Here is a 56397-nt window from a genome sequence, read left to right on the forward strand (position 1 = left end):
CGAGGACGACGGCGTCGGCGAAGTAGGTGTCGATCCGCCCGGTGACCAGATCGCGGGCGACGATGCCGCGGGCGCGGCCGTCGACGACGATCAGGTCGAGCATCTCGGTGCGGGCGTGCAGTTCGATGTTCCCGGCGGCGATCTGCCGGGACATCGCCTGGTAGGCGCCGATGAGGAGCTGCTGTCCTGTCTGGCCGCGGGCGTAGAAGGTGCGGGAGACCTGGACGCCGCCGAAGGAGCGGGTGTCGAGGAGGCCGCCGTACTCGCGGGCGAAGGGCACGCCCTGGGCGACGCACTGGTCGATGATCTCGACGGAGACCTGGGCGAGCCGGTGCACGTTCGACTCGCGGGCGCGGAAGTCGCCGCCCTTGACGGTGTCGTAGAAGAGGCGGTGGATCGAGTCACCGTCGTTGCGGTAGTTCTTGGCGGCGTTGATGCCGCCCTGCGCGGCGATGGAGTGGGCGCGGCGCGGGGAGTCCTGGTAGCAGAACTGGACGACGTGGTAGCCCTGTTCGGCGAGGGTGGCGCCCGCCGAGCCGCCCGCGAGTCCGGTGCCGACGACGATCACGGTGTGTTTGCGCCGGTTGGCGGGGTTGACCAGTTTCGCCTCGAACCTGCGGGTGTCCCAGCGTTCGGCTATGGGGCCCCCGGGCGCCTTGCCGTCGGTGACGGGTTCGCCGGTCGTGTAGGCGGTGTAGTCGGTGGGCGCGGTGGGGTGGGTGTGGTCGTGCGTGGCCATGGTTCAGCTCACCAATCCGGTCATGACACCGACGGGTACGGCGGCGAAGCCCGCGGTCAGCAGCAGCGCGAGGGCGTTCGCGGTGGTCTTCAGGAAGCGGTCCCGGGCCCTGCTGCCCGCGCCGAGGGTCTGCGCGGCGCTCCAGAACCCGTGCCGGACATGCATCCCGAGGGCGAGCACGGCCGCGAGATAGATGACGTTGCCGTACCAGGTGGAGAAGGTGTCCACGACGTTCTGGTACGGGCGGCCCTGCTCGAATCCGCCGGGGTGGGCGTGGCCGGTGGTCAGGTCGAGGATGTGCCAGACGATGAAGAGGAGCAGGATGACCCCGCCCCAGCGCATGGTCCGGGTGGCGTAGCTGGCGCGCGGCTTCTTGTGGACGTACTTGCTGGGCCGGGCCCTGAGGTCGAGGCGGCTGAGCTGGTAGGCGCAGACCGCGTGCGCGACGACGGCGGCGAGCAGCACGATCCGTACGATCCACAGCGCCCACTCGTAGTGCAGGATCGGCTCGCCGAGGGTCCGCAGCCAGTGCGCGTACTCGTTGAAGGAACTCGTACCGAAGAAGATCTTCAGATTGCCGACCATATGGGCCACCAGATAGCCCAGCATGATCAGACCGCTCACGGCCATCACGGTCTTCTTGCCGACGGTCGAGTCCCAGATCGTGCGCGTCATGGACGGCCGTCGGCCCGTCCGTGTTGCCAGAGCCATGTCACGGAACGTTAAACCCGGGACCCCTGATCGGTCCAAGACATGGAACAGCTCATTTCGATAGTCATCACCTATCGTCGCTCTACACTGGGCCCATGCAGTTGCAGCAGCTCCACTACTTCGTCACCGTCGCCGAGACCCGGCACTTCACCCGGGCCGCCGAGCTGGCGCATGTCGCCCAGCCCTCGCTGTCCCAGCAGATCCGCGCCCTGGAGCGGGAGCTGGGCGCCGATCTGTTCCAGCGGGCCCGGGGCAACATCACCCTCACCGACGCCGGTGAGGCGCTGCTCCCGCTGGCCCGCCGCATCCTCGCCGACGCCGACACCGCACGTCAGGAGGTGCAGGAGCTGGCGCAGCTGCGGCGGGGCCGGGTCCGGCTGGGCGCCACCCCGAGCCTGTGCACCGGACTGCTGCCCGATGTGCTGCGCGCCTTCCACGACCACTATCCGGGCATCCGGCTCCATATCGAGGAGAGCGGGTCCCATGACCTGGTGCGCGAGCTGGCGCGCGGCGCGCTCGACCTCGCCCTCGTGGTGCTCCCGCTGCCGTCGCCGTCCCCGGCGCTGACCACGGTCGAGGTGCTGCGGGAGGATCTGGTCGTGGTCTCGTCGCCGGACGGCCCGGCCCCCGGGCGGGGCGGCACGGTCAGTGTCGCCGAGCTGGCGGGCGAGCCCCTGGTGATGTTCCGGCACGGCTACGACCTGCGGGAACTCACGGTCGCCGCATGCCGTGCGGAGGGGTTCGAGCCGGACTTCGCGGTCGAGGGCGGTGAGCTGGACGCCGTGCTCGGTTTCGTCCGCGCGGGGCTCGGTATCGCCGTGGTGCCCCGGATGGTCGCGACCCGCGCGGGCCTGGACCTGCGGGTCACCCCGCTGGCCCGGCCGGGGCTGCACCGGGTGATCGCGCTCGCCCACCGCAGCGATGTCGCCCCGCCCCGGGCGGCCCGTGAGCTCCAGCGGATGCTGCTGGGCCGCGTCTGACGAATCCCGCCCGTCCGACGGCTCCCGGTGAAGCCCACTGCTCCCGTGAGGCCGAATGCTCCCACCGGTCCGGCGATTCCCGCCGGTCGGCGCGCGGCATCGGACATGGCGCGAAGCGTCGGACACGGCCCGGAGCGCGAGGCGGGCGCGGAGCGTGCGGCGGCCCGGCGGGGTGCCGGGCGCGGCCGTCAGCTCGTGGCGTCCTCGGCCGTCAGCTCGTGGCGTCCGCGAGCGCCAGGTCGTGGAGCCGGTCCGGCGGTCCCGGCCGGGCGTAGTACCAGCCCTGGGCCGTGTCGCAGCCGAGTTCCCGCAGCTGCTCGGCCTGGACGCCCGTCTCGACGCCTTCGACGGTGACCGCCAGATCGAGGCTGTGGGCCAGGGAGACGATGCCCTCGACGATCTTCAGGTCGACGGGGTCCGCCGGGAACTGCTGCATGCCCTGGGTGAAGGAACGGTCGAGCTTGAGGACGCTGACGGGCAGCCGCCGGAGGTTGGCGAGGTTGGAGTAGCCGGTGCCGAAGTCGTCCAGGGCGATGTCGACGCCCATCTCGGCGAGCCGCCGCAGCGGCTTGAGCAGATCGTCGTCGGCGCCGATCAGCGCGGACTCCGTGACCTCCAGGCAGAGGGCGGCCGGCGCGAGCCCGGCGCGCTCCAGGATCTCCACGGTGTCGGACACCAGACCGGGGTGGGTCAGCTGGCACGGGGAGAGATTGACGTTGATCCGCAGCGGGACCGTCGTGTCACCGGCGTTGCGCTCCTGCCACCGGCACGCCTGGCGCACGGACTCCTCCAGCACCCAGCGGCCGAGCGGCACGATGAGCCCGGTGCGTTCGGCGAGCTGGATGAAGCGGTCGGGTCCCAGTACGCCGTGCTGCGGGTGGGACCAGCGGACCAGCGCCTCCGCGCCGCTGACGCTGCCGTCGCCGAGGTGCACCAGCGGCTGGTACTCGATGAAGAACTCGCCGCGCTCCAGGGCGGCGGGCAGTGCGGTGGTCAGCCCGTGGCGGGTGATGGCACGGGCGTCGGCCTCCTCGTCGGCCATCTCGTAACGGTTGCCGCCCGCCGACTTGGCCCGGTACATGGTGATGTCGGCGCTGCGCAGCACCTCGGCGGGGCCGCGTTCCCCGGCGGGCCCCTCCACGATGCCGATGCTGCCGCGTACGGACAGCTCCCGGCCGTCGACGAGGATCGGCGTGGACAGGGCGCCGAGGATACGGCCCGCGAGTTCGTCGACCTCGGCCTGGGTGTCGGGGCCGGTGGTGAGGGCCACGAACTCGTCGCCGCCGAGCCGGGCCACCATCTCGCCGGGCGCGGTGGCGCAGGCCTGGAGCCGGTCGGCGACCTCCACCAGCAGCCGGTCACCGGCCGCGTGCCCGAGGCTGTCGTTGATGATCTTGAAGCCGTCGAGGTCGAGATAGCAGAGCCCGAAGCGCTGGCCCTCGCCCGCCGACAGGGCCTTCTCCAGCCGTTCGAAGAAGAGGGTGCGGTTGGGCAGTCCGGTGAGGGCGTCGTGCGTGGCCTCGTAGCGCAACCGGAGGTTGAGCAGCCGGCGCTCGGTGGTGTCCTCCATCAGCGCGAGCTGGTACTGCGGCTGGCCGTCGGCGTCCCGCAGCAGGGAGACGGTGAGATTGGTCCACAGGGCCGTGCCGTCGGGGCGGTGGAACGCCTTCTCCACCCGGTAGTGCTCACGGTCGCCGCGGATCAGCTCGGTGTAGAGCTGCCAGACCTGCGGCGGGTCGTCGGGGTGCGTCCACTCCGTCAGGGGGCGTCCGCGCAGCTGCCGTTCACCGCTGCCGAACATCCGCACCAGCGCGTCGTTGACCTCCAGGACCATGCCGTCCAGGTCCGCGATGCAGATACCTATCGCGGCACCTTCGAACACCGCCCGGAACCGGGCCTCGCTGTCGTGCAGGGCCTCGGCGACCGCGGCGCGGGCGGCGAGCGCGGCCCGCGAGATGGCTTCCTGCTCACTCAGGGTGCGCTCGCGCAGCGCCAGGGCGAAACCGGCCGCCGCCGCGTGCTGGAGCCGCGCGGACCGCGCCTGGAGCTCCTCCTGCGGGCCGTCGCCGCCGCAGTACAGCACCAGGTACGCCTCGACCACGTCCAGGGTGCGGCTGAGCACCTCGGGGTCGGTGCAGTGGGCGTCGACCAGGGCCGCGCCGACCGCCTTGCCCTCGCCCGCGTCGAAGGTGCGGGCCAGCAGCCCGTCCCGCAAACGCCGGGCGAGGGGCAGCAGTTCCCCCTCGAACTCGACGCGGGTGCGCGAGGTAGCCGTCACCGGGTAGATGGTGCGGCTCCAGATAGTGGCGAACCTGCGCGCTCTGTCCTCCGGCCCGTCCGGCTCCGCGCTCACGCCTTGCGTCCCACCCCGACGAACCCGCCGAACAATGATGGGTCCGCCTCCTTCGGATCGGTTTCGGGCCGCCACGACGGCAATGGCACGAGCCCCGGTTCCACCATGTCGTATCCCTCGAAGAACCGCGCGATCTCGTCGCGAGAGCGCATGATCAGTGGGTTGCGTGTGTTCTTGTAGACACCGACGGTGCCTTCCGCGCGTTCCGCGGGGATCTGCATCCCTTCGTACGATCCATGAGTGAGGGTCAGCAGGCTGCCGGGAGCGAGTGCGTCCCGCAGCTCCGCGACGGCGGCGTGCGGGGCGTCGGCGTCCTGCACGAAGTGGAGCACGGAGACGAGGAGCAGCGCCACCGGCCGGTCGAGATCGAGCAATCTCCCCACGGCTTCGGAGGCGAGGATCTCACGGGGGCGGCGAAGATCCGCACCGACGACATCCGCCTGCGCGTTATCGGCCAGTACCGCCTGACTGTGCGCGACGGCCACCGGGTCGTGATCCACGTAGACGACCCGGGCCGCGGGATCGGCCCTCTGGGCGATCTCGTGGACATTGCCGAAGGTGGGGATGCCGGAGCCGATGTCGAGGAACTGGGTGACGCCCTCGGCGACGGCCAGTTCGATCGCCCGGCGCATGAAGGCACGATTCGCCTGGGCCACTTTGGGGATGGCGGGAATGAACTGCATGGCCTGCCGGGCCGCTTCCCGGTCGACCTCGAAGTTGTGTGATCCTCCGAGGTAGTAGTCGTAGATGCGGGACACGCTCGGCACCGAGATGTCGATTCCCTGGGGTGCCCAGGAGGGTCGTTCCATCGCAGTCTCCTACGCGTAGTCGGCGGGCCGGTGTTCGAGCTGAGGCTACTGATCAGCCGCCAAAGGAGCGAGTCAAAACGGAAATTGGCGGTCCGTTCTCGGTCACTGCCAGAGGCACGTGCCGATTGATCGTTGTACGAATACAACCGGACACCACCCGAAGGCAAGCGCACGGAAGTGAAGGGATGCGAAACGAACCGGTCCGCTTCCCCCGCGGCGGTGCGGGAGGAAGCGGACCGGCTCGGTCCGTGCGCCCTGTGTCGATGTGGTTCGCCCCTCCCGTACCGGCCGGTACGCCCCGGCCGGCCGGACCTGCCGGCGGCGCCCGGAACGGGCTCCGCCCGTCCTCCGCTTCTGCGCCGCCGGGCCCCGGGCCGTTACAGCTTGACGGGCTTTCCGTCGGGCTTGACCGCGAACCAGGTGCCGCCGACGCCCTGGCCCTTGGTGTCACCGGGGACCTGGTCGGCCGCGAAGGTGTAGAGCGGCCAGCAGTCGATGGTCTGCTGGTCGATGCCGTCGGGGCGGCCGAAGGTGACGTACCCCTTGAGCTTGATCCCCTTGGTCTGCGCCTTGTCCACCGGGGCGACGACCGGCCACTTCTCCAGGCATTCACCGATACAGGCCGTCCGCATCGGCCAGGCCGAGTCCTTGGTGAAGCGGTAGACCGTCATCGCGTCCTTGTCGACGACGATCTCCCCGAGCTTCGGGTCGACCCGGGTCGACAGACCGGGGCGCCCGGCGGCATCCGAACCGCCCCCGGCGGGGGCCGCCTTCTTCCCGTCGGGCGCCGCGGCGAACCATACGCCGCCGACCCCCTGGCCCTTGGCGTCCCCGGCCCGCCCGTCCTTCACGTAGCGGTACATGGGCCAGCCGTCCAGCGTCAGCTGCCTGACGCCGTCGGCGCGGACGACCTCGCCGAGCAGGCCCGCGTCGACACCGGTCGGGGCCGTCGCACCGTCGGCGGGGACGGGCGGCCAGGCGACGGCGCACTCACCGGCGCAGTCGGACCTGGGCGGCTTCGCGGTGTCCTTGTCGAAGCGGTACAGGGTGAGCCCGGCGCTGTCCGTGACGACCCTGCCGAGTTCCTTGCTGTCCCAGACCGCGAGCCTGCCCGCGGCCCTGGCCCGGCCGCTCGCGGCGGCCGCGTCACCGGAGCCGTACCCGTCACCGCCCGCCGCCGTTCCCGCGCCGGGGCTCGCTCCCGCCCCGCCGCCCGCGGGGGCCACCGCGCCGACGTTCTGACCGGTCGCCGCCTGCTCCGGGCTGTCCTGACCGCACGCCGTCGTCAGCGCCAGCAGGACCGCAGCGCACGCTACGAATGAGGCGCTCCGCCAGGTCTTCATTGTCAACTCCCGTGATGTGCTTGGCAGTTGATCGGCACCAGGCGATGCCGCTCATGGCTCTAGTTACGGGCGCGGACCGGCGGTGCGTTCAACGGCACGGGAAATCTCCGCGCGACGGACCGGCGGCCGGGCCGGCGCCACCCGCACCGAGCGCACGCCCGCGCCCCTCCACCGCGCACCCCCACCTCGCACTTCCTGTTCCGAACATCCGTCCACATCGGTACTGTTCGAATTTTCGTAAACCTGTCGGCCCCGAAAACCCCCCGTTCGGAGCATTCAGGCCCCGAGTGCGCTTGACGGCGTCACCGCCCGCCCATGATCAGGGGCGTGTACGGATACCGGCGGACCTGGTCCGCCCTGCTGATACGGGTGCTGGCCCCGGTCACCCTGGCGGGCCTGACCGCCGCGCCCGCCGTGGCCCTCGCCCCGTCGGGCGCGCCGACGAGCAGTTGCGCGTACGCGTCGACCGGTGACGGCGGTGGCGCGGTGGCCGTCGCGGGCGGCGACTCCTTCTGCACCCCGAAGCCCACGCCGAAACCGCCCAAGCCGACCCCCACACCCAAGCCGACGCCCACTCCGACGCCCACCCCGAAACCGACCCCGACGCCGACCCCCAAGCCCACGCCGACCCCCACCCCCAGTCCCACACCCACGCCGACACCGAGCCCCACTCCTAGCCCCACGCCCACACCCACGCCCACACCCAGTGCCACGCCGACCCCGACCCCGACCGTGACCCCGGCTCCCCCGCCGCCACCGGCCCCGGAGCCGACACCTCCGGCCCCACGGCCCCCCGTGGCCGCGGCACCGGTGATTCCTCCGCCGCCTCCCCCGGCGCCCGAGCCACCACCGGCACCGGCCCCGGCCCCGGTTTCCCAGGCGCCGAAGCCGAAGCCCCCGCCGAAGCCGAGCCCGTCGGTGCGGCCGTCGCCGAAGAAGGTCACGTACCCCCGGTACCGGCCCACGGTCCGGCGCGCCCAGCCCCGGCAGGGTCCGTCGCTGGTCTCCCTGACCCTGCTCATCACGGCGCCCGCGGTGCTCGCCGCCGCCGCGCTGCGCCCGCGCTGATCACCCGGAGGAACACCCGATGCCGGAATGGCTTGTTCTCACCCTCGCGATGGGTGCCGCGTGCGCCGTCGTACTCGCCGTAACGCTTCTTCAGCACCGCAGGATCGGTGTCGACGACGATCCGAGCGAGACCCCGGACGTGATCGAGTACATCACCATGATGATCGGCGTGGTCTACGCGATCGTCCTGGGACTGGCCATCGCGGGTGTCTGGGAGGCCCGCAACGCGGCCCAGGACCACGTACAGGCCGAAGCGCAGGCGCTGCACGAGATCAGTGAGCGGGTACGCGTCTACCCGCCCGAGGTACGCGACCGCATCCGGGCGGACGTCAACGCGTATGTCGGCCACGTGGTCGACGTCGAGTGGAAGCGGATGGCGGAGTCGGGCGAGCTGACCGACCGGGGCACCGAGCTGCTGGCGCGCCTGCGGCACGACGTGGCCGACCACCGTCCGAAGTCGGACTTCGAGGCGCAGGCGTACCAGCCGCTCCAGGACCATGTGACCGCGGCGGACCTGGCCCGCACCGAGCGCGGGAGCTCCGCGGAGCCGACGATGCCCGGCGTGGTGTGGTTCGGGCTGATCATCGGGGCGCTGGTCACGATCGGCATGGTGTTCGCGCTCCAGATCAGAAGGACCCCCCGCGAACTGCTGCTCGCGGGACTGTTCTCGGCGCTGATCGCCTTCCTGCTGTTCCTGGTGTGGGACTTCTACATGCCGTACAGCCGGGGTATCGCCGCGGGCGCCGATCCGTTCCTCAAGCTGTTCCCGGGCGCCGGGGACTGACCGCGTCCGTGCGGCGGCGCGCCGGTCGGGTCCCCCGGACGCGGTACCCGGGTTCCGCCGGCCGCCGCGGCGGGGTCCCCCGTGCGGCCCACACGTGTGCCCCATTCGCCCGGCACCGATCGCGGGCCGCCTCGGGCGTACCTAGCGTGGCGCTCATCGAGGCGCATGACCGATGTGTGCGGAAGAGGTCCGCGGCTGCTCCTCGGGACCGGAGGAACTGCCCATGCGCGCGATACGCCTCGCTTCGGCGACCGTGCTGACGCTGACCGCCCTCGCCGCGACGGCCCTCGTGGCGTCCGCCGAGGACCGCGGCTCCGAGGAGGAGCGGGGGTCGGGGCACGGCAGGTTCGAGGTCGACGCCACCCCGTCGACGATCGCGGCGGGCGGACGGCTCACGCTCCACGCGGACGGCTGCGACGGCGACACCAGGGTCTCCTCGGGCGTCTTCGACACCGTGCACATCCGCAAGGGCGACCGGTCGCGGTCGGCCACCGTCGACTGGGACGCCCGGCACGGCGCGGTGTACACGGTGACGTTCACCTGTGAGCGGGAGTCCAGCCGGACCGTGGAGCTGACCATCGCGGGCGGCGGCTCCGGGGGCGGCCACGAGCGTGAGCCGGGGCACGACCGCGAGCCCGGCGACGAGCAGGCGCGGCGCGGGGTGCGGGCGGGGCTCGGCGGAACACTGGCCGGCTTCGACATGGAGAAGGTCGGGCTGGGCGCCGCGCTGGTCGCGGGCGCGATCGGTACGGCGTACTACCGGACCCGGCGGCGGACGGGGGACGACGGGGCCTGAGGACCGGTGATCGGCGATGCCGGACCCGCGCACAGCCCTCCGCCCCGGACCGATGGGTCCGGGGTCGGAGGGCTGTTCCGTGCGGTCCGGGGGACGGGACGCGGAGGAAGGGGCGGTTCAGGCGCGGTTCTCGGCGCGGCGGCGCATCCAGAAGAGTCCGCCGCCGATGGCCGCGGCCGCGACGAGTCCACCGCCGATCGCCATGTCGGTGGTGGTCGCGCCGGTCTCGCTGCTGCCGCCGAGTCCGCCGCGCACCCCGCCGATGATGGTGAAGGCGTGCGGACGGGTGATCCGTCGGCCGTCGCACTCGGCGGTGATCTCGTGCGATCCGGCGGAGGCGAAGCGGTGGACGGTGACGGTCGCCGTCGCGGACCCCCGCCCGCCGCCCCGGTCGTCGCGGCCGAGGCCGCTGAGCCGGGTGCGTTCGAAGGCGGGTGACTCCACGAAGCCGTTCTCGCAGGAGCGGCCGTCGACGGTGATGGTGAGCCTGCCGCCCGAGGCGATCACGCTCGGCATCGCGACGATGTTGCCCGGCTGGTCGCCGTTGCCACCGCCGAAGTTGTTGTTGCCGTTGTTGTTTCCGTTGTTGTTGCCACCGCTGTTGTTGCCGTTGTTGTTGTGGTTGTTGTCGTTCCCGGCCGTCGCGGTGGGGGCGACGACCCCTACCGCGGCCACCACGACGGCCGAGACCGCCAGGGCACGAATTCTGCGCATGGGAATCCTCCGCTGGCAGGCGCCCCGGGGTACGGTCCCCGGTCGGTCGGCGAGAGCGCCTGTCGCAACCGACCCTCAGTTGGCGGGCCCGGGGGCGCATGTCGGGGCTCGTCCGTCCTGGTGAGCGACACGCCGGGGGAACGCCGGGCGCGCCGCAATCGCCGCAGGTCACGGACCGTCAGAAATTTCCTGCCCGGGGCGACTCGGATGGCGCACGGCGGTGCGGCCCCGCCACCCGTTCGCACCCGCTCTGTCGCAGGCCGGGCGCGCTCGGCTTAGTTTGCTCGTAGGCACCGAGGACGTGATCCGCCGGGTCGTGTCGAGAGGGGATGGGCTGATGTCTTCGTCCCAGCCGTTCGAGGCGGAACGGCCCAGGAAGCGCGCGCCGTGGGGTGTGATAGCGCTGGTCCTGCTGACCGGTCTCGCGCTGATACGGAATGGATCGGGTGAGTTCGACACGGGTCCGCCGCAGCCCGCTTCGGCCGCGGCGGCGGACGGCCGGACGCCCCGGACCGCCCCGGTGCCGGACAAGGAACTGGCGGCGCTGCCGTTCGCGCGCGCCGAGCGGGTCGCCATCCCGGCGATCCGGGTGGACGCGCCGATGATGCCGGTGCAGCTGGACGCGGAGGGGTGGGTGGACGCGCCACCGGCGGAGGACCCGAACCTGGCGGGCTGGTTCTCCGGCGCGGTCTCGCCCGGTGAGAAGGGCACCGCGGTCGTGGTCGGTCATGTGGACAACCAGCAGGGGCCGGCGGTCTTCTACGGTCTGGGGGCGCTGGAGAAGGGGAACAAGGTCGAGATCCAGCGGGCCGACGGGAAGACCGCGGTGTTCGAGATCTACGGGATCGAGGTCTACCGGAAGCAGGACTTCCCCGGGGAGCAGGTGTACGGCGGTACGGGGTATCCGGAGGTCCGGGTGATCACCTGCGGTGGGGGCTTCTCCAAGCAGAGCGGGTACGACGGGAACGTGGTGGTGTTCGCGCGGATGACCGACATCCGCTGAGGCCTCACGGGGTGCGGGTCGCCTTCGCTTGCGCCCCTGGGTGTCCTGTGCCGGGCGTACTTGTCCCCGCACAGGTCACCCCGCGCCCCTGGGTCGGCCCGGGTGAACGTCACTCCGTCCCGGCACGCACTCGGTGGGTGCGCGGTTCCTCGCGCCCCTGGATGCTGCCCCTTCGAGTTGTCCGTCCGGTGCGGGCCGGTCCTCGTCTTTTGCGCAGTTCCCCGCGCCCCTGAGATCGCGCCCCCTGCGCCACCCGTTCGACTGCGGACGGTCCTCGGTTGCTCGCGCAGTTCCTCGCGCCCCTGGATGCTGCCCCTTCAGGCCGTCCGCCCGGTGCGGGCCGGCCCTCGTCCTTTGCGCAGTTCCCCGCGCCCCTGAGATCGCGCCCCCTGCGGTTCCCCGTCCGGCTGCGGATGGTCCTCGGTTGCTCGCGCAGTTCCCCGCGCCCCTGGATGCTGCCCCTTCGAGTCGTCCGTCCGGTGCGGGCCGGCCCTCGCCTTTTGCGCAGTTCCCCGCGCCCCTTTGGGGCCCTTGGCCGCTGCGGGTGCTTGACTGCGGGCGGGGGCGCCCCGATAGGGGCGCGGGGAACTGCGCGAGCAACCACGAGCCACCCGCACACACACGAACACAGCAAGGGGCGCGCCCGAAGGGGCGCGGGGAACTGCGCATCCCACGAACGACCCGCACCCGACGAAGTACGGACAGCGGTACGGACCCAGGGGCGCGAGGAACTGCGCACCCACGGGACACCCGCACGGACGCAGGTACGCCCAGCCGGGCGGACCCAAGGGGCGCGGGGAACTGCGCGTCCCACGAGCGACCCGCACCCGACGGAGTACCGCCAGGGCACGGGCACCGGAACGCGAGAACCGCTGGGTCACACCCTTTCGCGTTCCGGGAGTGTCATCGTGTAGCCCTCCGCGAGGAGACCCGGGAGCCACGTCCGCAGCGCCCGGACCGTCTGCGAACGATCGCCCCCCGCGTCATGGGAGAGCACCACCACCCCGGGCCCCGCCCCCTCCCGCACGGCCCGGGTGATCGCGGTCGTACCGGGCGTCTCCCAGTCGACGGTGTCCACCGTCCACGCGAGCGGCTCCATCCCCAACTCCGCGCCGATCTCGAAGACCGCCCGGTTCCACGCCCCGTACGGCGCGCGGAACCACAGCGGCGGCTCGCCGACGGTGCGTTCGATCATGTCGCTCGTGCGCTTCATCTCGGAGCGGATCGCGGCCCGCGACAGCGAGGGCAGCAGGGGATGGCTCCAGGTGTGGTTGCCGATCACATGTCCCTCGTCGGCCATCCTGCGCAGCAGGTGCTTGTTCCAGGGGATCTGCTCCCCGCAGACGAAGAACACCGCGGGCGTGTCGTGCGCGCGCAGCACCCGCAGGATGTCGGGCGTGTACGCGGGGTCGGGTCCGTCGTCGAAGGTGAGGACCATGGTGCGGCGTCCGCCGCTGTCCACCCGCAGGATGGGGGCGCGGCGCACGGCGGGCCGGACGAGGGCACGGGTACGGGGGCGGGCCGGGGTGCCGTGCCCGGTGAGCGGCTGGAGCCGGTACGTGGAGGGCTTCATGGGCGCGATGGCCTGTGGTCCCGGCGCGGGACCACCGGTCGCTCCGGCCGCCGTACCCGTCGCGGCCGTACCGCTCGCGGCCCCGGCGGGCGGCCGGGCCCGGTCGGTTCCGAAGCAGCCCGCGGTGGCGGCGATTCCGAGGACCGCGGCGCCGCGCAACAGCGCCCTGCGGGCGGGGGTCGTCCGATCGTCTTTCATGACTAATCCGTCGCACGGCGGAACCGTTCACCGGTTCACCAACACCGGAGCGGCGCGCGAATGCACCCGATGGGAGCAAGGGGCCCGCGTGGAGGGTGTGCCGACAGGGCGCGTGGCCGTCGCCCGCGCGCCGCCGCGACCGTCCGTGCGGGGGTGCGCAGTCTTTCACGCGTCCGCCGGGCGCCGGAGGGGACGCGCCGGTGCCCACGCGTCGCCCGCCGGTGCGCCGGTGCGCGCCGACGCACCGATCGCGCGCCCTCCGACCACCCCGGACCGTGGGCTTCCGGCCGCGCCCGACCGTGAACTGCCCGCCCCCGGGAATGGGGAGCTCCCGCCGACACGGGCCGAGGAGTCCCCGCTACCCCCGCCGGGGATCTCCGGTCGCCCGAAAACCGGGGTCAGCGGCCCAGGGTCAGGCCGTCGGCGGCGGCGCCGCGGCTGAGGACGATCTCCTTGATGCGGTCGCGGACATCGGCGGGCCCCGTACCGTCGGCGACCGCGTCGGCGTTCAGGTTCACGACCCGGCCGCTCCCGGTGTCGATCCACTGCGGCAGGAACTCGGCCTTGCTCACCCGCCAGCGCTCACCGGGGCGGGCCGGGGGCGCGAAGGTGAAGCGTCCGATGCTGCTCTCGTTGCCGCGGGCGTCCCAGTCGCCCTCGTGGTTGACCATCCGACCGGCGATCTGGTCGCCCATGCCGTAGACGATCCAGGTGCCGTTGACCTTCTCGTAGGCCTGCGGGACATGGGCGTGCGTACCGATGATCAGATCGATGGCGGGCAGTTCGCCGCTGCGGGCCGCGGTCAGCTGCTCGCCGACGGCCAGTTGGTCCTCGTCCGGCTCGTCCTGCCATTCGGTGCCCCAGTGCAGGGAAGTGACGACCACGTCGGCGCCCGCCTCCCGGGCGGCGCGGGCGTCCTCCAGAATCAGTTCCGGTTCCATCGGGCTGACGGCCCACGGTCTGTCCTCGGGCAGCGGCTTGTTGGTGCCGTAGGTGTAGGAGAGGTGGGCGACCTTGGCACCACCGGCGCGCAGCCAGGCCGGGGTACGGGCCTCGGTCGCGGTGCGGGCGGTGCCGGAGTGCCGTACGCCCGCCTTGTCCAGGGCGTCGAGGGTGCGGTCGATGCCCTCGGGCCCGTCGTCCAGGGAGTGGTTGGTGGCGGTCGAGCAGGAGTCGTAGCCCGTGGCGGCGAGCGCGGCGGCGATCTCGGGCGGTGACCGGAAGTCCGGGTAGCCGGTGTAGTCGCCGTCGGCGCCGTACACCGTCTCCGCGTGGCAGATCGCCAGGTCCGCGCCGGAGATCACCGGACGGACCCCGGCGAGCATGGGGCGGAAGTCGTAGCCGTCGCCGCCGGAGTCGGACTGCGCGCGGCGGATGATCGAGTCGTGCGGGAGGACGTCCCCGGTGGCGGCGAGGGTGAAGCCGCGGGCGCCGCCGCCCGGCGTGCCCGAGGCGCCCGCGCCGGCCGAGGCGCCCGCGCCGGCCGAAGTACCCGCGCTGCCGGGGGCGCCCGACTTCCCGGCGGCACCGGACTTCCCGGGGCGGGCGGAGCCGTCGGCCGTGGCGGGAGCGGTGGTGTCCGGTCGCCGGTCCCGGTCCGGGCCCTGGCCGGGCGCGGTGTCCCCGCCCGCGCAGGCCGTGGCGGTGGCGCCGAGCAGCAGCACGGCGAGGACAGTGAGCGTCCGTCCGGAGGGGACGGGACGTGGACGCCCGGGACACGGGCATGGAGGTTGGTGCGAGGTCATGGAACCGGCTCCCCGTCGCTGCGCATGTCGCCGAGAGGTCGGGGGAGGCGCGGTACGCGGGTGCGGTGCGCGCCTCCGCACACTCGGCGTTCGTCATATGGTCGGACGGGACGACTCCATAGCGGAACGGTGAGGGCCACAAGCGGCCACGCCGTGACGGTCACCCGTTAGGCGCGTCCCAGCACCCCCATCCGTCACCGAGCGTTACGGGTGCCACCTCTCCCCCACCCCCGCCCAGGGCCACTCCAGCCACCCCGCAACCGGCGCGCGCGGCCCCTCTCCAGGTGCTCTCCCGGCCTTCCCGGGTCGATTCCGAGCCACTTGTGACACATCTCACGTTTCACGCATCACTCTTTCGGTGCGTGACGATCACCGCACCCACGACCCCCGCATGTGCCCAAGGCGCGACGCAGAGTAGCGGAATTGACCATTCCGTTGCGCCTGATGCGACAGGAGAGCCCAACTGCGGCCCCCGGGACGGCCCTGGGAGCAAGAAAGCGCGTGCACTCCCCCGCATCCGCGGTACCCCACCCCCGCGCACACCCGGTGCGCGGCGGAGCTCTTCCCGATTCACCGTCACATTCCGCCACCGGCGGCCGTAATGTGAGGGCTCGGCCGATCGGACGCCGGGACTCCCCCGCCCCGTGCGTCACCCCTGTGCCCTGCCGTCCCAGGGATGCGCATCCCTGGCAGGTCATATGCGAAAGCACGGAGTCGACTTGAGTGGAGTCGGGCCCGGCAACGTGTCTCACCATGAAGGCCCTTCGCCACGACCGGCGCGGGGTTGCGCGGGGGCGCGTAGGTCCGAGAGAAGGTGGAACGGTGCTGCCCGACAAGACGAACGGCACGAGTGGCGACGAACTCGTGATCCCCATGGCCTGGCTGTACGCGGAGTACATCGCGGACGAGGTGCTCCGCACAGGTGACCTCGTCCCGTCCAGCACGCTCGAATTCCGGGCCGGGCGGCAGACGCTCGCCCTCACCGCCTATCTGTCCGACCTCAACGACGAACTGTCCGGTATCCGGGTCGTCTCGCAGTTCGACGAGTGGCTCTCCCTCACCGCGTACGGCAACCCCTGGCAGGAGTGGGTGCGTGACCGACTCGCGTGCCTCGGCGCCCAGGAGCGCGCCCGGGGCCGCGCCAACCCCGATCTGCGGCTGGCCGAGGCCGCCTGGCGATGGCTGGAGCGGACCGAACTCCTCGCCCCTGACCTGGACACGGGCCTGAACTGGCCCCGCGGCGGATTCCCGGTCGACGAGAACGAACAGGTGTGGACACCCGCGTGGCAGCTCGGGGTGCCGCTCGGACATCTCGCCATCCATCTGTTCTGATCCGCGTCCGGCGGGCCACCGGCGGACGGCCGGGGCGCCGCCGGTCCCCCTTCTTGTCGTTTTTCCCATGGGTTTGAGCAAAAGCGGAAGAAGTTCCGTACTTCAGGGCGGCACACCGACCCCGTACCCGAGGACCGCCCATGAGCCCGCAAGCGCGGCACCAGGACGTCGCCGCCTACGCTCTCGGCGTCCTGGAACCGGCCGACGCCATCCGCTTCGAGGAGCACCTCGACGAGTGCGTGGCGTGCATGGTCCGGCTCGGTGACCTGTCCCGGGTGGTCACGCTCCTGGCGCCGTTCGAAGGGCCCCGGGCCGAGGAACGGCCGCCCCTGGAACGGCCTTCCGGGGAACTCCTCGACCGGCTGCTGACCGAGGTGGGCGCCCGGCAGACCCGACGCCGGACCCTGCGGATGCGGCTGATCGGAGCCGCCGCCGCGCTGGTCCTCGGCGCGCCCCTCGCCGCGTACACGCTCGGCGGCCACGGGCCGGACGCACCACACCCGCCGGTGGCCGGCGCCCCGGCCGTCCAGAGTCTGCGCGGGACCGATCCGCTCAGCGGGGCCAGGGCCTCCGTACGGCTGACGGACCGCCGCTGGGGCACCGAGGTGGCGCTCAGCCTGGCCCGGGTCCAGGGCCCGCTGGTCTGCGCGCTGATCGCGGTGGGCCGCGACGGCACCCGGCAGACCGTGGCCACCTGGGCGGTACCGCCACCCGGCGGACGTGATGTCCTGGGGGCCGTGGACCGGCGCGAAGCCCCGGTGATCTCGGGCGGCACCGCGCTCCCCCGCGCGGACATCGCCCGGTTCGAGATCCGGACCAGGGACGGACGGCTGCTGATGACGGTGAATCCCTGAGCCCGGCACGGTCCCCCGCTCACCGGCCGCCCGGGCGGCGTCCCGCCGTCCGGGCCTCAGCGGGGCGGTGACACCAGCCCCAGCTCGTACGCCGTGATGACGAGCTGGACCCGGTCGCGGGCCGCGAGCTTGGTGAACAGCCGCCCCACATGGGCCTTGGCGGTGGCCGGGCTGATGACGAGCCGTTCGGCGATCTCCGCGTTGGACAGCCCGCCGCCGACCAGGGTGAGCACCTCCCGCTCCCGGTGGGTGATGCCTCCGATCACCGGCCGGGGCGGCGCGGGCTCGGGCCGCGCCGCGAACTCCGCGATCAGACGGCCCGTCACCCGGGGCGCGAGCAGGGCGTCGCCCCGGGCCACCACCCGGACGGCGGCCAGGATCTCGTCCAGGTCCATGTCCTTGACCAGGAAGCCGCCGGCGCCCGCGCGCAGCGCCCCGTACACATACGCGTCGTCGTCGAACGTGGTGAGGACGAGGACGCGCGCCCGGCCGGGGCCCGTGGTGATCAGCCGGGTGGCCTCGATCCCGTCCATACCGGGCATCCGGATGTCCATCACGACCACGTCCGGGGCGAGTTCCCGGGTCAGCCGGACCGCTTCCGCGCCGTCGCCCGCCTCCCCGACGACCCGCAGCCCGGGGCTGCCGGACATCAGGACCCGCAGCCCGGCGCGGACCAGCGGCTGGTCGTCGACGAGCAGTACCCCGACCGTGGGATCGCGGTCCCCGGGAGCGGTGGGGGCGTTCATCGCGCGGCCACCGGGACCGGCAGCCGGGCCGCCACCTCGAAGCCGCCGCCGGGGCGGGGCCCCGCGGTGCAGCGGCCACGCAGCAGCGCCGCCCGTTCGCGCATCCCGGTGATGCCGTAGCCATGGCCCGGGGTCCCGCGGCCCCGGCCGTCGTCGGTGACGGTGAGGGACAGCGCCCCGTCCCCGTAGTCGACGACCACCCGGCAACGGGGCGTCGCGGCATGGCGTATCACGTTGGTGATCGACTCCTGGACGATACGGAACCCGGCCGCCTCCAGATCGGCGGGGAGCGGGCGCCGTTCACCGCGGAACTCGATGTCGACGTGGACGCCCGCGTCCCGCGCGGTGGCGACCAGTCGGCCGAGGTCCGCGAGGGTGGGCGCGGGGTCCAGCGACGGCACCTGGGGGTCGGTGTGCCGGAGCGCCCCGAGCATGTGCCGCAGTCCGGCGAGGGTGTCCCTGCTGGTGGTCTCGATGGCGGCGAGCGCGGCCTTCGCCTCGTCCGGGTGGCCGGCGATGACCCGGCGGCCCACCCCGGCCTGGATGGCGATGGCGCCGATGCTGTGGGCGACCATGTCGTGCAGCTCGCGGGCGATACGCAGCCGTTCGGCGGTGACGGCGTGGGCCGCCGCCTCGGCCCGTACCGTCTCGGCGTGCTCGCGGCGCTCATGGATCAGATGGGCGGTGGTCCAGGTGGCGGCGAGCCCGAGGACCAGGAACATCACGGAGGAGAGGTGGTTGTCCGCGCCGGTGCGGTAGTGGCCGACGAGGGCGACATGGGTGCCGAGCGCGAGCACGGCGGCCGTCGCGGTGCGCGCCGTGCCCCCGTGTCCGGCGGCGATCCGGCCGACGACCGCGTAGGACAGCAGGGCCTGGAGGGTGGCGAGCTGCCAGCCAGGGCCCTCGAACCCGGGCATGAACGGCTGGCGCGCGGCGGCCGAGGCGGAGGTGACGACGGCGGGGAACGAGCCCGCGAGGATCAGCAGCAGGGCGGGCAGCGGCCGCCGGCGCACCAGGGGCAGCGTCAGGACGGCGAGCGCGGCGAACGGCAGGAGCCGTACCCCGGTCGGCTCGCGTTCGTCCATCGCCGTGACGCACAGCAGCACGGGATAGGCGAGGGCCCCGGTCCAGGCCAGGAACTCCGTCGCGGCCAGGGGCAGTCGCCTCGGACCGCGCTCACGCGGCGCGATGTTCATGGGCCGATGATAGGGACGGCGTCCCACCGGGGCATCGGCCCGTGGGCGTACGCCCGGGGGCCACCCTCCGGTCGCGGAGTGCGGCCGGTCGCCCGATGACCGGGCGGGCCGGTGCGCGGGACCGTGGCGGCATGATCGAAGTCGACGATGTCACCAAGCGGTACGGCCGCACGACCGCCGTGCACGGCCTGTCCTTCACCGTGGCCCCCGGCCAGGTCACCGGATTCCTCGGGCCCAACGGCGCCGGGAAGTCCACCACGTTGCGGATGGTCCTCGGGCTGACCTCGCCCACCAGCGGTACCGTCACCGTCGGCGGGCGGCGCTTTCGCGGGCTGCCACGCGGGCTGTGCGAGGTGGGGGCGCTGCTCGACGCGGGCGACGCGCACGGCGGACGGACGGCCCGCGCCCATCTGGCGGCGCTGGCGCGCGGCAACGGACTGCCCCGGCGCCGGGTGGACGAGGTCCTCGCGCAGACGGGTCTCACGTCGGTGGCCGGGCGCCGGGTCGGCGGGTTCTCGCTGGGGATGCGGCAGCGGCTGGGGATCGCCGGGGCGCTGCTCGGTGATCCGCCGGTGCTGCTGTTCGACGAGCCCCTGAACGGCCTCGACCCGGAGGGCATCCGCTGGGTGCGGGGGCTCTTCCGGCGGCTGGCGGACGAGGGCCGTACCGTCCTGGTGTCCAGTCATCTGATGCGGGAGATGGAGCACACCGCGCAGCGGCTGATCGTCATCGGCCGGGGCGAGCTCATCGCCACCGGGACCCTCGCGGAGTTCGCGGCGGCGGACACCACGACGGATGTGTCGGTACGGACCCCGGACCCGGCGGCGCTCGCCACGGCGCTGGGCGGCCCGGGGGTGGAGGTCCGGGTGGAGGACGACGGCTCGTGCGCGGTGACCGGGCTGACGGCCCGGCGGATCGGTGATCTGGCGCTGCTCCACCGGATACCCCTGCACGGGCTGACACCCCGGCGGGCCTCGTTGGAGGAGACGTTCATGGGACTGACCTCCGACAGTGTCGAGTACGGATCGGGGAACGCGCGATGACGTCCCCGAGCGGAACGGCCTCCCCGGCGTACCGGAGCCGGTCGGCGCCCCGGGTCCGGTTCACGGATCTGACGGCCGCCGAGTGGCTGAAGCTGTGGTCGCTGCGTTCGACGTGCTGGGTGCTCGGGGTGTGCGCGGTCGTGGTGACCGGTATCAACGCGAACTCCGCGCGGTCCAACGCGGACCGGCTGGCCGGTCAGCCCGTGTCGCCGCCGTATCCGCCGCCCGGCGGCGTCGACCGGCCGTTCCTGTTCGATCCGCTGGCGACCGCGTTCACGGAACCGGCCTGGCAGATCCTGATGGCGGTCGCGGGGGCGGTCGGGGCCGCGGTGCTCTCCGGTGAGTACGCGACGGGACTTGTCCGGACGACCTTCGCGGCGGTGCCCGACCGGCGGTCCCTGCTGGCCGCGAAGACCCTGGTGGTGACGGTCGCCCTGCTGGGTTTCGGGGCCGTCGTGTCGGGGGCCTCCTTCGGGCTGACGCAAGCGCTGCTGCGGGACCACGGAGGGCTGTCCCTCACCGATCCCGGGGCGCTGCGGGCGGTGGTGGGTTCGGCGCTGCTCGCCCCGCTGTGCGGGCTGGTCGGGATGGCGACGGCCGCCGTGGTGCGGCACGCGGCGGGCAGCGCGGTGGGGACCGCCGGGCTGCTCCTGCTGGTGCCCGCGCTGTTCCGGGGCGACACCTACCGCTGGGTGGCGGAGATCGGCAACAGCATGCCGTTCAGCGCGTGGGAAGCGCTGGTCCAGAACCCGGAGCGCGACCACGGCGTCGCGAAGTACCCGGTCGGGGTCGCCGAGGCCTGGCTGGTGTACGGGGCCTGGTCGGTCGCGGCGGTCGTCCTCGCCGTGGTGGTGACCGACCGCCGGGACGTGTGAGCCATGGGGCCCGGGTCACTTGAGGAAGCGGGACATCCGGCGGTCGGCGAGGGGACGGCCGCCGGTCTGGCAGGTGGGGCAGTACTGGAGCGAGGAGTCGCTGAAGGACACCTCGCGGATGGTGTCACCGCAGACGGGGCACGCCTCGCCGGTACGGCCGTGCACCCGCAGCCCGCTCTTCTTCTCCGCCTTCAGCCGCCCGGCGGCGAGCCCCCGGGAGCGCTCGACGGCTTCGGTGAGCGTCGAGCGGGTCGCCTCGTGGAGGATGTGGATGTCCTCGGGGGTGAGATCGGCGGCCAGCTTGTACGGGGACATCTTCGCGGCGTGCAGGATCTCGTCGCTGTAGGCGTTGCCGATCCCGGCAATCAGACCCTGGTCGCGCAGCGCGCCCTTGATCCGGCGGCGTTCCCCGTCGAGCAGCCGGGTCAGGGCCGCCTCGTCGAAGGAGTCCGCGAGCGGGTCGGGGCCGAGCCGGGCGATCCCGGGGACCGTCAAGGGGTCGTCGACGACATGGACGGCGAGCCGTTTCTGGGTGCCCGCCTCGGTGAGATCGAAGCCCTGGCCGTTCGCCAGCGCGACCCGCAGCGCGAGCGGGCCCTTGCCGGGACGCGGGAGTCCGTCCGGGAGCGGGTCCCGCCAGCGGAGCCAGCCGGCACGCGCCAGATGCGTCACCAGCCAGGGGCCGTCGCGGGTGGCCAGGGCGAGGAACTTGCCGTACCGGCCGACGGAGACGACCTCGCGGCCTTCGAGCGCGGTCAGGGGCGGGTCGTACGTCTTCAGGACACTGATCGCCACCGGCAGCACCCGGACGATCTCGTGCCCCACCAGATGCTCGCCGAGGAAGTCCCTCAGCGCCTCCACCTCGGGCAGTTCGGGCATGGCTCCAGCGTCACACGAGGCCGGAGCCGACGCCTCGCGGAGGCCCGGGGGCACCGCGTGGGACGGCCGGGGCGCGCGGGACGGGCCGGGAGTCGGACGGGGTGGGCCCGGTGCGGGCGGGTCGGATGCGGGGTGGGCCGGGTGCGGGGCAGGTCAGGCGCGAGGTGCCTCAGGTGCGAGGTGCCTCAGGTACGGGGTGGGACGACGAACTCGCTCCATACGCATTTGCCGCTGCCGCGCGCCTCCACGCCCCACACGTCCGCCAGCTGGTCGACCAGCAGCAGTCCGCGCCCCGAGACCCCGGAGTCCCCCGCGTCGCGGCGGCGGGGCAGCGCGCTGGAGGGGTCCTCGACATCCACCCGCAGACGGCGTTCCGTCCCGGCGAGGACGCGCAGGGTGACGACGGCGGGACCGTCGGTGTGGACGAGGGCGTTGGTGATCATCTCGTCGGCGACGAGTTCGATGTCGTCCGCGCGGTCCCGGGCGCCCCAGGCCGCGACGGCGGAGCGGATCATCCGGCGCGCGTCGCGCAGCGCCCGGGGGTCCCCGGCGGTCACCCGGTGCTGGAGACGGCCGCCGGACTGCGGGGCGCCCACCCCGAGGCGGCGCAGCAGCAGCAGGGCGACGTCGTCGTCGCCGCCGCGTTCGTCGGCCGCCGCGCAGAGCCGGTCCGCGAGGCGCTGGAGGTCGCGGGGGCCGTCCTCGACCAGGGCGGTCAGCGCCAGCAGCCCGTCGTCGAGGTCGGCGCCGGGCTGCTCGACCAGGCCGTCGGTGCACAGCAGCAGGGTCTGGCCGGGGTCGAGCTCGATGGTCGTGACGGGGTAGTCGAGCCTGCCGAACTCGGCGGAGAGCCCGAGCGGCATCCCTCCTTCGACGGGCTGGCGGCGGCAGGTGCCGTCGGTGTGCCGGACCAGCGGGTCGAGGTGTCCGGCGCGGACGAGTTGGACGACACCGGTGGACAGGTCGGCCTCGGCGTAGAGGCAGGTCGCGAAGCGCGCCGTGTCGAGTTCATGGAGGAAGACGGAGGCGCGTGCCATCACGGTGGCGGGGGTGTGGCCCTCGGCCGCGTAGGCGCGCAGCACGATCCGGAGCTGGCCCATGACGGCGGCGGCGTGGGTGTCATGGCCCTGGACGTCGCCGATCATGGCGCCGACCCGGCCGCCGGGCAGCGGGATCACGTCGTACCAGTCGCCGCCGACGTCCCGGCCGAGGGACGCCGAGCGGTAGCGGACGGCGAGGTCGGCGCCGGGGACGGCCGGGATGGTGCGGGGCAGCATGGCTTTCTGGAGGCCGGTGGAGAGGTCCTTCTCCTGTTCGTAGAACATCGCGCGGCGCAGCCCCTGGGCGATGCTGCTGCCGAGGGCGACGAGGACGTCGCGTTCCTCCTCGGAGAAGCCGTACCGGTCGTGGTAGAGCAGTCCGAGGGCGCCGATCGGCCGGGCCTGCGCGATCAGCGGGAGGTAGGCGGCCGAGGTGATCCGCAGATCGGTGAGGTGCGGCCACAGCACCGGGTACGACTCGGCGAACTCCTCCGGCGACTCGATGAAGCGGGGTGCCAGCGTCCGTACGACCTCGCTCATCGGGTAGGGCTCGTCGATCCGGGTGACCCGGGTGCCCGGTACGAAGCTCCCGGCCGGGCCCTCGGCGACCAGCCGGATACGCCCGGCCTCGACCAGCCCGAGGACGAGGCTCTTCGCCCCGAGATGGGTCAGGCCCCTGGAGTCCTTGAGCACGTCGATGATGTCCTGGACGGTCCGGGCGTGGGCGAGCGACTCGGTGGCGACCTGCACGACGCTGGTCCGGCGGCCGACCGCCTCCGGTCCGGTGGGCCGGGCCCGTACGGCGCGGTCGTTCAGCTCGAAGGTGGCGTCCCGCACGATGCCGACGATGCGCCGGGGCCGCCCGGACGCGTCCCGCCGGACATGGGCCTGGGTGTGCGTCCAGCGCGGGGTGCCGTCCCGGCGGCGTACCCGGAAGTAGCTGCCGTAGTCGGTGCTGCCGCTCTTCATGGCCTCGGCGACCCGCGCGTCCAGCCGCTGGGCGTCGATCCGGGGGACGCGTGAGGCGAGGCTCGCGGGCAGCCCGTCGAACTCGCCGGGTGTGAGGTCGAACAGCTCGTGGGCCGTCCGGTCCAGATGCAGGCGTCCGCTGTCGAGGTCCCAGTCGAAACTGCCCATGCGGTTGAACGACAGGATCGCTTCCGGGTCGGCGGGCCAGTCGTCCGGGAGTGACAGGTCCCCCGCGCCCCGTTCAACCATGGGGCCACCTTGCCACTACTTGTCCGATTGTTCGACTCGTCGGCGGCGGATTTCCGTCCGCCGCTGCCACCAGCGGTGCCGCCGGGACGGGAACGGGGAGCGGACCGGCGTGTCCTGCCACGGGGAGCCCGCCCCGGGTCACCGAACGTCACAATGGGCGGGTGCGGTGGTTCACGGAGCCCGACTACTGGCTCGCCCGGCTGATCTTCCAGCGCACCCTGGCCGCCGTCTATCTGACCGCGTTCCTCGGGGCCGCGCTCCAGTTCCGGGCGCTGCTGGGCGAACACGGCATGCTCCCGGTGCGCCGGTACGTGGCGCGGACCCCGTTCCGTCGGGCGCCGAGCGTCTTCCACCTCCGCTCCGACGACCGGTTCCTCGCCTGCTGGGCCTGGGCGGGCTGCGCGGTGTCGGCCGCGCTGCTGGCCGGGGCCGACGCGCTGCTCCCGCTGTGGGCCGGGATGCTGCTGTGGGCGGTGCCCTGGGTGATGTACCTGTCGGTCGTGAACGTCGGGCAGACCTGGTACGGCTTCGGCTGGGAGTCCCTGCTGCTGGAGACCGGGTTCCTCGCGGTGTTCCTCGGCAACGACGAGGTGGCGCCGCCGGTGCTGGTCCTGTTGCTGCTGCGCTGGGTGCTGTTCCGGGTGGAGTTCGGCGCCGGACTGATCAAGATCCGGGGCGACGAGTGCTGGCGGAAGCTGACCTGTCTCGACCATCACCATGAGACCCAGCCGATGCCGGGCCCGCTGAGCCGGTTCTTCCATCACCTCCCGAAGCCGGTGCACCGGGTGGAGGTGGCGGCGAACCACGTCACGCAGCTCGCGCTGCCGCCGCTGCTGTTCACCCCGCAGCCGGTCGCGGGCTGGGCGGCGGCGCTGATGATCGTCACCCAGCTGTGGCTGGTCCTCTCGGGCAACTTCGCCTGGCTGAACTGGCTGACGATCGCGCTCGCCGCCTCCGCCCTGGACCTCTCCGGGCCGGCGGGTCCCCGGGAGTTCCCCCCGGCCCCGGTCTGGTACGAGGCGGTGGTGATCGCCGTGACGGTACTGGTCGCCGTCCTCAGCTACCGCCCGGCCCGCAATCTGCTGTCCCGGCGGCAAGTCATGAACCGTTCCTTCGACCCGCTGCACCTGGTCAACACCTACGGCGCCTTCGGCAGCGTCAGCCGGGTCCGGTACGAGATCGTCGTCGAGGGCACCGCCGAGCGCACCCCCCGGACTGACACGGGATGGCGGGTGTACGAGTTCCCGGGCAAGCCGACGGACGTCCGGCGGCGGCCGGGGCAGTTCGCGCCGTACCATCTGCGGCTCGACTGGATGATGTGGTTCGCGGCCCTCTCCCCCGCGTACGCCCGCCCCTGGTTCGGCGCGTTCGTGGAACGTCTGCTGACGGGTGACCGCGACACCCTGCGGCTGCTGCGCCACTCCCCCTTCCCACCGGACGCGCCACCCCGGTACGTACGGGCACGGCTGTTCCGCTACCGGTTCACGTCCCGGGCGCACCGGCGCGAGACCGGGGCGTACTGGGAGCGGACCTATGTACGGGACTTCCTGCCGCCGACCCGGCTGGACCCGGACGACGACCGGTGACCCACGACCGGCCGGGCGCACGGCATGCGGCATACGGCCCGGCGCACGGACCAGTGCCCGCGCCCGCTCCGATCCCGGTGTCCCGGTGTCCGCTCAGGTCCCCACGTCCGCCGGGGTGACGACCTCGCGGATGCCGCGTGCCGCGAGATGCGCGGTGTCCCCGGCGCGACCGGCCAGCACCAGGGCGGGCCGCACCCCTTCGGCGCTGAGCCGGGCGAACGCCTCGGACACCGGGCCGCCCGGCGCGCAGACGGAACGCCGGGGCGCGTCCTCCTCGTCGCCCGCGTCGACGGCGAGGGCGATCCCGCGCGGGGCGGGCCGGTGCGGCGCCTCCCGCTGTTCGCGGGCGATCCGGGCGACCTCCTCGCCCGCGGGCTTGACCCGGCGGTCCTCCGTCAGCAGTCCCAGGCTGTACTCCAGCTCGGGGAAGTCGGCGAGCGAACGGGACACGTCGTGCGAGCACCACCAGGTGATCCCCCAGAGGTCCTCGCAGTCCAGCGCGGCGTCGACCGTGGCGCGGGTGAACGCGGCGGCGTGTTCGGCCGGGATCAGCGGCGCGGGCGCGCCGACCTCCTGGAGCCAGACCGGGCGGTGCGGGTCGTCGGCCCAGGCCTTGGACAGCTCCACCAGGTACGCCGCGTGCTGTTCGGTGGCCGTCCCGGTGCGTCCGTGGCGCTGCGCGGTCCCGTTGAACACCCAGGAGTGCACGGCGGTGACCGCGCCGAGCCGGGCGGCCTGGGCCGGGGTGAAGGGCTGGTCGTCCTGGTACCAGGTGGCGTCGTACTCGGCGTGCAGATGGGTCCTGCCGGGCGCGCCCTCCTCGCAGGCGGCGAGCAGCCGCCGCAGCCAGCGTCCGGCCTCGTCGGTGGTGGCCGGGTCGGGGTCGGGGTGGGGCCCGGCGGCGAACTGGTTGATCTCGTTGCCGATGGTCATACCGATGAAGTTGGGCCGGTCGGCGAGCGCGGCGGCGAGGGTCCGCAGATAGTCGGCCTGGCCGGACACGGCGTCCGGGTCGGTGAAGAGGTTGCGGCGGTGCCAGGTCCGGGTCCAGGAGGGCACGAAGTCGAAGCTCGACAGATGCCCTTGGAGACCGTCGACATTGACGTCCAGACCGCGCTCGGCCGCCGCGTCCGCGAGCTGGACGAGCTGCTCCACGGCGCGCGGACGGATCAGGGAACGATTCGGCTGGAAATAGGGCCAGATCGGGAAGACCCTGATGTGGTCGAGACCGAGGGCGGCGATGGAGTCGAGATCGGCGCGGACGGCGTCGATCTCGAAGTCCAGCCAGTGGTGGAACCATCCCTGGCTGGGGGTGTAGTTGACGCCGAAACGGACTGCGGAGGGCATAGGGGTCCCGGTGCTCGGATCTCCAGGGGAACGAACTCCTGGACGATCTTTCCCGCGGAGTCCTCCGATGTCCAGGTTCTTACCGCCCCCGGAGCGGGACCCCGGAAGCCGGGTCCGGAGGGGGGTGCCCCCCGGACCCACGGCCTCCGCTCCGGCCAGGAACATGGAGCGGACCCCGCCGCACGGGGCGGCGGCGGACCGGTGTCAGTCCACGCTGGGCAGGATGTGCGGCTCGGCGAGGTCGTCCTCGTAACCGGCGAGCCGGATGGGGGCGGACCGCGACCACACCTCCAGGCTGCCGAGGGCTTCGGCCTTGCGACGGGTGGTCCGGTCGCCGGTGTCGACGGGTTGTTCGCTGGTGGTCTTCTCTGGTGTCACCGCGCACTCCTTCTGTGTCGGGTCACCCTCCGGGCGTCCTGGCCCACCGTGTCAGCGGGCGCCTGACGCCCGATCGGGCGTGGATAGAGGCAGTTCGGACGCGGTGGCGCCGGCAACTCGCTGGGAGCGGACCGTGTGAGCGGTTCGCCCCGGGACGGACCATGGGGACGGGTAGGCCCCCTTGGTGCTGTCCGTCCGGTACAGACTAACCATCTGAGCGGGCCAGCGCTCTATAGGGCTGACAAGAAGTGCGACCCTTCACGGTCGCATGGTGTTCATTCGGCCATGATCCGCCGGACGGCGCACCCGCTCGGACCGGCCGGACGGCCCGGACGGGCAACGCCGCACGTCAGCCCGCTCCGTGCGGGGCCCCGGAGGGGCGGGGGGACAGGTGGAGGGACGGCCCGGACGCGGGCCCCCCGCACGGCTGCTCCGTCCGGGTGAGGACGGTCACGGCGGTCACGGCGGCCATGGCGGCGGCCGGACGGGCGGGGCGGACGGCCAGGGCAAGGCACGGCAAGAGGGAGGGGAGGGCGCCCGAGGAGTGGGCGCGGAAACGGCGGGAAGGGCGGCGCGGCTCAGGGCAGCGAGACTCCCGCCCGTTCGCCGCTCGCCGGGGTCCGTTCACCGCTCGCCGGGGTCCGTGCACCGTTGGCCCGGGACCTGCTCGCCAGGTCCCCTTCACCTCTCGCCGGAACCGTTCACCACTTGCCGGGCGCGTAGTCCTTCATGAAGACGCCGTACAGGTCCTCGCCCGCCTCACCGCGCACGATCGGGTCGTACACCCGGGCCGCGCCGTCGATGAGGTCCAGCGGGGCGTGGAATCCGGCGTCGGCGAGCCGCATCTTGTCGGGGTGCGGGCGCTCGTCGGTGATCCAGCCCGTGTCGACGGCGGTCATCAGGATGCGGTCCTGGTCGTACATCTCCTGCGCGCTGGTGCGGGTGAGCATGTTGAGCGCGGCCTTGGCCATGTTGGTGTGCGGGTGGCCGGCGCCCTTGTAGCCGCGGTTGAAGACGCCCTCCATCGCGGACACGTTGACGATGTAGGCGCGGCGGGCCCCGGCGGCGACGGCGGCGGTCATGGCCGGGCGCAGTCGGCTGATGAGGATGAACGGGGCGGTCGAGTTGCAGAGCTGCACCTCAAGGAGCTCGACGGGGTCGACCTCGTCGACGGTCTGCACCCAGCTGTTGCTGGCGTGCAGATCGGGTACGAGGCCGCCCGCGTCGATCGCGGTACCGGCGGCGATGCGCTCCAGGGAGGCCGAGCCGGAGACCAGGGCCAGCTCGGTGATGTCCTGGGCGGAGAGTCCGCCGGTGCGGGCGGCGGGCAGCGCGGCGACCGCGCCGGAGCCGAAGGTGCCGATGACCTCGGCGGCGGGCAGTTCACCGGCGGGTACCGGCGCGGACTCGGCGGCGAGCAGTTCGCTGTACGCCTGCGGGGAGCGGCGTACGGTCTGGGCGGCGTTGTTGATGAGGATGTCGAGGGGCCCGGCCGCGCTCACGGAGTCCGCGAGGGCGACGACCTGCGCCGGGTCACGCAGATCGATGCCGACGACCTTCAGCCGGTGCATCCAGTCGGGGCTGTCGGGCATCGCCTTGAAGCGGCGGACGGCGTCGTTGGGGAACCGGGTGGTGATCGTGGTGTGCGCCCCGTCGCGGAGCAGCCGCAGCGCGATGTACATGCCGATCTTGGCGCGTCCGCCGGTGAGCAGGGCCCGCTTGCCGGTGAGGTCGGCCCCGGCGTCGCGCCTGGTCCGGTTGGTGGCGGCGCAGTCCCGGCAGAGCTGGTGGTAGAACGCGTCGACCTCGACGTAGCGCGCCTTGCAGGTGTAGCAGGACCGGGGCCGCTGGAGTATCCCGGCGAGTTCCCCGGCTGCGGTGCCGGAGGGCAGGAGGCCCTGGGTCTCGTCGTCGATGCGTTCGGCGGAGCCGGTGGCGGTCGCCTCGGTGACGGCCTTGTCGTGGGCGGTCTTCGAGGCCCGGCGCTCCTGGCGGCGGCGCTGCTTCACCGTCCGGTAGATCCCGGCGGTGGCGCGCCGCACGGCGATCGCGTCGGGGTGGTCCACCTCCAGCTTGTCGAGCTCTTCGAGCACGCCCAGACAGACGGCGAGACGTTCCGGGTCGATGCCCGGACCGTACGTGGGGATGTCCTCGATCGCCGTCATGCCGTTCCTCGTGCCGCTCGTACCGCCGCTGTCCCCGGGCACGGCCGGTGGGCCGGGTGCCGTGGGTCCTCTGAAAGCGGAACTTTACGGGAGGTACGAGTCCCGGCGCCAAACAGCGCGCTGTCCGGTCGGACACACCCCCGCCGCGGGGTGCGGGAGGCCCCTGCCGGACGGGCTTCCCCGGGTCGCGGGTCAGCCGTCGGTGGCCGCGGCGAGGGCCGCCAGTTCGGTGGTCAGGGCCCGGGCCAGCGCGTCGAGGTCGGGGACGGCGACGGCGTCGGCGACCAGCCCGAAGTGCACCCGCCCCCGGTAGGTGGAGACGGCGACCGCGAGGGACTGGCCGTGGGCGAGGGGGGCGAGCGGGTAGACCTCGGTGAGCGGGCAGCCGCCGAGGCGCAGGCCCAGGCTGGGCAGCGGGACGCTGGTGACGAGGATGTCGAAGAGGAGCCGTGCCGCCTGCGCGACCACGGGGCCGCTGACCCGGTGGCCGAGCGCGGGCACATGGTCCGCGAGCAGGGCGATCGCTCCGGCGCCCCGGTGCGGGCCCGCGTCCTTGTTGCGGTCCATGGCGGCGCGGACGGAGCGCAGCCTGGCCAGCGGGTCGGGCTCGCCGACCGGGAGCCGGACGAGATAGCCGGAGAGCCGGTTGCCCTGGGGGTGGGCGGTGCGGGGGCGGCGCCGGGAGACGGGGATCAGGGCCCTCGGCGCGACCCCTTCGCTGGACTCGCCGCGGCCCTCCAGCCAGCGCCGCAGCGCTCCGGCGACCAGGGCGATCAGGACGTCGTTGACGGTGCCGCCCGCGGACTTGCGGACCCGGTGCACATCGTCCAGATCGAGGACGACGCCCGCGGTGCGGCGGGTGCCGGTGGGGCGGGAGGTGAGGGCGGGGGTGGAGCGCACGTCCCAGGTGGCGCGGGCCACGGCGGCGCCGATGTCGAGGGCCCGGGTGAGGTCGGCGACGGTCCCGAGCAGCCGTCCGGACAGCGGCCGGGGACCGGCCCGCTCGGGGGCTCGCCGCCCGGGCGGCGAGGCGGAGGCCGGGACGGGCGGGGGACGGCCCGGGAGTCCGCCGGGGTCCATGATCGCGGCGCCGAGGGTCAGGGCGCGCAGACCGTCCGCGAGGGCGTGATGGAACTTGAACAGCACGGCGAACGAGGTGTCGTCGCCCTCGGCGGGCAGGACGAGGACCTCCCACGGGGGTTTCGCGCGGTCCAGGGGGTGCCCCATGGCGGTGGCGGCGGCCGCGTGGAAGTCGGTCACGGGTTCGGCGAGCCGGACGTGTTCCAGGGGGTCGAAGTCGGCTGCCGGTACCCGGGCGGCGCCGCCGACGGGCACCGTGACGTCCCTGATCCGCATCCGCAGTCCGGGTACGGCGGCGGCCCGGGTGGCGAGCAGTTCGGCGGCGTGCCGGGCGGCTCCGGGCGCGTCGGCGGTGAAGACGCCGAGTGCCGCGAGGTGCATGGGGTGCCCGGCCGACTCCATGTTCCAGAAGGCCAGGTCGAGGGGGGCCAGCGGCTGGGTGCCCATGCTCTGCTCTCGCGTCGGGTGCTTCGGGTGCTGCGGGACGGGGTGGGCGGCGGATTCGGCGGCACGGGTCGGTGCTGCGGAAGGGGCGGGTGCGACGGGACGGTGCGGGGGTGCGATGGGTACGCAGTCAATCCCCAGGGGCGGCCATGGTCAAGCACCCCGGTGCTACGCACAGTTAACAACGCGTGAAGTCCCCGTCCCGGCCGCCCCGTCCCGCCCGGCAAGGCATCCGTACCCGGCCGGGCACACCGTCGCGCCGGGTACGGATGCCCCGCCGGCCCGCTCAGGGGCGGTCGGCGGCGGTGTGCAGGGCGGGCATCGCCGCGTCCGGCCGGGTGCCCCAGGCAGAGGGTGCCTCACCGACGGTGAACGCCAGTTCCCGCAGTCCTCGCAGCTCGCCGGAGGTCAGATACGTACGGGGATGGTCGGTGCCGTCGGTGCGCACCCGCTGGATGTAGCGCCGGTCGGACGTGGTGCCGGGTGCCCGGAGGGTGAGGCCGCCGCGTGGGTGGTGGCGGCGGTCGAGGGTGAGGTCGACCCGGTCGAACACCGGTGTGGACAGGCCCCATACGGCGCTGCCCGGCCGGATCGGATACAGCCCCAGCGCGGACAGCACATGCCAGGCCGACATGGTGCCGAGGTCGTCGTTGCCGGTCATCCCCGTGGGCGTGTCGGTGTAGAGGGTGAGGGCGGCGTGCACCACGTCGGTGGTGGCCCAGGGCTTGCCGGTCGACAGATAGGTGTAGGGGGCGATGAGGTCGGGTTCGTTCTGCGGGTTGTACTTGTCCGCGTTGTAGTACTCGTACGGTCCGTCGACCCAGACCTCCCGGGCCGTGCGGGCGGGGTCGGCGAGCAGCCGGTCGTAGGCGAAGAAGGTGTCGAGACGCGCGTTGGTGGCATCCGGCCCGCCGAGCAGCCCGATCAGGCCCGGCAGGTCCTGGGGGACGAGCCACTGGTACTGCCAGGCGGTGCCCTCGTGGAAGCCCGAGCCGCGGGCCGGGTCGGCCGGTCCGGTGAACGCCCCGTCGCCGTCCCGGGGTCGGAAGAAGCCGGTGTCCGGGTCGAACACCGAGCGGTAGTTGCGGGCGCGGGCCGCGTAGCGGCGGGCGTCGGCGTGGTGGCCGAGGTCGCGGGCCATCTCGCCCAGGGCCGCGTCGGCGAGCGCGTACTCCAGGGTGGCCGAGCCCCCGTGGTCGTGATCGGAGTCGCCGGGCTTGGTGTGCGGGCGGCCTTCCAGATGGGGTACGTACCCGCGTTCCAGATAGGCGGCGTTGGCCTCGCGGCCGACGGCCGGTGAGCCGGGCGGCGGTACCCCGTCGGCGTTGCGGCGCAGCGCGCGGTACGCCCGCTGTTCATGGCCGCGCAGCAGGCCCTGCTGATAGGCGTTGGTGAGGAAGGGGGTGACCGGGTCGCCGGTCATGATGTTCGTCTCGACCGTGCCGTAGCCCCATTTGGGCAGCCAGCCGCCCTCCTCGCCCACGCGCAGCACCGACAACGCCATGTCCCGTGACTCGCGGGGCGCCAGCAGTGCGAGGAGCTGCGCCTGGGTGCGGTAGGTGTCCCACAGGGACCAGTTCTGATAGTAGGTGAAGCCCCGGGCGCGGTGCACCCGTCCGTCCCAGCCCCGGTAGCGGCCGTCGGTGTCGCTGCCGGTGTTGGGGGCGAGGAAGGACCGGTACAGCGAGGAGTAGAAGGTCCGGCGCAGGGTCCGGTCGCCGCCGTGGGCGCGGACGTCGTCGAGCCGGTCCTCCCACGCGGCGCGCGCGGCCTGCCGCACCCGGCTGAAGGAACGGCCGCCCTCGGCGCGCAGATTGCGGGCGGCGCCCCGGGCGTCGACGTAGGACAGGGCGGTGGTGGCCTCGACGGTCCGGTCGCCCCGGGTGTCGAAGCGGACCCAGGCGCCGCTCCGGCCGGTGGTCGCGGCGGCGCGGGTGCTCCCGTCGGTGACGGTCGCGCCCTGCCAGGTGCCGTACGCGGTGAAGGGCCGGTCGAAGCGGGTGAGGGTGTGGACGGTGTAGGGCTCGGTGGCCTGGCAGAAGCCGCTGCCGGTGATGCTGGTGCGGATGGTGCGGTCGTCGAGGATCTCGACGGCGCTGGCGCGGTTGCGGTGCAGCGCCTGGCCCGCGTTGAGCAGGACGTTGGCACGGTCGGTGGCGGGGAAGGTGTAGCGCTGGACGCCGGTGCGGCGGGACGCGGTGAGTTCGGCGCGTACGCCGTTGCCGAGGCCCACCCGGTAGTAGCCGGGCCCGGCGGCCTCGTCGGTGTGCCGGAAGGGGACGGCGTAGCGGGCGTTGTCGGTGGCCGTGATGTCACCGGTGGTCGGCAGCACGGGCAGGTCACCGCCGATCCGGCAGCCGACACCGGAGAGATGGACGGCGGAGAAGCCGCGGATACGGGTGTCGGCGTGGTCGTAGCCGGTGTTGTGCCCGGTGTCCGGTGAGAGCTGGACCATGCCGAACGGCACGGCGGCGCCGGGGTAGGTGTTGCCTTCGTTGGCGGTGCCGATGAACGGGTTCACCAGATCGGTGAGCCGCTCGGTCCGGGCGGTGGCGTCGTACGGCGCGACCGCGTCGGCGGCGGGGGCGGCGAGTGCGCCGCCGAGCAGGGCCAGTGCCGTGACCGCGCCGGCCGAGCGCGGGTGCGGGCGCCGGGTCCATCGCCGGGTCCATCGCATGGGGAAGTCCTCCGGGAGGGGGGTGACATCGTCGCCGGGCCGCCCCGGACGCGGGTGTGACCGGGCGCGGCGGGGGTGGGCGCGCGCCGGGCCGAGGGGGCGTCGGAAGAGGTGCCCGGCGGGGGCGGAGGCGGGGGGCGGAAGGGGACCGGGCGGGGACGGCATGGTCGGTGCGGCGTGCCGCCCGTGGTGCCCGAGTCGGCCGCGATGTCGGGGAGGCTCATTCTTGGAGCCCCCGGCGGGAGCGTCAAGGAGCCGGGCGGGGCGCCCGCGCCACTCCCCCGTACGGCCGTCATCACCGGCCCCCGGGCACGGAACGGACTCCCTTGTCCGGCGGAGGGGTTGGGCGACCGCCGTACGAGGCAACATCCAGGTACCCGGTACGGGTGCCGCTCCCGGTACGTGGACGGCGGGACGGGCGCCGGGCGGCGCCGGGACGCGTCCGGCGGTGACCGGCCCACCGGTCGGCGGACCGCCGCAGGGCCGACTTCCGGGGTAGCACGCGCGTCCACCCAGGGGACGACTCCCGTAGGTGATCCCTAGGGGGTCTACTCCATCGGTAGTAGGACGGAATGCGTGCTCAGGTACGACGACGTGGCGGCTCAGGAGAGGGATCGTAGGAACATGACATCCGACCCCCCGCGGCGCCTGACGCGCCGCACCCCGCGCACGGCCGGCCGCACCCCCGGGAGATCCGCATGAGCGGCTTCGTGTTCGCGGTGGCGCTCTGCCTCGTCTCCGCGGTGGCGTACGCGGGCGGGGCGATCGTCCAGGAGCGGGTCGCGGTGTCCACCCCGGGACGTACCGCTGTGCCGGTTCGCCGTCCCCTGTGGTGGGGAGCGGTCGGGCTGAACGGCCTGGGCGCGGTCCTGCATGTGCTGGCGCTGGCGTACGGACCGCTGAGTCTGGTGCAGCCGCTCGGCGCGCTGACCATAGTGTTCGCGCTGCCGATGGCCGCGTTCCTGGTGCGCCGGCGGGCGGGTGCCACGGCGTGGCGCGGTGCGTTGATGGCGACGATCGGTCTGGCCGGTCTGCTGTCGCTGACGAGCAGCGCGGGCGAGCAGTCGATGAACGGCGCGGAGCGGCTGGTGCTGGCGCTGGTGACCGCGGGCGCGCTGGTGACGCTGACGGTGGCCGCGCAGGCGGCGCACCGGCATCCGGCGGTGCGCAGTGTGCTGCTGGCGAGCGCGGCGGGTGTCGCGTTCGGCATCGGGTCGGTGTTCACGAAGGCCGTGGCCCTGGACTGGACCGAGCAGTCGGCGACGCTCGACATCCCGAGCCTCGCGGTGATCGCCGCGCTGGCCACGGCGGGCATGTTCATGTCCCAGTCGGCGTACCGGGGCGCCGGTCTGGCGGCCCCGCTGTCGACGGTGACCGTGGTGAATCCGGTGGTCGCCGCGGCCGTGGGGCTCACGCTGCTCGGGGAGAGCTTCCGGTACGGCTCGGCGGGCACGGTGCTCGCGCTGGGCTGCGGCGTGGTCGCGGCGGGCGGGCTGATCCTGCTGACGACCGAGCGGATCGGGCGTGAGCAGCAGGAGAGCGCGGCGCTCCTCGGCGAGGCCGTGGAGCTGACGGGCGGCACGGCGGCGGCCGGTGAGGACTCCGCTACGGGGACGGACCGTCCGGTGGTGGCCGACGGGGACGGTGGGCCGTCCCTGGCGTTCCCGGTGGACGAGCGGGCCGCGATGCCGCATCAGCGCGGCATCCTGGAGCTGCGCCGGGAGCCCGGACGCCGGGGCGCGCACCCGGGGCTGCCGTCCGTGCAGGATCTGGCGCACCCGTGTGCGTTCCGGCCGCGCACCCGGGTCAAGTCGTAGGGCGGGGTACGGGTGAGGGCCGTTGCCCGCCGTGTCGACGGCGGGCAACGGCCCTCACCCGTGTGCCGGTGGGTCAGATACGGACGCCGCCGCCGCGGAGGTAGGCCAGCGGGTCGATGTCGGAGCCGAAGCCGGGGCCGGTGCGGATCTCGAAGTGGAGGTGCGGTCCCGTGCTGTTGCCGGTGGAGCCTGAGCGGCCGATGCGCTGACCGCTCACCACGCTCTGGCCGGACCGTACGGAGATCGCCGAGAGATGGGCGTACTGGCTGTAACGGCCGTCGCTGTGCCGGATGATCACCTGGTAGCCGTAGGAACCGGCCCAGCCCGCGGAGACGATCTCGCCCCGGGAGACGGACTTCACCGAGGTCCCGGTGGGCACGGGGAAGTCGACGCCGGTGTGGTAGCCCTTCGACCAGTGGGGGCCGGACACCCGGTACGAGGTGCCGGTGGCCCCGGTGACCGGCGCGGAGAACTCGGCGGAGGTACGGGCCTCTCCGCGCGACGCGGCTTCCTGACGCCGTTCGGGTGCCGCCTTCGCCTGGCGGCGTTCGGGTGCCGCCTTGGGCTTGGGCTTCGGCTTGGCCTTCGGGGCGACGGCCTTCGGGGCAGCCTTGGGAGCCGCCTTCGGGGCTGTCTTCGCGGGGGCCGATTCCCGACGGGTATCGGGGGCGGCGGAGGGCTTCCTGGTGACCGGTTTGCTGACGGCCGGCCCCCGGTCCGGGGCCGCGCGCTCGGTGGATCTGCGCTCGGGCTTCTCGGCCTGCTTGCGTTCCCGGTCGGCCGCCCGGTCCCGTTCCCGGGGGACGGCTGTACGGGCGGAGGCGTCCAGGGAGAGGCTCTGGCCGGGGATGATGAGGTCGGGGTCGTCCCCTATGGCCGAGCGGTTGCTCTGGTAGAGGCGCTGCCAGCCGCCGTCGACCCGGCGTTGGTCGGCGATGCCGGAGAGCGTGTCGCCCCGTACGACGGTGTACATCTCGGACTTGCCCGCGCGGGACTGCGGGGTGGCCTCCGGCTTGACGTCCCGGACGTCGGTGCGCGCGGAACGGTCCGGCGCGGACGGGGCCCGGGCGGCCGTGGGGTTGATCTCGGGGGCGTCGCCGCCCCGGGTGAGGCCAGCTTCCACCGAGCAGGAGGGCCAGGCGCCGGGGCCCTGTCCCTTGAGCACCTTCTCGGCGACGGCGATCTGCTGGTCCCTGCTGGCCAGATCGGCGCGCGGGGCGAACGCCCGGCCGCCGTAGGCCTCCCAGGTGGACTGGGTGAACTGGAGCCCGCCGAAGTAGCCGTTGCCGGTGTTGATGGTCCAGTTGTTGCTGGACTCGCAGTCGGCGACCTTGTTCCAGGTGCCCGCGTCCGCGGCTTGCGCGAGGTTCGCGCCGATGAGCGGCATGGCGATTCCGGCGCCGCCGGCTGTCAGGGTCAGTGATGTCCGGTTGATCCGCTTCGGCTGGACCCTGCGGTGTCGGCCACGCACGGCCATGTGTCGCCCCCTTGTTGTCCTTTGGGGAGGGCCCCCAAGGCATCAGGATTGGCAAAACTATGTGCTGCGAACCGGCCAGACAAGAGGGTAACCGGTCGCTTACTCAGCGCGCCGGACGTCGATTTGTCCCAGGACGTCCGGCACGCCGCGCCGGTCAGCCGTTCAAGTACTGAGGAAGCCAGCGGAGTTGGACGCCCTTCTGATAAAAGCCCCCGCCCTCATGACCGTTGAAGCGGTAGACCTCCATGGCACGCTCACGGCCGGAGTAGGCGTTGAACGCCGCGAACACCGTGGACGGCGGACACGTCTGGTCCTCCAGGGCCGTCGAGAACAGCGCGGGCGCGCGTCCCCGGGCCGCGAAGTGGACCCCGTCGAAGTAGGACAGCGTCCGGAAGGTCCGGTCCTCATGGCCGCGCCGCGCCTTCAGATAGAAGGCGATCTCACGGTACGGAAGCTTGTCGGTGAGGGTGGCCCCGCGCGGGAAGTCGCACAGGAACGGCACGTCGGAGACGATGGCGACCAGGTCCGGCACCAGTCCGCCCACGGCGAGGGTGATGCCGCCGCCCTGGCTCTCCCCGATCGCGGCGACCCGGCCCGCGTCGATCAGCGGATGGGAGCGGGCGGCCTCGACGGCCCGCACCGCGTCGGTGAAGACCCGCCGGTAGTAGTAGTCGTGCGGGTCCTCGACGCCCCGGGTCATGAAGCCGGGGGCCGAGGGTCCGGAACCGACCGGATCGGCGGTGTCGCCCTGGGCGTCCGCGTTGCTGCCCTGGCCGCGGGTGTCCATCACGAAGTGCGCGTAGCCCGCGGTCGCCCACAGCAGATGCATGTGCGGCAGCCCGCGGCCGTGTCCGTAGCCGATGTATTCGACAACGGCCGGAATCGGCTCGGTCGTTCCCGCCGGGAGGACGAGCCAGCCCTTGACGGGGTGCCCGCCGAAGCCCGCGAACGTCACATCGAAGACGTCCACACCGGCGAGCGGTACGTCCACCGGGACGAAACGGGCGGCTATGTCGTGCCGGCGGGCCTCCGTGAGGGTCTTCGCCCAGAACTCGTCGAAGTCGTCCGGCTCCGGCAGATCGGGACGGTAGGTGCGCAGTTCGTCGAGAGGCAGATCGAAATGAGGCACAGATGATTCCCTTTTCGTACAAGTGTCGGCACTCCACACTACGTGGGAGCGTGATACTGACGATCACTACCTGCACGTCCGATTCCAGGAGCCACAGGCATGACCACCACAGCTCAGATCGGTGTCACGGGCCTCGCCGTGATGGGGCGCAATCTGGCCCGCAACTTCGCCCGCAACGGCTACGCCGTCGCCCTGCACAACCGCACCGCCGCGCGTACCCACGACCTGGTCGCCGAGTTCGGCGAGGAGGGCGTGTTCGTCCCCACCGAGACCGCCAAGGAGTTCGTCGCCGCGCTGGAACGGCCCCGCCGGCTGGTCGTCATGGTGAAGGCCGGGGATCCGACGGACGCGGTGATCCAGGAGTTCGCGCCGCTGCTCGAACCCGGGGACATGATCATCGACGGCGGCAACGCGCATTTCGCCGACACCCGGCGCCGTGAGCGGGAACTGCGCGAGCAGGGCATCCACTTCGTCGGCGCCGGGGTGTCGGGCGGTGAGGAGGGCGCGCTGCGCGGGCCGAGCATCATGCCCGGCGGCTCCGAGGAGTCCTACGCGGCGCTCGGCCCGATGCTGGAGAAGATCTCCGCGAAGGCCGAGGACGGGGCGCCCTGTGTCACCCATGTCGGTCCGGACGGCGCCGGACACTTCGTGAAGATGGTGCACAACGGCATCGAGTACGCCGATATGCAGCTCATCGCGGAGGCGTACCACCTGCTGCGGGACGTCGCCGGGTACTCCCCCGCGCAGATCGCCGACATCTTCCGCACCTGGAACACCGGGCGGCTCGACTCGTATCTCATCGAGATCACCGCCGAGGTGCTGTCGCACGTCGACGCCGCGACCGGGAAGCCGTTCGTGGACGTCGTCCAGGACCGCGCCGAGCAGAAGGGCACGGGACGCTGGACCGTGCAGATCGCCCTCGACCTCGGCGTGCCGGTCTCCGGCATCGCGGAGGCGGTGTTCGCCCGCGCCGTCTCGGGCCACGCCGAGCTGCGGGAGGCGTCCCGTGAACTGGCCGGGCCGTCGGCCCGGCCGCTCGACGATGCCGCGGCCGCGGCCTTCGCCGACCAGGTCGAGCAGGCGCTGTACGCGTCGAAGATCGTGTCGTACACCCAGGGCTTCCAGCAGATCGCCGCCGGGAGCGAGGAGTACGGGTGGGACATCGATCTGGGCGCGGTCGCCTCGATCTGGCGCGGCGGGTGCATCATCCGGGCCGCGTTCCTGGACCGTATCCGGGCGGCGTACGACACCCGGCCCGATCTGCCGGGGCTGCTGTCCGACGGGGACTTCGCCCGGGAGATCGGTGAGGCTCAGGACGACTGGCGGGCGGTGCTGGTCCAGGCGACGCGGCAGGGTGTTCCGGCGCCGGGGTTCTCGGCGGCTCTCGCGTACTACGACGCGTTGCGCTCCGCGCGGCTTCCGGCGGCGTTGACGCAGGGGCAGCGGGACTTCTTCGGGGCGCACACGTATCGGCGGGTCGACCGTGAGGGGTCGTTCCACACGCTGTGGGGCGGGGATCGGTCGGAGGTCGAGGCGTAGCCCTTGCCGGGCGGGGGGCGGGCACCCTCTGGGGTGGCGGTGGGGTGTTGGCCCACCGCCACCGCTGGTTTCGGGGCGACGTGGGTGTGGTTCCACTGTGTGCCCGCTTTCCTGGTTCCGGCTCACTCCGATAGCGGAGGCTTCTGAGGCCACGCTAGGGTCACGCCGAAGAATCGGATGATGAATCGGCCCCCGGTCCAGGCTGCCACCTGTACGGACCGGGGGTCCTGCTACTCCGGCGAAAATCCGCGCTATCCGAAAGGACCGCGATGGCTCCCCCGTCGTACCTCCGGAACGCCTCGGCGCCCCGGCCCGGTCGGGACCGTAGCAACGGGCTCCGGCACCGCGCACCGTCACGTGCCTGGCTTGTCACGCGGGACGGGGACCCGACGAGCACCATAGGCCGGGGCTCTCCCGTACCGTCCGGCCGGCGGCTGTGACGGGTCAGCCGGTCCAGTGGCGGCCCCGGGACACCTCCCGGACGCTGCCCGCCGGGACCAGACCCGTGGGTCGGGAGGTGCGCCGGGTGCCGGGGCCGTCGGCGGGGTCCCGCCCGTCCTCCGCCGGATTTCCCGACAGCAAGGGTGATGACGCTGTGCTGAGCCGATCCTTGGACACCGAAGCGTGCCCGGTGTGCGGGGCGCCCTTGCTGCGCGGCACCGGCGCGGGGCGCCGCAGGAGGTACTGCGGGACCGCGTGCCGGAGCAAGGCGCAGCGGCTGCGGCAGGCGGGCGGACGGGCCCAGGAGCCGGTCGCCCAGGGTCCGCTCGGACGTCAGCTCGCCGGTGAGGTGCAGCGGCTCGGGCAGCAGCTGCTGGACGGTGAGCTGGCCGGGGAGGACCTGGCGACGCTGCTGGACCGGGCGTCGGCCGTGCGCAAGGAGGTGGACCTGTACGTCGCGGCGGCAGTGCAGGACGCCCGGCATCGCGGTGAGAAATGGGAGGAGATCGCGAAGGCCGCGCACATCGCGCCGGACACCGCCCGGACCCGCTGGCGGGAGGACCGGGTCTGCCGGATGCTGGAGCTGCACGCCAACGACAAGGGTGCCGCTCCCGTCCGGCTGCGGCCCGCGGGGCTCGCCGGTGAGCCCGAGGGGGACCCGGCGGGCACCGAGGACGGCGGGGACGGCGGCGACACGGCCACCCAGGCGCGCCAGTCGCGGTCCACCGCCTCCCTGGGGCGGCTCGCGTCGGCCCTGTCCGCGCTGCACACGGCGAGCGGGCTGAGCATCCGGGAGGTCGCGGACTCGACGCGGCTGTCCCCGTCGTACATCTCGCGCATCCTGTCCGGGGACCGCTATCCGACCTGGGACCTGGTGTGCGCGCTCGCCCTGCTCTTCCATGGGGACCCCGCCGAGCTGCGGGTGCTTTTCGAGGCGGCGCACGGTCTGACCGCTCCGCCGCGGCAGTCGGCCCGGCAGGGGATCGCCCGGCTGCACGCGGCACTCAGGGGGCTGCATCTGGCGGCCCGCTCCCCCGGTCCCCGGGAGATCGCCCGCAGAAGCGGCAACACCGTCAGCGCCTCGATGGCGCAGCACACCCTCGACGGGCTGGACATCCCCGAATGGGAGGTGCTGGCGGCGCTCGTACGTGCCCTCGGCGGTCGTCCGGCGGACATCAAACCGCTGTGGGAGTCGGTGCATTACGTGTTCCTGATGTGCGACGACCCCCGCGAGGGCACGCCGGACGCGCCGACCGCCCGGCTGCCCGCCCAGCGCGGCGCGACGGATGGACCGTCGTATGGCCGAAGCGTCTGACGCCCCCCGGTCGGGACCGGCGCGTCCCGCGTCCGGCGGGGTGAACCGTGAACAGCGCGCGCACGCCACGTCGGTGGCCGCGTACCAGGCGTTCCGGGCGCGGAACCACCGGCCGTACGTGGTGTACGCGTCGATCCGGCTGGGTGCGGACGGGATGGCGGAGTCGGTGGTGGCGGAGGTCTTCACCGATCTGGCGATCTCCTGGCGCGCGGCGCTGGCGAGCGCGGAACCGGCGGCGGTCGCCTGGCAGATCCTCGGCCGTCATGTGGACGACCAGCTCGGTCGCCCCCGGCGGCCGGTGCGGGGGCGGGTCCGGGGTATCGCGGCGGCGCGTGAGGACGCGCTGCTGCTGCGCAACCGGATGCGGCTCAGCTCCGAACGCGCCGCCGAGGTCATGGGGTTGTCGACGGCGGACTTCCAGGTGCTGGTGTCCCGGGAGAGGAGGGCGGGTCCCGTCACGGCGTCGGCTCCGGGGTGACCAGTTGGTGAAGGCGGCCACCCGCTGTGACCTCCAGCACTACGATGAGTGGTCCTGGTGCGCGCCGGTCGGGCGCGCGCCCGGTCGTCTCCTGGGGGCGCCTCGTGGAACCGGACCGGCTTCCGTACGGTATCGATGTCAACACACCGAGTGTCGCGCGTATGTACGACAGTCTCCTCGGCGGACGGGACAACTACCCGGCCGACCGGGCCGCTTGTTCGGCGCTGCTGGAGAAGGTGCCCAGCATGCGTGAACTGGCGCTGAACAACCGCCAGTTCCTGCGCCGGGTGGTGCACACGCTCGCGAAGGACTTCGGTGTCCGGCAGTTCATCGACCATGGTTCCGGGCTGCCCACCCAGGACAACGTGCATGAGATCGCCCAGCGCGTCGACGACCGCAGCAGGGTCGTCTACATCGACAACGACCCGATCGTGCGGAACATCGGCGGCGCCATACTGGAGCGCAACGACCGCACCGCCGTCATCCAGGCCGATATGCGGCACACGGAGAACATCTTCACGCATCCCTCGGTGACGGCTCTGATCGACATGAAGGAGCCGGTGGCGGCGCTCTTCGTCTCGGTGCTGCACTGTCTGCCCGACAGCGCCGACCCCGGCGCGCTCATCGCGGATGTGGCGTCCCGGCTCCCGGACGGGAGCTTCATGGTGGTGTGCCAGCTGGTCAGCGACTCACCGGCGATCCGTGACTTCGTCACCGGCTTCATGGACGAACAGACCCAGGGCAACTGGGGCCGGGTCCGGGAGAAGAGCGACGTCGCCGCGTACTGCGCGCCCCTGGACCTGGTCGAGCCCGGACTGGTCGAGGTGTCGCGGTGGCGCCCCGGCGCGGACGACGTACCCCCCCAGCTGACGTTCGAGTGGGAGGAGTACGGCGGCGTGGGGCAGGTCCGCCGCTGATCCGGCACGGGTGAGGCCCGGCCCCGGGGCCGGGTCCCACCGCACGCGGGTCTCACCACACGCGGGTCTCACCACACGTGGGTCGCGGCCTCGTCGAGCAGCGCGCGGGTGTGCTCGTAGGGGCTGGCGAGGCCGCAGAGGTTGTTCATGACGGCCTGGTACCGCTCGGTGTCCGCGGGCTTCTCGTAGTAGGTCGCGCCTTCGAACTGTTCGAGGTAGACCATGTCCGGCAGATGGTCGGCGGCATGGAAGCGCAAGTGCACGACCGGATGTCCCACGACGACCCCGGCCGCCCCGACGGACTGGGAGGCGATCTGGAGTCTGAGCTGGTACGGGAGTTCCTCCAGCAGATTCAGCAGATGCCGGACCTGTCTGCGCATGGTCCCGGGTGAGCCGACCTGACGGGTGAAGACCCCCTCGTCCATCACCGCGAGGAGCACCGGCGGGTCCAGTCGGCGGCGGAACATCTCCAGCCGTTCGACACGGACCTGTACGCGGGTGTCGATCTCCTGCCGGGAGGCGGTGGGATGGACCGAGCGGATCACGATCTCGGCGTACTCCGGCGTCTGGAGCCATCCCGGGACGAGCTGCGGCTCGTACGACAGGATGCGCTGGGCCGCGAGTTCCATCCCGAGCAGCGGCCGTACCCATCGGGGGACGACCTGGCCGTGCTGCTGCCAGGGTTCGGCCCGCCCCGCCTCGTCGGTGAGGCGGGCCGCCCGCTCGTACTCGGCCTGGTCGGTGACCCCGCACGCCCGCATCAACCGCTCGACGTCCAGCGGCCGCAGGACGGACTGACCCGTTTCCATACGGCTCACGGTGGATTCCGAGACGCCTATGCAGTCCGCGACATGTCGCGGGGAGATGCGGGCGTGCTCACGGCAGTTGCGCAGATATCCCGCGACCGCCCGCCGGTGGGCCACCGGGCCCCATTCCGGACGGTGCGGAAAGCCGAGGATCGACGGTGTCCGGCGCGGCTCGAATCCCATACCGGGCTCCCTGGACGGAGATAAGAAGAACGAGAACCCAGTATGACAGCGCCCGTACCGGCGTGTCAGGGAATGGCCATCCCCCTACGTCCCGTTACCGCACGAAATCGAAGTCCCCGTCCTTGACCCCCTGGATGAACGCCGTCATCTCCTCGGCGGTGTAGATCAGCGCCGGCCCCCTCGGGTCACGGGAGTTGCGGACCGCGGCGCCACCGTCCGCGAGGCGCGCCACCTCCACACAGTTCCCGCTGCCCCCGCTGCGACGGCTCTTGCGCCACTCCACACCGCCGAGCTCCCCCGCACCGACTCCGTTCTCGATCCGCATCTATGTCACCGCTTTCGGCTCGTCCGACTCTTCCACGCGTGTCCACCGCGTCCAGCGCCACGGCCGTTCACCCCGTCGATTTCCATTCGACAAGCTGTACGAATTCCGCCGCTCTGCAATTGCACGGCCACGCACTTGCAGGAACGAAAACCGCACGCGATAGTGACGGCCCAATGGGCACAATGGCGCCGAAGCACCGGTTCCACGGCCCGTTCTCGTCGGTGGAACGCGGTGCGCCCGAACGGCGCGGCGCAGGTTGTGGGGAGATGGACATGGCGGTCGGCCATGACACGGACGCCGGACGGACACCGGGGGGCGAGTTCACCGCCGGGGGCCGGTTCCGCGGGCGCCCCCCGGGCGCACCGGCCAATCTGGCCGTGCGGTACGGGCTGGGCAGCACACCGTTCGCCGCCCACCTCATCCCGCCCACCACACGCTGCTGTTACGAGGCACGCCGGTTCACCGACCGGACACTCGCCCGCTGGGGGATGCAGCAGGTCCGGGACGACGCGGTGCAGGTGGTGTCCGAGCTGGTCGCCAACGCCGCGCGCCACGGGCAGCGCCGCCGCAGCGACCCCGACGGTACGAAACCGGCCGTGTGGCTGGCGCTCGCCCCCCGCCCCCGGACCCTGCTGTGCGTGGTGAGCGACCCGGGCCCGCGCCGCCCGCGCCTCTTCCCGCCGTCCCCGCTGGCCGAGCGGCACCGGGGCCTGCCCATCGTGGAGGCGCTCAGCGAGGACTGGGGCTGGAGCGTGGACTGCGGTTCGCGGGGCAAGTCGGTGTGGGCGCGACTCCCGCTGCCGCGCGACTGAGCGACTCCCGATGGCGCGCGGCCGGGTTACGGGGCATACGGCTTCCGCTGCCCCGCGTAACGAGCACGACCGGCCGCTGCCGCTGCGGCGCGACTGAGCACGACCCGCCGCTGCCGCTGTTCCGCGAAGGGGCGCGGGACGTACGGCTCCCGCCGGTCCGCGACCGAACACACCGAACCCCACGTGCCGGATGTGCACGTGGGGTTCGGCGATTCGGGTACGCCTCGGGCGGGTCAGGCCACGGACGGATCCAGCAGACCGGCCCGGAACCGCTTGAGCAGTCGGCTGATCAGCCGGGAGACATGCATCTGGGAGATCCCCAGGTGCGCGCCGATCTCGGCCTGGGTGCGCTCCTCGACGAAGCGCATGTGCAGGATCAGCCGGTCGCGGTCGCCGAGTTCGGCGACGAGGGGTGCCAGGGAATGGAAGTCCTCGACGAGTTCCATGCCCGGGTCCTCCTCGCCGATGAAGTCGGCCAGCACGGACTCGCCGTCGCTGCCGCCGTCGGCCGTGAGCGCGGCGTCCAGCGAGGAGGAGTTGTAGCAGTTCGACGCCTTGCGGGCCTCGATGACCTCTTCCTCGGACAGCGACATCAGCTCCGCCAGTTCGGCGGTCGTCGGGGTGCGCTCCAGACGGCTGCGCAGCTCCTCGGTGGCCTTGGCCAGCTCGACCCGCGCCTCCTGGAGCCGCCGGGGGACGTGCACGGCCCAGCTGGTGTCACGGAAGAACCGCTTGATCTCGCCCACGATGTACGGGACGGCGAAGGTGGTGAACTCCGTCTGCCGGGTCAGCTCGAACCGGTCGATGGCCTTGATCAGACCGATCGTGCCGACCTGGACGATGTCCTCCATCGAGTCGCCCCGGCCACGGAAGCGGGACGCCGCGTAACGCACCAGGGAGAGGTTCATCTCGATCAGGGTGGAGCGTACGTACTGGTGCTCGGGGGTGCCTTCCTCCAGGACGGCGAGTCGTTCGAACAGGCCCCGGGACAGTGCCCGTGCCTCACTCGGCCGTACCTTGTGCGGCTGGTCGATCCGGGGCGGGGCGTCCACGAGCTGTGCCGCTCCGGTCCGCTGTGACGTGCCCGTGGTCCGCGCTTCCGTCACGGCTGCCATGCCGTCCACCCCAATCGTCGTCGCTTCACATCGGGTTCGATGATGTTCGGCGCCTTCCCCGGGTCTGACGTCTCACACCTGCCGATCACCAACCAATTTTTTCCGGGGTCGCGGCGGCGGATTTGTCCGGTGGCCCCCGTCCCGGTCGGGGCGGCCCCGGGCAGGTGGCGGGACGAGGTGCGGCAGATGGGGGATCAAGAGGTGTGAGCGCGGTGCGACGGGACAGAAGGAGGATGACCACGAGGAGCCCATACCGTGATGAAGACCACGCCTGAAGTACTGCGCGACCTGCTGGCCCGCTACGCCGCCCTGCGGTTCGCCGTCGCCGAACGGGAACGCCCGGAGCTGCGGCGGGCCCTGGCAGAGGTCACCCGCACCCTGTGCGACGCGACCCGGACGGACGACGCGCGGGCGGCGCTCGCCGCGGCGGACGCGGAGCTCGCCGAGAACTGCTGCGGCGCGGCGGTCACCGCCGCGCGCGGCGCGGCCTGAGCACGTGTTCCGGTCCACCCCACGCGGTATGTCAAGGCCGTACGTCAAGAACGAAGGGAAGTCAGCGTGAGCATCCAGAACATCTGGTCGTACACGCCGCTCAGCGGCCACACCGACGCACTCGACCTGACAGGTTTCACCGTCGAGGCCACCGACGGGACGATCGGCCATGTCGACCGGCAGGCCGACGGCCGGGGCACCCCGCATCTGGTCGTGGACACCGGCGTCTGGAAGTTCGGCAAGAGCGTCCTGGTGCCCGCGGGCATCGTGACCGGGGTCGACGCGGCGGAGCAGCGGGTGACGCTGAGCTGCACCAGGGACGAGGTCAAGTCCGCTCCGCTGTTCCGGACGGACAGCGAGACCCTGGACCCCGCGTACCTCACCGAGGTCGGGGGTTACTATCACGCTCTGCCGACACGGCGTCCCGACTGAACCGAGCTGGACGCCGCCGGCGGTGTGGCGTCCGTCTCGCGCCCCGGCAAGCCGGTCCGCGGCGCACTCCATATGTCACCGGCCCGCACGGCAGGGAGGCGCGACGATGTCCGATCTGGGGGAGGCAACCGTGACCCACGACACGGCTCACGACACGTTCGTGGTCCGGGGCAAGGGTGATCCCGGTCACAGGAGCGCGCCCAGACTGCGGCAGTCCCCGGCGACCGCGCGACGCGGCGGCGGGACGGACCGATGAGGGCGGCCGACGAGCGCCACCCCGGTACCGGCGGCGCCGACGGCGCGAGCGCCCGGGGGACGGACTTCAGGGACACGCTGACGGACGGGACCCCGACCGCTCCCGCTTCCGGCCTCGTCCCGGGGATCACCACCGCGGGCGCCGCCCGCGACCATGTGCTGGCACTGGTCCATGACCAGGGTGGCCCTCCGTCCGGGGCGGACGGGGAACGGATGGTCATCGATCTGCTGCTGGTGACCTCGGAACTGGTCACCAACGCCATTCAGCACGGTGGCGGCATCGCGGGCTTCGAGGCGACCCGTACCCGGGCCGGGATGCTGCTGACCGTCCACGACCGCGACGACAGTGTCCCCGCCGACGGCTACGGCGGCGCCCTCCCCTCGTCGCATCTGGGCGGCGGCTACGGCTGGCCCCTGATAATCCGGCTGGCCCGCGACATCACCATCAGTCGGCGGGCCGGTGGCGGGAAGACGATCACCGCGCTGGTCCCGCTGGCCTGAGGGACGGTCCGCCGGGCGCTCGTCCCGCGCCACGAGGTCTTCGAGGTCGTGGCGCGGCCGGGCGCGGCAGGACATGGCGGATAGCAGGGCAGCGCCCTGCGCGGGCGGTGTCCGGCCGGTACACGGCGGCGGCCGAGGGCGCACGCGCGCGTCGCGCGGCCACGAGTCGGCAGATGTCCCCCCGGAGCCCGCAGGTGTCACCCCCCGGAACCGGGGCACCCGGTCGTGGGAGGTCGACATGAACGCAGGCGCGCTCACGCACAAGAGTCGTACCAAGGGACGCCGGATGGCACGGGGACCCGCCATGGAAGGTGCCGCACGGGCCGGGCTCACCGCCCGGGGCGTGATCTATGTGCTGGTCGGGGCGCTGGCGGTGCGGATCGGGCTCGGTGACGGAGGCCCACAGGCGGACCGGGGCGGTGCGCTGGCCGAGGTGGCCGGGGAGCCCTTCGGCGCGGTGGTGCTGTGGGCCCTCGGCGTGGGGCTCGTGGGGATGGCCCTGTGGCGGCTGTCGGAGGCCGTGTTCGGTGCCGCGGGCAAGGACGGGGGCAAGCCGAAGAAGCGGCTCCTCTCCGCGGGCAGATGCCTCTTCTACAGCGTCGTCGCCTGGTCGGTGCTCGCCTTCGCGGCGGGTGCGGGCGGCTCGGGCAGCGGTTCCAGCGACCGGCAGTCGCGGGACCTCACCGCCCGCGCGCTGGAGCTGCCCGCCGGTCAGTGGCTGGTGGGGCTGGCGGGCGCGGGGGTGGTGGGCGCCGGCCTGTGGATAGGCGGCCGGGCCGCGCTGCGCAAGTACCACGAGCATCTGCGGCTCGGTGCGATGTCCCGCCGAGTGCGGCAGGGAGTCGATGTCACGGGGGTCGGCGGCGGTGTCGCGCGCGGTCTGGTGTTCGCGACGGCGGGAGTCTTCGCGGTACGTGCGGCGGTCGCCTACGAACCGGACCGGGCCAAGGGCATGGACGACACCCTGCGCGCCTTCAAGGACACCCCGCTGGGGCCGTCCCTGCTGGTGGCTGTCGCCGTGGGCCTGGTGCTGTTCGGTGTGTTCTCCTTCGCGATGGCCCGCTGGCGGAAGTTCTGAGGGACACGGGTGCGGGACCCGGTGTCCGGGGGCGGGTCCCCGGACACCGGGTCCCGCCGAGGGGTGCGGGCCGGGGGCCGGGGATCCTCCCCCGGCCCCCGGCCCGCACCCGCTCCGGCCCGCTCCCGGGCACGGATCTCCCGCACCCGTCCCGGTCCGGACGGATCACCGGCCGCTGGGCTTCCCCAGGGCCTTGGGGTCGACCACCTGGTCGGCCGGGGGCTCTTGTGCGTCGACCTTCTCGTTGAAGGCGGAGAAGGTCATCTCGCTCGGCGCCTTTCCGCCTTCCGTGACCGTCTTCAGCAGATAGGGATCGCCCTCCGCGGCGACATGCAAGGTGAACTTCTCCCCGTTCTCCTTCTTCTTCTCCAGCGTCACGGCCTTTTTGCCTTCGACGGTCGTGGTACCCGTCTTCTTCATTCCGGACCGCTCGGATTTATCGCTGTCCATGGCAGCGAGGAAAGCCTGCTTGTCGCACATTCCCTCGGTGCCCTGTTCGTTCGGCGCCGTCTTCACCCAGCGGCCCTTGAGCTTGTCGAGTGCCTGCTCGGCGCCCGGCTGACCCTTCAGCGTATTGCTCCAGAAGGCCCGGTCGCCCTGCACGAACAACTGCTGACCGGTCCGCACGACCTCGGCGTTGGCCCCCTTGCCGGACATCTTGCCCTTGCACCTGTCCCGCTCGTCCACCTGGAAGTCCACCGTGATGGTGGCGCCGTTCTGCTTGGCGGTACCGGCCATCCGCACCGATGAGGCGCCCTGGGTCGCCTTGACCGCCTGGTCGGCGATCTGGTCGGCGCTGTCCCCCGCGAACGGGTCGTCCGACCCCCCGCCCCCGCCTCCGTTCCCGCCACAACCGGCGAGAGCCGTGGCTCCGACACAGACCATCGCGACGAGAACCGCGTTCTTCCTCAGCTTCATGGAATTCCCTCCCTGCGGGCCCGAACAGGTCCGCTTTCCGATTGCTCTCCGGCCGTTCCCGGTACTCCGACTCCCTTACCGGGACGCTCGTGAGAATCCGGGTACCCCCGATCACCCGAAAGGAACTCCCCCTTCACACGTGAACTCCGCCGAGTTGCACGGCCCGTTCGTTCCGCTTACCGCCGTTCACCCACGACTTCCACCGGTACGCGACATTCCGTTTGCTCCCGGATCTCGTCATGGAAATATCCGGAACGGTGGCCGGGGTGAGCCTTGGAAAAGCGGTACGGCCCCCGTTCCCCTGTCACGGAATCCAGGGGAGCGGGGGCCGTACGGCGCGTCCGTCACGGGTGACGCGTCATCCGGTCACCACTGGTCGGGGTGCTCCGCCACATATCGCTTGGCGGCCTGGAGCAGCTCGGGGTCGGCCACCGGGGCCTGTTCCGGGTGCCGGGCGGCCCACTTCACGACGTACGGGCACAGCGGTGCGACCGGGGTGTCCTCACGGGCGGCGACGGCGTAGAACTCGGCGGCGAGCGTGCCCGCGATGCCCTGACCCGCGAACTCGGGCCGCACCACGGTGTGCACGGGGACGAGTGCCCGGCCCGGCTCCGTCAGCACGAAGTACGCGATGTGTCCGGCGACCTCGTCGCCCACACGCGCTTCGAGCCGCCCCGCCGCTCGGTCGTCCCGGATCTCCGTGTCGGCCATCGGTCCTCCATGATCGGTTCGGTGCTCCGGCCACTGTGGTCCGGACCGGAGCGGTCACGTCCGCTGCAACACCGCACCGGTGTCCCGGCTTCCCCGGACGGCGCAGCGGCAACGCGCGGACGGCTCAGCCCTGGGCGCGCGCCACGCTCAGCGGGCTGCGCCGGGTGTCGCTCCCGGGCACGGGCTCGGCGGGGTCGGAACCGAGGGCGACCGCGCGGTTGGCCCCGTCGACATGGACGACCCGCGGCTTCAGGGTCCGGGCCTCGGCGTCGTCGACCTGGGCGTAGCTGATGATGATCACCAGATCCCCGGGGTGCACGAGATGGGCCGCGGCGCCGTTGACCCCGATCACACCGGAGCCGCGCTCCCCCTCGATGACATAGGTCTCCAGCCGTGCGCCATTGGTGATGTCGACGATGTGCACGAGCTCACCGGGCAGCAGATCGGCGGCGTCGAGCAGGTCCGCGTCGATGGTGACGGACCCGACGTAGTGCAGATCGGCCTGGGTGACGGTGGCGCGATGGATCTTCGACTTGAACATGGTACGCAGCACGGGGCACTCCTGGACTAGGCTCCCTGCCTGCGTTTTTGCAGGTCAAGGGCTATTTTCACAGCCTACAGCGAGTCCTGCGCTCGGGCAGCTTTCGCCAGGTTTTGCAGGACTCATGCTGACCACTTGCTGACCGAGGTCAGGTGACGGTCAGGCACGAAGGCAGTCGACCGGGAGTCGAGCCACGCACCGCCATGGATCAGCCGACCCAAGCCGCTTCCGCCCACCCCAGTAGCCCGCTTCCACGGCCGGAACAAGCATCTGACCACATCTCCCGATATGGCGTATCGAGGCCGTCGGCCTCCCCCGTGCGGGCAGGAGTCTGCTGTGGGCGACGCGGTGGAGCAGGTCCCAGCCGCGGTGGCTGACCACGTCGGGTTGCCCGGGTGAGAGGCGGTGCTCCTCGCTGAAGAGGGCGACGGCCTGACGGGTGGCAGGGCCGTAGCGGACGCTGTCCACCACCCAGCCGGGCAGGTAGCCGGCACGGGTTGCGCCACGTCCAGGACCCGCTCACCGCCCAGCCCCACCGCCCGGTGTGCCGGCGCCCCCACCTGGACAGTCGTCGTAGCCGGCCCGGCTCCCGCCTCGGATATCGTGTTCCCCTACGGGGTGCCATAACGGATGTGACGCCCCCCACCGGAGGTAGTCAGCGTATGAGTTCAAAGCGCAGCAAGAATCCAGCCCTGCCCGTACTTGCCGACGCGTTCCGACTCGCGTCGGTCAAGGAGGCCGAAGAGTCCACCCGTGACTTGGCCGCGCGGCTGGCCACCACCGAGCTGCGCCGCGTTTCCCACCCGGGCCGGATCACCTGGGAGCCCACCGATCAGGCCGAGCCCGTACCGGTCCCGCCGACTGTGGTCGACGGTGACGGGGACCTGTGGCTGCGGGACCGGGGCACTGGCACCTGGACCATGCCCGAGTTCGACCCGAAGGAGTTCCCGGCCCGCTGTGGCGAGGTTCTGACGTGGAACGAACTTGCCCGCGAGTTCGGCCCGCTTACCGCACTGGCCGACGACCGCCGCATGGGCGGCGGCCGGCGCTGACCGCGCGGCCTCCTGGGATGACCGCACCCTTGAAGCGCCCGTTACGGGTAGCTGGGACCTCTGGCTCACCCCCGAGCTCGACGATGGCGGCGAGCAGGTGAGCGTGGTGGTCGGTCACGATGTCTCCATGTTGCAGCCGGATACGTCGTCGCTGTCCGTGGGGTCAGGGTGGAAGGAGCGGACGTAGCGGGAGTCCGGCCTCCGGAGTGATGTTGAACACCGTGTACAGGTGCTGCGGGTCAGCGCCGGTGACGGCGGCCTCTTCGGGGATTCGGTCCTCGCGAAGTTGCCGGGCGTTGACCGGGAGGCCGCGCGGCAGAGGCTAACGCGGCGGCCTTCTTCGCGAACGTGCGGGGAACGATCCGGTTCTCGAACCGCGGGGACATGACGGCAGCGGTCAGGGCCCGGCGGGCCGCCGGGCCTGAGACCTTCTCCCCGGCCGCGACCTGGTCTCGGAGCTTCGCGGCGGTGTCGGCGGGGGCGGTCTCGACGTCGAGGACGGAGTGAGTACCCGTCCGGCTGCGGGAGCCGTAGCCGCTGGATGCCGCTCCACCCGTCATGCCCGCGTCGCCGCACGGCCCAAAGGGCAGGCTATCGGTCCCGCGCCGCAGAACTCCCTGGTGAAGCCAGTGGTTCCCATGCGTCTCAGCTCACGGCCGTGGGCGTTCCGGCGGCGCGGCGCTGGTGTTCGGCGTTGATGCGCTGGGCTTCTTCGAGCTGGTCCTCAAGGATGACGATGCGGCAGGCGGCTTCGACGGGGGTGCCGTGGTCGACGAGTTCGCGGGCGCGGGCGGCGATGCGGAGCTGGTAGCGCGAGTAGCGACGGTGTCCGCCGGTGGAGCGGAGGGGGGTGATGAGGCGGGCCTCGCCGACGGCGCGGAGGAAGCCCTGCGTCGTGCCGAGCATCTCGGCGGCCCGGCCCATGGTGTAGGCGGGGTAGTCGTCGTCGTTGAGCCGGTCGAACGAGTCGTCTGCTGTCATGGTGCCTCTCTGTGGAACACGCGTGGAGGGGCCCGGGTGCCATGTGGCACCCGGGCCCCGAAGGAACTGCTACACCATCTGCCGGCCCTGGTACTGCGCCGGCCTTCTGTATCCGCACAACCACCCGGGAGAGGGCGGGCAATGCGGGGATCGCGGTTGCTCGACCGGAGACCACCTCACTATCGATGTCCTGCGGTACCCGGGCTCGTGTTCCGCCCGGGCGATCCTGATGGCGCTCGGCCCCTCCGTTCTTTCCCTCAATGAACAACTGCCTGCCACTGCGTACTGCTCTGTACTGCTGGTGATGCGTACTACGGGTGACCTGACCAAGCGTCACGCTCCGGCAGCCAGCCCCGCTCGCCCGTCCTGCGTCTGCTCTGGCTTGGAACCCCACTGCCGGACCTCCCGGTGCGCGCGCCCGCAGCCGACGCCTTCACCGAGGTACCGCTCACTGACTTCACTGCTGGATACCGCGTACTTCATGCCACTGAACTGCGGTTCTGCTCATTGGCGGCCCCTGATCACCGCGGGCCACCCGGTCCGGCCGTCAGTCCCGTCACCGTCCTGCGTCTGCTCTGGCTCCGGAACTCCACCGCCGCACCGTACTGCCGTACTGCAACTGCGGGTACTACCTGCACTGCTGACCGGCAGTTCGTCTCTGCCAGGCCCTGTCGATCTCGGCTACGAGAGAAACCATAACCACACCACCACCCAATGTCTACTCCGGCCGGCATAGATTTTCGTGAGTTCGAAAGTGAGGCAACCGGATCCCGTCGGGTTGAGCGATGCGGGCCGGGGAACAGGGAGACCGGTAGGCAGGACCGGGCACCCACGAGCCGAAGCCAAGGTGAACCTGATGGAACCCATGTGTGCCGCCGTCACGACCATCCGCTCCACGACCGCCGTCGCCACCGCCCGCCAGAACACCCGCGCCTTCCTCAAGGGACTCGTGGACTGCGGCAGACGCGGCCGAGCCGCCCCAGCAGCCCGGGCCGGGGCGGGCGGATTCTAGAAGGAGATTCCGGCGACGCCGTGGACGAGGCGGCCGAGGACGTCGCGCATCCACTGCCCGAACGGTGTGGGGGCGATCAGAACCCCGAGGAGCAGGACGATGAGGACAGTCATCTTCTCGTCGTTGCGGCTTCTCGACTCCGTGCGGCGGCGCAGCCGCAGCACCACGATGACGCCCAGCAGCAGCGCGACATCGACCGACAGCACGCGACCGGTCCCTCCCTGGCAGACGACAGCGGGCACCGGAGAGCACAGGCGCTCCCCGCTCCCCTTGTGTATCCACCGCGGGAGGACAGAGCGGCCGGGTTGGGAGGGGCCGCAAAACGTCTGCCCTGGCCGGACTGGCGGAGCGCGCGCCCTGCCAGGAGGCGCATGCCTGGTCTGCGGCGCGCCCTGCCGGTGCCGGTGCCGGTCGGAGGAGGCCTACCGGGGCACGGGCGGCACGGCAGTACTGGAAGAAGGGTGTAGCGAGGAGTGACAGCACACCGGTCGGTTCATGGACGACGCTCGTGCGGGGTGGGTGGCTGCCCCTGCCCGGCACGGCCGTCGGCATCCGCGCCGCCCTTGCCTTCAGCGCTGCGGTGAGCTCGACGCGGCGCTCACAGCTGCGGTGGGAAGGGCCGGCCGAGGAACGCGGCAAGGCGGTCGATGGCCGGAGCGGTCTCCTCGACGGGTTGCGGCTCGGCGAATCGTCCCGTTCGGGACTGGGTGGAAAGCTGGGACCGAGCGAAAGCCAGGGCCCGCTCGGCAACGTCCTCGGGCAGCCGGACAGGGATTCGGGTGGCCTGGGTGAGGTCCCATCCGTGAGCGAGCAGATCGTACAGACGGATCTGCAAGCGCTCGGTGCCCGTGGCGCTCCCCAAGGGCCCACGGTAACTCCGCTCCAGCACCCCGGGGACGGAGAAAGCTGCCAGCAGCGAAGCACTGGAGGACCGGTAGGCGCCGACCGGGTCGTCACCGAGGCAGTCTGCTCCCCGGTCGGGCATCGGACCGCCCCCGACCATGGCCGCGAACACCAGGTCCATGCCGACCAGGTGGGCCACCACTTCGCGCACGTTCCATTCCGTGCACGGCGTCGGCTCCTTCCACTGCTCGGGGCGGACCCCGGCGAGCAGGTCACCGACAGATGCGCATGCACGGGCGAGATCTTCGACGTAAACGGTGGACATCCGGCGAGACTACGGCGTCAACTGGTCAGCTGCCCAAGGGATTTGCACCGGTGGGAATCAGCTCCGCCGAAACGGGCGACCGCCCGATCACTGAACGGTGCATGAGAGGCCGTTGGCCCGGTGCGGCCGACCGCGCATGTGTTTCGGACGGTCACGACTACTGCTGTCCGTCGGGACGAACGTCGCTCCTACTGGGCCGGAGCTGTCGGGGCGGGTGGGATTTCGCGGTTGCGTCGGCAACGGAACGCCAGGGCGTTTTGCCACTGCTGGTCCACCGGTTCGTGCGTGACCAGGAGCGACGGAGTGTGAGTCGGTCGGAGACCAGCGCGTCGGATGCCCTCCAGCGCGTCATCGCCCGCGGCGTGGCGGCCTGCACGCAGAACTGCCTGAGATCCCGTAGTACCACCGCTTGGTCCTCATCAGCGAGGCTTCCGAACCACTCGAAGCCCCTCCGGCAGGGTCCGAATGCCCTGCGCGAGCTCGTTGAGCGTCACGGAGCGCTCATTCAGCCTGTGCACTCGGACAGTCCTGGAGGGAGAACCGGCCTTCACCATGCGAGTCTTCCAGCCCCGCGCCCTCGACAACGTCGGGCACGGGCCGGCTGGCCCTGGCGCACCGAGTGCCTGGCCTTCCTCGACACCGACCGCGCCGACCGGCACAGCGCCCGCTGGGCGGAGGCTCCCGCGCGGGCGGGGACGAGCACGGAAGGGTCAGGTGGCCGGCGCGGGTGCCGGTCCGGCGGGGTGGTGCCACCAGACGAAGACCTCGGTGCCCGGCTGGCGTTCGGAGAACCGGTCCGCCGGGGATGCCTCCTCCAGCAGCCGGCGCAGGTCTGCCTCGAAGTCGTCACAGCACGGGCCGAACAGGTGCGGAGCCGAGAACGACATCGAGAACACCTCCGCGACGACATCGTCACCCGTGCGTTCCAGCGCCTGTCCGCCGGGAACGACACGGCGCTGCGGGCCGGTGAATCCGGCCCGGGCGAGCACCGCAGCCTCGCCGCCGGGTGTTCCCTGCGGCAGCAGGCCCCGGCCGGCTCGTCGGACCGGTCCGAGGTAGTGCCTGACCAGCTCCTCGATCGCCGCGTAGGGCACCGCCGGATGGGGAAACCCGTCGATGGTTCGGGACTCCGTCTTCACATCGGAGATGTGCACCAGCGCCCCACCGGGCCGGAGCATGTCCCTGGTGGCTGCCGCCACCAGGTCGCGGTCCATCCAGTGGAAGGA

Annotated in this window: 51 protein-coding genes (2 of these 51 running past the window's edge); 21 read left to right on the forward strand and 30 right to left on the reverse strand. The window is 72.3% G+C overall.

Annotated features, from left to right (window positions below):
* Both AB852_RS11485 and AB852_RS11490 read right to left on the reverse strand, forming a co-directional pair.
* Positions 1-739, reverse strand: partial view of a fumarate reductase/succinate dehydrogenase flavoprotein subunit gene (locus AB852_RS11485; protein WP_073786673.1) — the 5' end (the start) only. The gene continues 1250 nt to the left of window position 1, outside the view; only the first 739 of its 1989 coding nucleotides appear in the window; it begins with the start codon at positions 737-739; its stop codon lies off the left edge, out of view.
* Positions 740-742: 3 nt separating this feature from the next.
* Entirely contained in the window at positions 743-1450 is a 708-nt protein-coding gene (locus AB852_RS11490) for a succinate dehydrogenase (protein WP_073786675.1), read from the reverse strand.
* Positions 1451-1545: 95 nt separating this feature from the next.
* On the opposite strand from AB852_RS11490, the gene AB852_RS11495 reads away from it, so the two are divergent.
* The gene (locus AB852_RS11495) at positions 1546-2430 is read left to right on the forward strand and encodes a LysR family transcriptional regulator (RefSeq protein ID WP_073786677.1); all 885 of its coding nucleotides are present in this window, start codon (positions 1546-1548) and stop codon (positions 2428-2430) included.
* Positions 2431-2641: 211 nt separating this feature from the next.
* On the opposite strand, the gene AB852_RS11500 is transcribed toward AB852_RS11495, so the two are convergent.
* The 4 genes from AB852_RS11500 to AB852_RS38520 form a co-directional block, all read right to left on the reverse strand.
* The gene (locus AB852_RS11500; protein ID WP_073786679.1) at positions 2642-4783 is read right to left on the reverse strand and encodes a putative bifunctional diguanylate cyclase/phosphodiesterase; all 2142 of its coding nucleotides are present in this window, start codon (positions 4781-4783) and stop codon (positions 2642-2644) included.
* A complete protein-coding gene (locus AB852_RS11505) occupies positions 4780-5592 on the reverse strand; it encodes an SAM-dependent methyltransferase (RefSeq protein ID WP_073786681.1) in 813 nt (270 codons plus the stop codon). The genes AB852_RS11500 and AB852_RS11505 overlap by 4 nt, the downstream gene beginning before the upstream one ends.
* Before the next feature lie 377 nt (positions 5593-5969).
* Positions 5970-6935, reverse strand: coding sequence for an SCO0930 family lipoprotein (locus tag AB852_RS11510; protein WP_073786683.1), 966 nt, complete (start codon positions 6933-6935; stop codon positions 5970-5972).
* Between the two features lie 302 nt (positions 6936-7237).
* On the reverse strand, positions 7238-7957 hold the full coding sequence (locus AB852_RS38520; RefSeq protein ID WP_143201216.1) for a hypothetical protein: 720 nt from the start codon (positions 7955-7957) through the stop codon (positions 7238-7240).
* A 65-nt stretch (positions 7958-8022) separates the two neighbouring features.
* Here AB852_RS38520 and AB852_RS11520 point away from each other — a divergent pair, with 65 nt between their 5' ends.
* Together AB852_RS11520 and AB852_RS11525 are read left to right on the forward strand one after the other, a co-directional pair.
* Positions 8023-8787 (forward strand): bestrophin-like domain, encoded by a 765-nt coding sequence (locus tag AB852_RS11520; protein ID WP_073786685.1) that lies wholly within the window; start codon positions 8023-8025, stop codon positions 8785-8787.
* Between the two features lie 223 nt (positions 8788-9010).
* Complete coding sequence (locus tag AB852_RS11525; protein ID WP_073786687.1) at positions 9011-9583, forward strand: hypothetical protein; 573 nt, start codon at positions 9011-9013, stop codon at positions 9581-9583.
* A gap of 117 nt (positions 9584-9700) precedes the next feature.
* Here AB852_RS11525 and AB852_RS11530 read toward each other — a convergent pair whose 3' ends face one another.
* Entirely contained in the window at positions 9701-10297 is a 597-nt protein-coding gene (locus AB852_RS11530; protein ID WP_073786689.1) for a hypothetical protein, read from the reverse strand.
* 337 nt (positions 10298-10634) lie between these two features.
* Between AB852_RS11530 and AB852_RS11535 the strand changes: the two genes are divergently transcribed.
* Complete coding sequence (locus tag AB852_RS11535; protein WP_073786692.1) at positions 10635-11300, forward strand: class F sortase; 666 nt, start codon at positions 10635-10637, stop codon at positions 11298-11300.
* A gap of 877 nt (positions 11301-12177) precedes the next feature.
* Here AB852_RS11535 and AB852_RS11540 read toward each other — a convergent pair.
* On the reverse strand, positions 12178-13071 hold the full coding sequence (locus tag AB852_RS11540; RefSeq protein ID WP_073786694.1) for a polysaccharide deacetylase family protein: 894 nt from the start codon (positions 13069-13071) through the stop codon (positions 12178-12180).
* Between the two features lie 398 nt (positions 13072-13469).
* Positions 13470-14732 (reverse strand): CapA family protein, encoded by a 1263-nt coding sequence (locus tag AB852_RS11545; protein ID WP_425444167.1) that lies wholly within the window; start codon positions 14730-14732, stop codon positions 13470-13472.
* 957 nt (positions 14733-15689) lie between these two features.
* Here AB852_RS11545 and AB852_RS11550 point away from each other — a divergent pair.
* On the forward strand, positions 15690-16148 hold the full coding sequence (locus AB852_RS11550; protein WP_073787734.1) for a hypothetical protein: 459 nt from the start codon (positions 15690-15692) through the stop codon (positions 16146-16148).
* A 140-nt stretch (positions 16149-16288) separates the two neighbouring features.
* Positions 16289-17002 carry an anti-sigma factor family protein gene (locus AB852_RS11555; RefSeq protein ID WP_073786696.1) on the forward strand — a complete coding sequence of 238 codons (714 nt, stop codon included), beginning with the start codon at positions 16289-16291 and terminating at the stop codon, positions 17000-17002.
* 56 nt (positions 17003-17058) lie between these two features.
* Here AB852_RS11555 and AB852_RS11560 read toward each other — a convergent pair whose 3' ends face one another.
* Both AB852_RS11560 and AB852_RS11565 read right to left on the reverse strand, forming a co-directional pair.
* Positions 17059-17748, reverse strand: a complete 690-nt coding sequence (locus AB852_RS11560) for a response regulator transcription factor (RefSeq protein WP_073786698.1) — start codon at positions 17746-17748, stop codon at positions 17059-17061.
* A complete protein-coding gene (locus AB852_RS11565; protein WP_073786700.1) occupies positions 17745-18944 on the reverse strand; it encodes a sensor histidine kinase in 1200 nt (399 codons plus the stop codon). The genes AB852_RS11560 and AB852_RS11565 overlap by 4 nt, the downstream gene beginning before the upstream one ends.
* Before the next feature lie 131 nt (positions 18945-19075).
* Here AB852_RS11565 and AB852_RS11570 point away from each other — a divergent pair, with 131 nt between their 5' ends.
* Entirely contained in the window at positions 19076-19987 is a 912-nt protein-coding gene (locus AB852_RS11570) for an ABC transporter ATP-binding protein (RefSeq protein ID WP_073787736.1), read from the forward strand.
* Positions 19984-20862 (forward strand): ABC transporter permease, encoded by an 879-nt coding sequence (locus tag AB852_RS11575; protein WP_073786702.1) that lies wholly within the window; start codon positions 19984-19986, stop codon positions 20860-20862. The genes AB852_RS11570 and AB852_RS11575 overlap by 4 nt, the downstream gene beginning before the upstream one ends.
* 15 nt (positions 20863-20877) lie before the next feature.
* On the opposite strand, the gene AB852_RS11580 is transcribed toward AB852_RS11575, so the two are convergent.
* Both AB852_RS11580 and AB852_RS11585 read right to left on the reverse strand, forming a co-directional pair.
* Positions 20878-21741, reverse strand: a complete 864-nt coding sequence (locus AB852_RS11580; RefSeq protein WP_073786704.1) for an Fpg/Nei family DNA glycosylase — start codon at positions 21739-21741, stop codon at positions 20878-20880.
* A gap of 185 nt (positions 21742-21926) precedes the next feature.
* Positions 21927-23999 (reverse strand): SpoIIE family protein phosphatase, encoded by a 2073-nt coding sequence (locus tag AB852_RS11585; RefSeq protein WP_073786706.1) that lies wholly within the window; start codon positions 23997-23999, stop codon positions 21927-21929.
* Between the two features lie 161 nt (positions 24000-24160).
* Here AB852_RS11585 and AB852_RS11590 point away from each other — a divergent pair, with 161 nt between their 5' ends.
* On the forward strand, positions 24161-25585 hold the full coding sequence (locus tag AB852_RS11590; RefSeq protein ID WP_073786708.1) for a lipase maturation factor family protein: 1425 nt from the start codon (positions 24161-24163) through the stop codon (positions 25583-25585).
* Positions 25586-25678: 93 nt separating this feature from the next.
* Here the strand turns inward: AB852_RS11590 and AB852_RS11595 are convergent, their stop codons facing one another.
* The 5 genes from AB852_RS11595 to AB852_RS11610 all read right to left on the reverse strand — a co-directional run bounded on the left by AB852_RS11595 (position 25679) and on the right by AB852_RS11610 (position 33676).
* Positions 25679-26932, reverse strand: a complete 1254-nt coding sequence (locus AB852_RS11595) for a glycoside hydrolase 5 family protein (RefSeq protein WP_073786710.1) — start codon at positions 26930-26932, stop codon at positions 25679-25681.
* Between the two features lie 204 nt (positions 26933-27136).
* Positions 27137-27310, reverse strand: coding sequence for a hypothetical protein (locus tag AB852_RS39655; RefSeq protein WP_178390988.1), 174 nt, complete (start codon positions 27308-27310; stop codon positions 27137-27139).
* A 701-nt stretch (positions 27311-28011) separates the two neighbouring features.
* Positions 28012-29475, reverse strand: a complete 1464-nt coding sequence (locus tag AB852_RS11600) for an SDR family NAD(P)-dependent oxidoreductase (RefSeq protein ID WP_073786712.1) — start codon at positions 29473-29475, stop codon at positions 28012-28014.
* Positions 29476-29667: 192 nt separating this feature from the next.
* Entirely contained in the window at positions 29668-31002 is a 1335-nt protein-coding gene (locus tag AB852_RS11605; protein WP_073786714.1) for a wax ester/triacylglycerol synthase family O-acyltransferase, read from the reverse strand.
* 283 nt (positions 31003-31285) lie between these two features.
* Complete coding sequence (locus AB852_RS11610) at positions 31286-33676, reverse strand: GH92 family glycosyl hydrolase (protein ID WP_073786716.1); 2391 nt, start codon at positions 33674-33676, stop codon at positions 31286-31288.
* Positions 33677-34374: 698 nt separating this feature from the next.
* On the opposite strand from AB852_RS11610, the gene AB852_RS11615 reads away from it, so the two are divergent.
* Positions 34375-35493, forward strand: coding sequence for a DMT family transporter (locus AB852_RS11615; protein ID WP_178390989.1), 1119 nt, complete (start codon positions 34375-34377; stop codon positions 35491-35493).
* Between the two features lie 73 nt (positions 35494-35566).
* On the opposite strand, the gene AB852_RS11620 is transcribed toward AB852_RS11615, so the two are convergent.
* Together AB852_RS11620 and AB852_RS11625 are read right to left on the reverse strand one after the other, a co-directional pair.
* Positions 35567-36970 (reverse strand): transglycosylase family protein, encoded by a 1404-nt coding sequence (locus tag AB852_RS11620; RefSeq protein WP_073786718.1) that lies wholly within the window; start codon positions 36968-36970, stop codon positions 35567-35569.
* Positions 36971-37124: 154 nt separating this feature from the next.
* The gene (locus AB852_RS11625) at positions 37125-38099 is read right to left on the reverse strand and encodes an acetylxylan esterase (RefSeq protein ID WP_073786720.1); all 975 of its coding nucleotides are present in this window, start codon (positions 38097-38099) and stop codon (positions 37125-37127) included.
* 99 nt (positions 38100-38198) lie between these two features.
* Between AB852_RS11625 and gndA the strand changes: the two genes are divergently transcribed.
* From gndA to AB852_RS11645, 4 genes are all read left to right on the forward strand, one after another.
* Positions 38199-39638 (forward strand): NADP-dependent phosphogluconate dehydrogenase, encoded by a 1440-nt coding sequence (gene gndA / locus AB852_RS11630; protein ID WP_073786722.1) that lies wholly within the window; start codon positions 38199-38201, stop codon positions 39636-39638.
* 610 nt (positions 39639-40248) lie between these two features.
* A complete protein-coding gene (locus tag AB852_RS40650) occupies positions 40249-41394 on the forward strand; it encodes a helix-turn-helix domain-containing protein (protein WP_245876719.1) in 1146 nt (381 codons plus the stop codon).
* Positions 41378-41872 (forward strand): hypothetical protein, encoded by a 495-nt coding sequence (locus AB852_RS11640; protein ID WP_073786726.1) that lies wholly within the window; start codon positions 41378-41380, stop codon positions 41870-41872. The genes AB852_RS40650 and AB852_RS11640 overlap by 17 nt, the downstream gene beginning before the upstream one ends.
* A 104-nt stretch (positions 41873-41976) precedes the next feature.
* A complete protein-coding gene (locus tag AB852_RS11645; protein ID WP_073786728.1) occupies positions 41977-42789 on the forward strand; it encodes an SAM-dependent methyltransferase in 813 nt (270 codons plus the stop codon).
* Positions 42790-42857: 68 nt separating this feature from the next.
* On the opposite strand, the gene AB852_RS11650 is transcribed toward AB852_RS11645, so the two are convergent.
* Positions 42858-43778, reverse strand: coding sequence for a helix-turn-helix domain-containing protein (locus AB852_RS11650; RefSeq protein ID WP_073786730.1), 921 nt, complete (start codon positions 43776-43778; stop codon positions 42858-42860).
* Positions 43779-43872: 94 nt separating this feature from the next.
* The gene (locus AB852_RS11655) at positions 43873-44103 is read right to left on the reverse strand and encodes a DUF397 domain-containing protein (RefSeq protein WP_073786732.1); all 231 of its coding nucleotides are present in this window, start codon (positions 44101-44103) and stop codon (positions 43873-43875) included.
* Between the two features lie 272 nt (positions 44104-44375).
* Here AB852_RS11655 and AB852_RS11660 point away from each other — a divergent pair, with 272 nt between their 5' ends.
* Positions 44376-44915: an ATP-binding protein gene (locus AB852_RS11660; RefSeq protein ID WP_073786734.1), complete on the forward strand. Its 540-nt coding sequence runs from the start codon at positions 44376-44378 to the stop codon at positions 44913-44915.
* Between the two features lie 233 nt (positions 44916-45148).
* On the opposite strand, the gene AB852_RS11665 is transcribed toward AB852_RS11660, so the two are convergent.
* Positions 45149-46030 (reverse strand): RNA polymerase sigma factor SigF, encoded by an 882-nt coding sequence (locus AB852_RS11665; protein ID WP_073787738.1) that lies wholly within the window; start codon positions 46028-46030, stop codon positions 45149-45151.
* A gap of 258 nt (positions 46031-46288) precedes the next feature.
* Here AB852_RS11665 and AB852_RS11670 point away from each other — a divergent pair, with 258 nt between their 5' ends.
* From AB852_RS11670 to AB852_RS11685, 4 genes are all read left to right on the forward strand, one after another.
* Positions 46289-46522, forward strand: coding sequence for a DUF5133 domain-containing protein (locus AB852_RS11670; RefSeq protein ID WP_245876721.1), 234 nt, complete (start codon positions 46289-46291; stop codon positions 46520-46522).
* 66 nt (positions 46523-46588) lie between these two features.
* Positions 46589-46954: a hypothetical protein gene (locus AB852_RS11675; protein WP_073786738.1), complete on the forward strand. Its 366-nt coding sequence runs from the start codon at positions 46589-46591 to the stop codon at positions 46952-46954.
* A gap of 252 nt (positions 46955-47206) precedes the next feature.
* On the forward strand, positions 47207-47710 hold the full coding sequence (locus AB852_RS11680) for an ATP-binding protein (RefSeq protein ID WP_245876722.1): 504 nt from the start codon (positions 47207-47209) through the stop codon (positions 47708-47710).
* Positions 47711-47996: 286 nt separating this feature from the next.
* Positions 47997-48788: a DUF1206 domain-containing protein gene (locus tag AB852_RS11685; protein WP_245876723.1), complete on the forward strand. Its 792-nt coding sequence runs from the start codon at positions 47997-47999 to the stop codon at positions 48786-48788.
* Positions 48789-48953: 165 nt separating this feature from the next.
* Here the strand turns inward: AB852_RS11685 and AB852_RS11690 are convergent, their stop codons facing one another.
* The 3 genes from AB852_RS11690 to panD form a co-directional block, all read right to left on the reverse strand.
* The gene (locus AB852_RS11690; RefSeq protein ID WP_073786753.1) at positions 48954-49706 is read right to left on the reverse strand and encodes a hypothetical protein; all 753 of its coding nucleotides are present in this window, start codon (positions 49704-49706) and stop codon (positions 48954-48956) included.
* A 366-nt stretch (positions 49707-50072) separates the two neighbouring features.
* The gene (locus AB852_RS11695; protein ID WP_073786755.1) at positions 50073-50417 is read right to left on the reverse strand and encodes a GNAT family N-acetyltransferase; all 345 of its coding nucleotides are present in this window, start codon (positions 50415-50417) and stop codon (positions 50073-50075) included.
* A 124-nt stretch (positions 50418-50541) separates the two neighbouring features.
* A complete protein-coding gene (gene panD, locus AB852_RS11700; RefSeq protein WP_073786757.1) occupies positions 50542-50970 on the reverse strand; it encodes an aspartate 1-decarboxylase in 429 nt (142 codons plus the stop codon).
* Between the two features lie 650 nt (positions 50971-51620).
* Here panD and AB852_RS11705 point away from each other — a divergent pair.
* Positions 51621-52010, forward strand: a complete 390-nt coding sequence (locus AB852_RS11705) for a hypothetical protein (protein WP_073786759.1) — start codon at positions 51621-51623, stop codon at positions 52008-52010.
* Between the two features lie 645 nt (positions 52011-52655).
* On the opposite strand, the gene AB852_RS11715 is transcribed toward AB852_RS11705, so the two are convergent.
* Positions 52656-52991 (reverse strand): helix-turn-helix domain-containing protein, encoded by a 336-nt coding sequence (locus AB852_RS11715; RefSeq protein ID WP_073786761.1) that lies wholly within the window; start codon positions 52989-52991, stop codon positions 52656-52658.
* Positions 52992-53847: 856 nt separating this feature from the next.
* Here AB852_RS11715 and AB852_RS39660 point away from each other — a divergent pair.
* The gene (locus tag AB852_RS39660) at positions 53848-54003 is read left to right on the forward strand and encodes a hypothetical protein (RefSeq protein WP_178390990.1); all 156 of its coding nucleotides are present in this window, start codon (positions 53848-53850) and stop codon (positions 54001-54003) included.
* Here the strand turns inward: AB852_RS39660 and AB852_RS11720 are convergent.
* The 3 genes from AB852_RS11720 to AB852_RS11730 form a co-directional block, all read right to left on the reverse strand.
* Positions 54000-54209, reverse strand: a complete 210-nt coding sequence (locus AB852_RS11720; protein ID WP_073786763.1) for a hypothetical protein — start codon at positions 54207-54209, stop codon at positions 54000-54002. The genes AB852_RS39660 and AB852_RS11720 overlap by 4 nt on opposite strands.
* 392 nt (positions 54210-54601) lie before the next feature.
* A complete protein-coding gene (locus tag AB852_RS11725; protein WP_073786765.1) occupies positions 54602-55171 on the reverse strand; it encodes a TIGR03086 family metal-binding protein in 570 nt (189 codons plus the stop codon).
* A 710-nt stretch (positions 55172-55881) separates the two neighbouring features.
* Positions 55882-56397, reverse strand: the 3' portion of a protein-coding gene (locus AB852_RS11730; protein ID WP_073787743.1) for a class I SAM-dependent methyltransferase. Its footprint extends 351 nt past the window's final position; 516 of the gene's 867 nt are visible here — the last part of the coding sequence; its start codon lies off the right edge, out of view; the stop codon is at positions 55882-55884.

The sequence above is a fragment of the Streptomyces uncialis genome, assembly GCF_001905345.1.
Classification (GTDB): domain Bacteria; phylum Actinomycetota; class Actinomycetes; order Streptomycetales; family Streptomycetaceae; genus Streptomyces; species Streptomyces uncialis.

Excerpts from the sequence above, each read along its gene's own strand:
- AB852_RS38520 (WP_143201216.1), bottom strand. The coding sequence starts at position 7,957 with ATGAGCAGGGTCAGGGAGACCAGCGACGGACCCTGCCGGGGCTGGGCG.
- AB852_RS11680 (WP_245876722.1), top strand. The coding sequence starts at position 47,207 with ATGAGGGCGGCCGACGAGCGCCACCCCGGTACCGGCGGCGCCGACGGC.
- AB852_RS11685 (WP_245876723.1), top strand. The coding sequence starts at position 47,997 with ATGGCACGGGGACCCGCCATGGAAGGTGCCGCACGGGCCGGGCTCACC.
- AB852_RS11600 (WP_073786712.1), bottom strand. The coding sequence starts at position 29,475 with ATGACGGCGATCGAGGACATCCCCACGTACGGTCCGGGCATCGACCCG.
- AB852_RS11665 (WP_073787738.1), bottom strand. The coding sequence starts at position 46,030 with ATGGCAGCCGTGACGGAAGCGCGGACCACGGGCACGTCACAGCGGACC.
- AB852_RS11695 (WP_073786755.1), bottom strand. The coding sequence starts at position 50,417 with ATGGCCGACACGGAGATCCGGGACGACCGAGCGGCGGGGCGGCTCGAA.
- AB852_RS11580 (WP_073786704.1), bottom strand. The coding sequence starts at position 21,741 with ATGCCCGAACTGCCCGAGGTGGAGGCGCTGAGGGACTTCCTCGGCGAG.
- AB852_RS11495 (WP_073786677.1), top strand. The coding sequence starts at position 1,546 with ATGCAGTTGCAGCAGCTCCACTACTTCGTCACCGTCGCCGAGACCCGG.
- AB852_RS11715 (WP_073786761.1), bottom strand. The coding sequence starts at position 52,991 with ATGACAGCAGACGACTCGTTCGACCGGCTCAACGACGACGACTACCCC.
- gndA (WP_073786722.1), top strand. The coding sequence starts at position 38,199 with ATGACCACCACAGCTCAGATCGGTGTCACGGGCCTCGCCGTGATGGGG.
- AB852_RS11650 (WP_073786730.1), bottom strand. The coding sequence starts at position 43,778 with ATGGGATTCGAGCCGCGCCGGACACCGTCGATCCTCGGCTTTCCGCAC.
- AB852_RS11505 (WP_073786681.1), bottom strand. The coding sequence starts at position 5,592 with ATGGAACGACCCTCCTGGGCACCCCAGGGAATCGACATCTCGGTGCCG.
- AB852_RS11540 (WP_073786694.1), bottom strand. The coding sequence starts at position 13,071 with ATGAAAGACGATCGGACGACCCCCGCCCGCAGGGCGCTGTTGCGCGGC.
- AB852_RS11530 (WP_073786689.1), bottom strand. The coding sequence starts at position 10,297 with ATGCGCAGAATTCGTGCCCTGGCGGTCTCGGCCGTCGTGGTGGCCGCG.
- AB852_RS11565 (WP_073786700.1), bottom strand. The coding sequence starts at position 18,944 with ATGAACATCGCGCCGCGTGAGCGCGGTCCGAGGCGACTGCCCCTGGCC.
- AB852_RS11570 (WP_073787736.1), top strand. The coding sequence starts at position 19,076 with ATGATCGAAGTCGACGATGTCACCAAGCGGTACGGCCGCACGACCGCC.
- AB852_RS11690 (WP_073786753.1), bottom strand. The coding sequence starts at position 49,706 with ATGAAGCTGAGGAAGAACGCGGTTCTCGTCGCGATGGTCTGTGTCGGA.
- AB852_RS11610 (WP_073786716.1), bottom strand. The coding sequence starts at position 33,676 with ATGCGATGGACCCGGCGATGGACCCGGCGCCCGCACCCGCGCTCGGCC.
- AB852_RS11660 (WP_073786734.1), top strand. The coding sequence starts at position 44,376 with ATGGCGGTCGGCCATGACACGGACGCCGGACGGACACCGGGGGGCGAG.
- AB852_RS11605 (WP_073786714.1), bottom strand. The coding sequence starts at position 31,002 with ATGGGCACCCAGCCGCTGGCCCCCCTCGACCTGGCCTTCTGGAACATG.
- AB852_RS11585 (WP_073786706.1), bottom strand. The coding sequence starts at position 23,999 with ATGGTTGAACGGGGCGCGGGGGACCTGTCACTCCCGGACGACTGGCCC.
- AB852_RS11520 (WP_073786685.1), top strand. The coding sequence starts at position 8,023 with ATGCCGGAATGGCTTGTTCTCACCCTCGCGATGGGTGCCGCGTGCGCC.
- AB852_RS11575 (WP_073786702.1), top strand. The coding sequence starts at position 19,984 with ATGACGTCCCCGAGCGGAACGGCCTCCCCGGCGTACCGGAGCCGGTCG.
- AB852_RS11595 (WP_073786710.1), bottom strand. The coding sequence starts at position 26,932 with ATGCCCTCCGCAGTCCGTTTCGGCGTCAACTACACCCCCAGCCAGGGA.
- AB852_RS11550 (WP_073787734.1), top strand. The coding sequence starts at position 15,690 with ATGGCCTGGCTGTACGCGGAGTACATCGCGGACGAGGTGCTCCGCACA.
- AB852_RS11535 (WP_073786692.1), top strand. The coding sequence starts at position 10,635 with ATGTCTTCGTCCCAGCCGTTCGAGGCGGAACGGCCCAGGAAGCGCGCG.
- AB852_RS39660 (WP_178390990.1), top strand. The coding sequence starts at position 53,848 with ATGGAACCCATGTGTGCCGCCGTCACGACCATCCGCTCCACGACCGCC.
- AB852_RS11525 (WP_073786687.1), top strand. The coding sequence starts at position 9,011 with ATGCGCGCGATACGCCTCGCTTCGGCGACCGTGCTGACGCTGACCGCC.
- AB852_RS11640 (WP_073786726.1), top strand. The coding sequence starts at position 41,378 with ATGGCCGAAGCGTCTGACGCCCCCCGGTCGGGACCGGCGCGTCCCGCG.
- AB852_RS11490 (WP_073786675.1), bottom strand. The coding sequence starts at position 1,450 with ATGGCTCTGGCAACACGGACGGGCCGACGGCCGTCCATGACGCGCACG.
- AB852_RS11725 (WP_073786765.1), bottom strand. The coding sequence starts at position 55,171 with ATGTCCACCGTTTACGTCGAAGATCTCGCCCGTGCATGCGCATCTGTC.
- AB852_RS11620 (WP_073786718.1), bottom strand. The coding sequence starts at position 36,970 with ATGGCCGTGCGTGGCCGACACCGCAGGGTCCAGCCGAAGCGGATCAAC.
- AB852_RS11670 (WP_245876721.1), top strand. The coding sequence starts at position 46,289 with ATGAAGACCACGCCTGAAGTACTGCGCGACCTGCTGGCCCGCTACGCC.
- AB852_RS11560 (WP_073786698.1), bottom strand. The coding sequence starts at position 17,748 with ATGAACGCCCCCACCGCTCCCGGGGACCGCGATCCCACGGTCGGGGTA.
- AB852_RS11510 (WP_073786683.1), bottom strand. The coding sequence starts at position 6,935 with ATGAAGACCTGGCGGAGCGCCTCATTCGTAGCGTGCGCTGCGGTCCTG.
- AB852_RS11555 (WP_073786696.1), top strand. The coding sequence starts at position 16,289 with ATGAGCCCGCAAGCGCGGCACCAGGACGTCGCCGCCTACGCTCTCGGC.
- AB852_RS11655 (WP_073786732.1), bottom strand. The coding sequence starts at position 44,103 with ATGCGGATCGAGAACGGAGTCGGTGCGGGGGAGCTCGGCGGTGTGGAG.
- AB852_RS11705 (WP_073786759.1), top strand. The coding sequence starts at position 51,621 with ATGAGTTCAAAGCGCAGCAAGAATCCAGCCCTGCCCGTACTTGCCGAC.
- AB852_RS11615 (WP_178390989.1), top strand. The coding sequence starts at position 34,375 with ATGAGCGGCTTCGTGTTCGCGGTGGCGCTCTGCCTCGTCTCCGCGGTG.